Origin of the sequence: Micromonospora sp. NPDC057141 (assembly GCF_042670805.1) — a bacterium.
Taxonomy (GTDB): Bacteria; Actinomycetota; Actinomycetes; order Mycobacteriales; family Micromonosporaceae; genus Micromonospora.
Genome location: NZ_JBHUVA010000031.1, coordinates 1 through 54343, shown reverse-complemented (window position 1 = coordinate 54343; position 54343 = coordinate 1). Strand labels below are relative to the sequence as shown.

Here is a 54343-nt window from a genome sequence, read left to right as displayed (position 1 = left end):
AGCGCCCTGGGCCGGATCAGCGCGCTGGTGTCGGCCACCCGTCCCGGCGCCACCCCGATGCAGCGCCGGCTCGCCGGCCTGGGCCGGATGCTGGGCCTGGTCGCGGTGGGGCTGTCCGCGCTGGTGTTCGGCATCGGCCTGCTCGGCGGCCGGCCCGTGGTGGACATGGCGATCACGGCGGTGAGCCTGGTCGTCGCGGCGGTGCCGGAGTCGCTGCCGGCCGTGGTGACGCTGGCCCTGGCCCTCGGGGCGCGGCGGATGGCCGCGGCGCGGGCGATCCCCCGGCGGCTGCACGCGGTGGAGACGCTGGGCTCGGTGACCGTCATCGCGTCCGACAAGACGGGCACGCTCACCGAGGGCCGGATGGCGGTGCAGCGGGCGGTGACCGCCGACGGTTCCGGCTACGAGGTGACCGGCTCCGGCTACGAGCCGCGCGGGACGGTGCGCGGCGAGGGCGGGGCGGCGGGCGTACCCGACGAGCTGCGCCGGCTGGCGCGGGCCGGGCTGCTCTGCAACGATGCCGCGCTCTCCCCGCCGACGGACGAGCGGCCGGGGTGGGAGGCGGTGGGCGACCCGCTGGAGGCGGCGCTGGTGGCCTTCGCCGCCCGGTGCGGGCTGGCCCCGGCGATCACCCGGGCCGCGTGGCCGCGGGTCGCCGAGCACCCGTTCGACCAGGCGACCCGGCGGATGACGACGGTGCACCGCTCCTGCGACGGCCGCTGGCTGGTGGTGTGCAAGGGCGCACCGGAGAACGTGCTCGCCGCGCCGCTGCTCGACGCCGACGACGCGGAGATCGCCACGCTGACCGGGCGGGCGCACGAGCTGGCGGGGGCGGGGCTGCGGGTGCTCGCCGTCGCGGCGGCACTGGTGGACACGGCCCCCGACCCGGCCGCGCCGACCGCCCTGCGCCCGGTGGGGCTGGTCGCGGTCGGCGACCCGCTGCGGCCCGGAGCCGCCGAGATCGCGCACCGGTTCGACGACGCCGGCGTACGGCTGCTGCTGGTCACCGGCGACCACCCGGCGACGGCCGCCGCGATCGGCGGGCAGCTCGGGCTGTGGCGCGACGGCGACCCCGTCGTGCGGGGCGACGACGGCGACGTGACCGACGCGCACCCGGCGGCCCGGGTGTACGCCCGTACCCAGCCGGAGCAGAAGCTCGACATCATCGCCGGGTTGCAGGCGCAGGGGCACGTGGTGGCGATGACCGGCGACGGCGTCAACGACGCGCCGGCGCTGCGTCGCGCGGACATCGGGGTGGCGATGGGCGGCGGCACGGAGGTGGCCCGCCAGGCCGCCGACCTGGTGCTGGTCGACGACGACCTGTCCACGGTGGCCGCCGCGATCGGCGAGGGGCGGCGCATCTACGACAACATCCGCCGGTTCCTGCGCTACGCCCTCGCAGGCGGCGTCGCCGAGATCGCGGTGATGCTGCTCGGCCCGCTGTGCGGGCTGGCCGTGCCGCTGCTGCCGGCGCAGATCCTCTGGGTCAACCTGCTCACCCACGGGGTGCCGGGGGTGGCACTCGGCGCCGAGCCGGCCGAGCCGGGGACGCTACGCCGGGCGCCGCGCTCACCGCAGGAGTCGGTGCTGGGCGCGGGCCTGGGACGCGACGTGCTGCTCACCGGCGCGCTGATCGCGGCCGTGGTGCTCGGTGCCGGGGTCCTCGCCGCCCGATGGGACCGGCCCTGGCAATCGGTGGTCTTCGTGGTCCTCGGGCTGGCCCAGCTCGGGGTGGCGCTGGCGGTCCGGGCCCCCCGCCCGGCGCGCCGGGCGGGTCCGCACCGTGGGGCCGGGCTCGCGGGCTGGCGGCCGGGCAACCCGGCGCTGCTGGTCGCGGTGGCCGTCTCGGCGCTGCTACAGGTGGCCGGCGTGTTGGTCGAGCCGCTGCGGGTGCTGCTCGGCACCGACCCGCTCGGCGCGGTGGACCTGCTGGCCTGCGCGGCCGTGGCGGTGCTCCCCGGGCTCGCGTTGCGCCTGCTGCGGCCCCGAGGCGGCACGGCCGCCTCCGGCGGCGCAGGCTCCTCCGGCAGCGCAGGCTCCTCCGGCGGCGCCCACGGCCCGGCGCCCGACCACCGGCCGGAGCACCCGGGCCGGGACCAACGGCCCGCCGGTCGGGCCCGGCGGCCCTGACCGGCGCGCCCGGGCCGGGGCAGACTGGAAGCGGAAGAAGGAGGACGTGATGACCATCAGATCCGGTGCCCCCGTCGTGGTCGGCGTAGACGGTTCCACCTCCGCCCTGGACGCGGTCCGGGTGGCGACCCGGGAGGCCGAGGCACGGCACCGCCCGCTGCGGGTGGTGCACGCCTTCAGCTGGCCGCTGCTCGGCGTCCCGCTCGGGCCGGCCCCCAGCGGCCCGCCCGACGCCGGGCTGCGCCATGACGCGGAGCGGATCGTCGCCGACGCCGTCGCCGAGGCGAAGAAGGTCTCCACCGAGGTGGACGTGACCGGCGAACTCGTCGACGGCTTCCCCACCGCGGTGCTGCTGCGGGAATCCCGCGACGCGGCCCTGCTGGTGCTGGGCTCGCGGGGCCTGGGCGGCTTCGCCGAGCTGCTGGTCGGCTCGGCGGCGATGGGGGTGTCGGCGCGCGCCGACTGCCCGGTGCTCGTGGTGCGCGGCGAACCCCGCGCCGACGGGCCCGTGGTGGTGGGCGTCGACGGCTCGGCGCTGTCCGACGAGGCCATCGGGTTCGCCTTCGAGGAGGCGGCGCAGCGCGACACCGACCTGGTGGTCGTGCACGCGTGGCTCTTCCCCACCCCGGTCGCCCCCGGCGCGGTGCTGCCCCTGGTGTACGACCTCGACGTGCTCGCCGAGGAGGAGGAGCGGGTCCTCGCCGAGTCGGTCGCCGGCTGGTCGCAGCGGTACCCGGAGGTGACGGTGCACCGGCGCCTGGTCCGGGGCACACCGGCCCGGGTGCTGGTCGAAGCGTCGCGGACCGCGCAGCTCACGGTCGTCGGCGCGCACGGCCGGGGCGCGTGGGGCGGGCTGCTGCTCGGCTCGGTCAGCCACGCCGTGCTGCACCACGCCGACTCCCCGCTGGCGCTCGTCCGCCACCACCGCTGAGGTACAAGGAAGGGCCCCTTCCTAACGCATTTTGTATAGGAAGGGGCCCTTCCTAACCCGGCGCGGCGGCCTTGGCGCGGCGCGGCGAGCCTTGCGTCGCGAGTCCGTACGCGGCGCGGCGTGTCCGGGCAAATGCCGGGGGGTGGGAGCCGCCCCGCCGACAATGGCCTGTGGTCGAGCACGGGGAGAGACGATGAACCGACCTGTCGTGGTGGGGGTGGACGGATCGCCGTCGAGTCTGGTCGCCGCCGAGCACGCCGCACAGCAGGCCGCCTGGCGGTCCCGGCCCCTGCTGCTGGTGCACGGCTACCTGCACCCGCTCGGCTACGGCGTGCCGATCAACCCGTACGACGTGGGGGTGCCCGCGCCCACCGAGGAGGCCCGGCGGATGCTGGACCGGACGGCGGACGAGCTGCGCGGACGCTGGCCCGGCGTCGACGTCGAGGTGCGACAGGTGGCCGGCGGTCCCGCCGCGACCCTCGTGGCGGAGTCCCCCCGGGCGGAGCTGGTGGTGGTCGGCAGCCGGGGGTTGGGCGGCTTCGCCGGCCTGCTGCTCGGCTCGGTCGGCGCACAGGTCGCCGGGCACGGGCGCTGCCCGGTGCTGGTGGTGCGCCCGCAGGAGCAGCCGATCCCGCTCGGCGGCCCGGTGGTCGCCGGCGTGGACGGGTCGGAGCCGGGGCGGCTCGCCGCCGTGCTCGCCGCCGACGAGGCGGCCCGCAGGGGCACCGGCCTGGTGCTGGTGCACGTGGCGACGGTCGACGACGCCCGCCCGGTGCCGGACGAGGTCGAGGAGTCCGGGGCGGCGGCCCGGGCGGAGTCCGCCGACCTGCTCGACGCCACCGCCGCCGAGGTGACGGCCGCCCACCCGGGCCTGACCGTCGAGCGGCGGCCGGTGCGGGCGGCCAAGCCCGAGCGGGCCCTGATCGAGTTGAGCGGGGACGCGGCGCTGGTGGTGGTCGGCTCGCGCGGGCGCGGCGGCTTCGTCGGCCTCGTGCTCGGCTCGGTCAGCCAGGCGCTCGTACAGCATGCGCATTGTCCGGTGCTGGTCGCCCACCCGCAGCCGGCCGACACCGGGTGACCTGGACGGCCCCCGCCGGCACGCCGCCCCCGGACCGTCAGCAGGGCCGGACGGTCAGGCGGGGTCGCGGCCGGCGAGCAGCTCGTCGAAGCCGGCGGTGAGCGCGAACGGGTCGGCGGGTGCGGCGGGGTGCCGGCGCGCCACCTGGTCGGCCAGTTCGCCGGCCGCGCGGACGATCCGGGAGCGCAGTGCGCCCTCGGCCGTCGCTCCCGACCAGTCCTCCGTGGCGGCGAAGACCGCGGTGGGCACGACCACCGCCTTCAGGTACGCGAACATCGGCCGGACGGCGTGTTCCAGGGCGAGGGAGTGCCGGGCGGTGCCGCCGGTGGCGGCGATCAGCACGGGCCGGTCCACCAGCGTGGCGGCGTCGAGCACGTCGAAGAACGACTTGAACAGCCCGCTGTAGGACGCGTTGAAGATCGGCGTGACCGCCACGACGCCGTCGGCTGCGGCGAGCGTGTCCAGCGCGTCGCGCAGGGCGGGCGGCGGGAAGCCGGTGAGCAGGTGGTTGACCACGTCGTGGGCGTGGTCGCGCAGCTCGATCGGGCGCAGCTGAACCTCGACGCCGCGCCCGGCCAACTCGTCGCGGGTGGCCGCAGCGAGCTGGTCGGCGAGCAGCCGAGTCGACGAGGGCTGGGAGAGCCCGGCGGAGACCACGGCCAGGGTACGGCGGCTCATCGCACCGCCTCCGCAGCGGCACCGGCGGGGTCGGCGGCGGCAACCGCGTCGGCGGCGTCGCGGGCGGCCTTCAGCGACGCGTGCGTCGGGGCCTCGGGCACGTGCGCGGGCCGCAGCGCGGCGAACTCCCGGCGCAACACGGGGACCACCTCCTCGCCGAGGAGGTCGAGCTGCTCCAGCACGGTCTTCAGCGGCAGGCCGGCGTGGTCGATCAGGAAGAGCTGCCGCTGGTAGTCGCCGACGTAGTCGCGGAAGCCGAGGGTACGGTCGATCACCTGCTGCGGGCTGCCGACGGTCAGCGGGGTCTGCGCCATGAAGTCCTCCAGCGCCGGCCCGTGGCCGTAGACGGGGGCGTTGTCGAAGTACGGGCGGAACTCCCGCACCGCGTCCTGCGAGTTGCGCCGCATGAACACCTGGCCGCCGAGCCCGACGATCGCCTGGTCCGGCGAGCCGTGCCCGTAGTGGGCGAAGCGCTCCCGGTAGAGGCCGACCATCCGCTGGGTGTGCTCCTTGGGCCAGAAGATGTGGTTGGCGAAGAAGCCGTCGCCGTAGTAGGCGGCCTGCTCGGCGATCTCCGGGCTGCGGATCGAGCCGTGCCAGACGAACGGCGGCACCCCGTCCAGGGGGCGCGGCGTCGAGGTGAACGACTGCAACGGGGTGCGGTGCTTGCCCGACCAGTCGACCACGTCCTCGCGCCAGAGCCGGCGCAGCAGGTCGTAGTTTTCGATGGTCAGCGGGATGCCGGCCCGGATGTCCTTGCCGAACCACGGGTAGACCGGGCCGGTGTTGCCCCGGCCGAGCATCAGGTCGACCCGGCCGTCGGCGAGGTGCTGGAGCATCGCGTAGTCCTCGGCGATCTTCACCGGGTCGTTGGTGGTGATCAGGGTGGTGGCGGTGGAGAGCAGCAGCCGCTCGGTGCGGGCCGCGATCCAGCCCAGCATGGTGGTGGGCGACGACGGCACGAACGGCGGGTTGTGGTGCTCGCCGGTGGCGAAGACGTCGAGCCCGACCTCCTCGACCTTGCGCGCGATTGTCACCATCGCCTTGATCCGCTCGTGCTCCGACGGCTCCCGCCCGGTGGTCGGGTCGACGGTGACGTCTCCGACGGTGAAGACCCCGAACTGCATGACGACTCCTCGTGTGGCTGCCGGACCGTTCCGGCCCCGGACGCAGCGCACAACATATTTGACGAGTCAACTATTCCGTCGGCCGGGGGGCCACGGTCCCGGTGGCCGGGCGTGCGCCGTCCGAACGCGGCGGCGGGACCGGACTGGCAGGAACGCGGGTCAGCCGCCGGCCACCGAAGGAAGCACCTGCACCTCGGCATCCGGCGGGACCGGAGTGTCCAGACCGCCCAGGTGGCGGCTGTCCTCCCCGTCGACGTAGACGTTGACGTGCCGGCGCACCTCGCCGCGCTCGTCGCGCAGCCGCCGGGCCAGCCGGGGCCACTGCCCCGCCAGCTCGTCGAGGACGTCGCGCAACGTGCCGGCCGCGGCGACGGTGAGCCGCGCCGCGCCCCCGGCCTCGCCGCGCAGCGGCCCCGGCACCAGGACGGTGACCACCCCTCAGACCTCCGCTGCGCGGACGCAGAGCACGTCGGGCAGGTGGGCGGCGACCAGGGACCAGGAGTCGCCCTCGTCGCGGCTGGCGTAGACCTCGCCGGAGCGGGTGCCGAAGTAGACGCCGGCCGGGTCGGCGTCGTCGGCGCACATCGCGTCGCGCAGCACCGCCGGATAGTAGGGACCGGCGGGCAGGCCCGCCGAGAGCGCCTCCCACGTCCCGCCCGCGTCGGCGGAACGGTAGACCCGGCAGCGCTCGTCGACCGGAAAGCGCCGGGAGTCGGCGGCGAGGGGGAACGACCAGATCAATCCCGGGCGGCCGGGGTGGGCCACCATCGGGAAGCCGAAGTCGCTGGGCAGGCCGGCGGCGATCGACACCCACGTGCGGCCCCCGTCGTCGGAGCGGTAGACGCCGTGGTGGTTCTGGGCGTAGAGCCGCTCCGGGTTGCCCGCGTCCCGGGCGACCTTGTGCACGCACTGGCCGAACTCGGGCCACTCGTCGGGCAGGAAGTAGGCCCGGATGCCCGTGTTGCCCGGTGCCCAGCTCGCGCCCGCGTCGTCGGAGTGGTAGACCCCGCCGGTCGACATGGCCACCGCGATCCGGGCCGGGTCGTGCGGGTGCGGCAGGACGGTGTGCACCGCCTGGCCACCGAAGCCCGCGCCCCACTGCTCCCGGTGGGGGTGGTCCCACAGCGCGCGGACCAGCTCGAAGGTGCGCCCCGCGTCGGTGGAGCGGAACAGCGCCGACGGCTCGGTGCCGGCCCAGACCACGTCCGGCTCCGCAGGCCCGGCGGGCGCGAGCTGCCAGACCCGGCCGAGGCTCGCCCCGGTGTCGGCCGGGAAGGCGACCGGGGCCTGCTCGGGCTCCTGCCAGGACGCGCCCAGGTCGTCGCTGGTGGCCACGCTGGGCCCGAAGTGGGAGCTGGTCACCCCGGCGAGCAGGCGCGGCACGTCGCGCCGGGTGTCGACCGCCACCGCGTACACGCCCGTCATGGGGTGGTGGGGGCCACTCACCTGCCAGGTGCGGCGGCCGTCGGTGCTGGTGGCGAGGAAGAGGCCCTTGCCGGTGCCGATCGCGAGCAGGGTCGTCATGATGCTTCCTTCGCGGAGCCGGGAGCCGGATGGCGTGATTATCTCCACCGGGGCCGACACAAACCGGGCGGCACACCGGGAGCACCGGGCACAGCCGCAGGTCAACGGCCGGATCGGGGCGGCTCAGCGGCGGGATCGGGAACCGCTCAGCGGCGGGATCGGGGCACGTGCCGGCGGTACTGGCTCACGGTGGGCTCGCCGCCGATCCAGAACCGCCACGGCACGTCGTGCGCGCCGGTCACCCCGACCCGGGGCCCGGCGACGATCGCCGCGTCGGGCACCGGCTGCACCGCCGGGCGCAGCCGCACGGGCCCGTCGCCGAGCAGGTAGCGGCCGTACAGCGTGCGGTCGATGCCGAGGGCGGCGCAGAGCCGGGCCGGGCCGCGCGCCAGGTCGACATCCCGGCGTACGGCGGTGCGGCGGGACCGCGCGACCTCGACGCCCTCGACCACCTCGCCGGCCCGCAGCAGCACCGCCGAGGCCTCCCCCTCCGGCCCGGTCACCACGTTCACGCACCAGTGCATGCCGTAGGTGAAGTAGACGTAGGCGTGTCCCGCCGGGCCGAACATCACGGCGTTGCGCGGGGTGCGCCCCCGGTGGGCGTGGGAGGCGGGATCGCCGGCGGTGCCCGCGTACGCCTCGACCTCGGTGATCCGCACGGTGACCCCGCCGGCCGAGAGACGGCAGCCGAGCAGCCCCCGCGCGGCCGGCACGACGGGCCCGGCGAGCAGCTCGGCCACCCCGGCGACACCCACGTCGGGGTACGACATGAGCCCGACCCTACCCAGTCCCGACCCGCCCTGCCGGGCTGGGCTGGGCTGGGCTGGCCGTCACCATGTCGGCGACATGGCGGCTTCCCCGAGCTGGGACCACCCCATGTCGCCGACATGGAGTCGATCACCACCTAGCCACCAACATTCCGTTGACAACGGATCGTTCAGGTGGTGCGATCGGCGCATGATCCTGGAACCGCAGGAGCCGTTCGCCGCGCCCGATCCGGGGCGGGCACGGGCGCACCGCACCCACGCCGCGCTGACCCGCATCGCCGAGCGCCACGCGGGCGACGACACGCGCCGCCGCCGCTACGCCCACCCGCACGTGCTGGACCCGTACGAGGCGGTGGCCCTGGTGACCGCGCTGGCCGCCGGCGGCGCGGAGCCGGCCGACGGGGAGGAGCCGATCGACTCGACCGACCTGGTCGCCGCGCTCACCCTCGTCCCGCACCTGCGCGCCGAGGTGGACGCGCTGGAGGCCGGCCTGCTGCGGCTCGCCCGCGACCGGGGGCTGACCTGGCAGGCGGTCGCCCACGGGCTGGGGCTCGGCTCGGCGCAGGCCGCCCGGCAACGCTACGAACGACTCGCCGGCCGGGTCGGCGACGACCCGCACACCGGCGACCACAACGACGGGGAGGCGTGATGGACCGCGCGGAACTGATGGCGTACTGCCTGGGCAAGCCCGGCGCGTGGCTCGACCAGCCGTGGGACGCCGAGGTCGTGGCGAAGGTCGGCAGCAGGATCTTCGCCTTCCTCGGCCCCGAGTCCGCCGACCGGGTGGGCCTCAAGTGCGGCCCCACCCGGGAGCTGGCCGACGAGTGGCTGCACCGGTTCCCCGGCGACGCCGTCGCCTCCTCCCACGTCGGCCGGTTCGGCTGGAACAGCCTGCGGCTGGCCGGGGCGATCGACGACGACGAGCTGCGCGAGGCGGTGGACACCTCGTACGAGGCGGTGGTGGCGAAGCTGCCCCGCCGCGAGCGCCCCCCGACGCCGGCCTGACCCCGGCGTCGGGGGGTGGTCAGCGGTCCGGCTCCCCGTCGGGGCGGGGCCTGGCGTCACCCCGGGCCCGGGCCCAGTTGATGAAGCGTTCGTGCAGGTCGGGGGCGCGCTCGGGGTGGAGCTGGGCGAGCTGGGCGCGCTGGGCGCGCGCCTCGACCATGAGCTGGGCCAGGTAGAACAGCAGGGCGGTCCGATCGCCCCGGAACTCGACCAGCAGGCCCAGGCGGGCCGGCTGACAGGGCCACTCCGCGCCGCAGTTGCGGCACCGCCACAGCGGACGCATCGGCACGTGCGGGATCGTCCGGCGCACCATCAGCGCATCCGCAGGGCGATCGCGCGGGCCTCGTCGCGGCTGACCGGCAGCCACCAGAGGAACCGCCGTACCACCTCGATCGGATCGGGGCCGCCCGGGCGGCCCCGCAGGTCGCGGATCGCGGCCGTCGTCACGGCCGAGACCACCGCGAGCAGGTCGGGTGTCGCCGGCTCGGGCATCGCCCGCAGCTCGGGGCACGGCCAGGGCAGCGCGCACCGCCGGCACAGCCAGTCGGGCGAGCCGGCCCCGTGACCGGCCACCGACACCGCCGGAGCAGGGGGCGCGACCGGTGGCGAGAGACGCGACGGCCACTCCAGGGGTCGTCGGTGCCGGCTCGGCCTTCTCCCGCAAGGAAACCGTCGGATCGACACGTCACTTCCTCCCATTCGCCGGACGGCCCGCAGAAACACCCGGTGGTTCGGCCGGGCACGGGCCAGCAACGAGTGACAGTGTGGTGAGAAGACCACTACGGTCGGAAGTCATCGTGCCTGATGGTGGGGCCGGAGAGCAGCCTGGGCCCTGTCAGCGAATGCCCCGTGATGAGCACGCCGAGATTGTGGAGGGACTGTGGAGGAGCCGACGGCGGACCTGATCCGAGCTCAGCTTCGTCGCCTGCGGATCGCCGCCGGCCTGAGCCAGGAGGAGTTCGGCAAGCGGGTGCACTACTCGCCGTCGATGGTCTCCGCGGTCGAGACGGGAAGCCGACCGTACGATCGGTTGTTCCTCGCACGCGCCGACGAGGTCCTCAATTCCGGTGGGCTGCTCATCGCCCTGTTGAGAATCGCCGAACGGGAGGCCCAGCCGTCGTGGTTCCGTCCGTGGCTGGACGCCGAGCGCACCGCGAGGCAGCTCCGCTGCTTCCACCCCACGCTGATTCCGGCTCTCCTTCAGACCGAGCACTACGCCCGTGCGGTGATCCGCTGCGATGGCCTGCTCAGCGACGAGACGGTGGACAAGCGCGTCGCGGCGCGAATGGAACGCCAGGCGATCCTGGCGCAACCCGAGCCGCCCCAACTCGTGGCAGTCCTCGACGAGGGGATCTTCCACCGTCGGGACGAGAGCTTTCGCGGAATCATCGCCCAGCAGGTGGAGCACCTGGTGGCCTGCGCCGAGCGTCCACAGGTCAGCATCCACGTCATTCCGCTCCAGGTCAGCATGCACGTCGGCATGTCCGGCCCATTTGCCCTGGCCAGAGGGTCGGACGGCGGATGGGTGGGAAGCATGGAGAATCAGCTCACCGGCGCAGTGACAGACGCAGAAGGCGAACTGGCTACCCTCTTGTCCAGGTGGGAAATGGTTCGGAACGAAGCACTGTCTCACCGACAGTCGATCGAACTCCTCAAGGAAGTGGCGACGTCATGGACCTGAGCAGCGCAACCTGGCACAAGGCCACCCGCAGCGGAAACACCGACTGCGTCGAGGTCGCCGACAATCTGGCCGAGGTCGTGCTCGTCCGCGACACCAAGGACCGCGACGGCGGCACCCTCCACTTCACCCCCACCGCCTGGCGGTCCTTCGTCCACCTCGCCCGGCAGACTGGTCCGCGCGCCTGATCCACTGCCGCTCGACCACTGTTTCGGAGAATGCTGCGGGCGCGCCTCCGGACGAGCTACGAAGGCTGGCGCGCAAGATCGTGCTCGTTCCCGGAAACAGGGGCATCGGCGTCGTGACGATCCCACACTTTCCCTGATCGAGCGCGCTCACCCGCGCCCGCACCACGCCCAGCCTCCGCCGCACCCCGCCCGCTCCCCCACTGCGCGCCGATCTTGCACTTGGCGAGCGGGCGGGCATCGGTGGGAAGGTGGCCGAAGGCCCCCCGGAGTGCTGCCGGAGGGCCTTCGGCGTGACGTGGGAGATCAGCGGGGCACGACGGTTTCGGCGGCCCACTCCCGCCAGCTCGTCAGCTGGTCGGCGGCGGTGGCGAGCTGGTCGGCGACCGGCCCCGGGCCGGTGGAGCCGGGGGTGATCCGGGCGGCCAGGGCCGACCGCACCGACAGCACGTCGCGCACCGACGGGTCGAGGTGCTCGCTGACCGCCGCCAGGTCGGCGTCGGAGACCTCGTCGAGGGCGCAGTCGCGGACCGCGCAGAGCGCCACCAGCTTGCCGGTGATCTCGTGCGCGTCGCGGAACGGCACGTTGCGCCGGACCAGCCAGTCGGCGACCTCGGTGGCCAGGGAGAAGCCCACGGGGGCGGCGGCGACGAGGCGGTCGACGCGTACCGTCATGGTGGAGATCATCCCCGCGAGGGCCGGCAGCAGCAGTTCCAGGGTGTCGACGGCGTCGAAGGCCGGCTCCTTGTCCTCCTGCATGTCCCGGTCGTACGTCATGGGCAGGCCCTTGAGCATGGTGAGCACGGCCATCAGCCCGCCGACGAGCCGGCCGGACTTGCCCCGGGCCAACTCGGCGATGTCCGCGTTCTTCTTCTGCGGCATGATCGACGAGCCGGTGGCGAAGGCGTCGTCCAGCTCGACCCAGCCGAACTCCTGCGACGTCCAGAGCACCACCTCCTCGCCGAGGCGGGACAGGTGCACCCCGATCAGCGCGGTGACGAAGAGGAACTCGGCGACGAAGTCGCGGTCGGCGACGGCGTCCATCGAGTTGGCGAAGGACGTGCGGAAGCCCAGCTCCTTGGAGACGGCCACCGGGTCCAGCGGCAGCCCGGAACCGGCGAGCGCGCCCGCGCCGAGCGGGCTGACCGCCGTGCGGTGGTCCCAGTCGCGCATCCGCTCCAGGTCGCGCAGCAGCGGCTGCACGTGGGCCAGCAGCCAGTGCCCGAAGGTGACGGGCTGGGCGTGCTGGAGGTGGGTCATCCCCGGCGCGGCCGTGTCGACGTGCCGGGCGGCCTGCTCGGTCAGGGCCTCGGCCAGCTCGACGAGGCGACCGGCCACGCCCCGGGCGTGGTCGCGCAGGTAGAGCCGCAGGTCGGTGGCGACCTGGTCATTGCGGGACCGGCCGGCGCGCAGCTTGCCGCCGAGGCTGCCGAGGCGCTCCAGCAGCCCCCGCTCCAGGGCGGTGTGCACGTCCTCGTCGTCGACGGTGGGCCGGAACGCCCCGGAGGCGCAGGCGGCCTCCAGGTCGTCCAGGGCCGCCAGGATCTTCCCCAGTTCCTCGGGGTCGAGCAGGCCCGCGCCCGCGAGGACCCGGGCGTGCGCGCGGGAACCGGCGATGTCGTACGGGGCCAGGCGCCAGTCGAACTGCACGCTGACCGACAGCCGGGCCAGCGCCTCGGAGGGGCCGCCCGCGAAGCGGCCACCCCACAGGCTCGTACGGTTGGTCGCGGCGCTGTTCTCGGTGAGGCTCTTGTCGTCCACGCCGCCCATTGTCGTTCCCACGGTCAGCAGCCTCCCAATCGGGCGTCCCGCGCGGCGGCCAGCTTGCTCGGCAGGCCCCACAGCTGCACGAATCCCTTCGCCAGGGACTGGTCGAACGTGTCGCCGGTGTCGTAGGTGGCCATCCCGAAGTCGTACAGGCTGGCCTCGGAACGCCGGCCGGCGACGGTGGCCCGGCCGCCGTGCAGCACCAGCCGCACCTCGCCGCTGACCTGCCGCTGAGCGTCGTCGATGAACGCGTCCAGGGCCCGCTTCAGCGGGGAGAACCACAGGCCGTCGTAGACCAGCTCACCCCAACGCTGGTCGACGCCCCGCTTGAACCGGGCGAGGTCGCGTTCGACGGTGACCGCCTCCAGCTCCTGGTGGGCGGTGATCAGCGCGATGGCGCCGGGTGCCTCGTACACCTCGCGGCTCTTGATGCCGACGAGCCGGTCCTCGACCATGTCGAGCCGGCCGACGCCCTGCGCGCCGGCCCGCCGGTTGAGCTCCAGGATCGCCTGGTACGGGGTGACGGTCTCGCCGTCGATCGCCACCGGCACGCCGGCGTCGAACGTGATGACGACCTCGTCGGGGTCGCGTTCCTGCGCCGGGTCGGACGTGTACGCGTACAGGTCCTCGACCGGGGCGTGCCAGATGTCCTCCAGGAAGCCGGTCTCGACGGCCCGACCCCACAGGTTCTGGTCGACCGAGTACGGCGACCTGGCCGACACGTCGATCGGCAGGCCCCGCTCCTCGGCGAAGGCGATCGCCTTGTCTCGGGTCCACGCGAAGTCCCGGGCCGGGGCGATGATCTTCAGATCGGGGGCGAGCGCGCCGAGGCCGACCTCGAAACGCACCTGGTCGTTGCCCTTGCCGGTGCAGCCGTGCGACACGATCGTGCCGCCGTGCCTGCGGGCCGCGGCGACGAGGTGCTTGACGATCAGCGGCCGGGACAGCGCGGAGACCAGCGGGTACCGGTCCATGTAGAGGGCGTTGGCGCGCAGCGCCGGCAGGCAGTACCCGGCGGCGAACTCGTCGCGCGCGTCGACCACCTCCGACTCGACGGCACCGCAGTCCAGGGCGCGCTGCCGGATGGCGTCGAGGCTCTCGCCGCCCTGCCCGACGTCCACCGCCACGGCGACGATCTCGGCGCCGGTCTGCTCGGCCAGGTAGGGAATCGCGACGGAGGTGTCCAGCCCTCCCGAGTACGCGAGGACGACCCGCTCGGTCATGGTGTGCTGTTCCCTTCGACGCTCTCTTCGCGGCGGGACCACGCGGTGAGCTTCTCGCCCAGCGCGGCCCCGCCGACGGCCTCGCGGGCCACCACGAGGATGGTGTCGTCGCCGGCGATGGTGCCGACGACCTCGGGCAGGCCCGCCCGGTCCAACGCGCTGGCCAGGTAGTGGGCTGCGCCCGGCGGGGTGCGCAGCACGGCGATGTTGCCGCTGGAGTCGACCTCGTTGAGCAGTTCCCGCAGCAGCCGGATCAGCCGCGCCGGGGCGGCCTCGGCGTCGCGCAGGGGCCGGTGGCCGTCCTCCGGGATGACGTACACGGGACGACCGTCGCCGCCGCGGGCGGTGACCGCGCCGAGTTCCTTGAGGTCCCGCGACAGGGTGGCCTGGGTGACGGCGACGCCGTCGCCGGCGAGCAGGTCGGCCAGCTCGGTCTGCGAGCGGACCGCCTTGTCGCGGATCAGCTCGACGATGCGGGCGTGCCGGGCGGCGCGGGTCAGCGGCGCGGTCATGCCGGCTGCTCCAGCAGGTACGTCAGCACCGCCTTCTGCGCGTGCAGCCGGTTCTCCGCCTGGTCGAACACGGCGCTGGCCGGGCCGTCGAGCACCTCGTCGGTGATCTCCTCGCCCCGGTGCGCGGGCAGGCAGTGCAGCACGATCGCGCCCGGCGCGGCGTGCGCGAGCAGCGCCTTGTTGACCTGGTACGGCAGGAACGGGGTGATCCGGTCCAGCCCGTCGTCCTCCTGCCCCATCGAGGTCCACGTGTCGGTGGCCAGCACGTCGGCGTCGCGGGCGGCGGCGACCGGGTCACGCAGCACGCGCACCGACCCGCCCGTGCCGGCGGCGATCTCCTCCGCCCGGGCCAGCACCTCGGGGTCGGGGTCGAACCCGTCGGGGCCGGCGACGCGCACGTGCATGCCGGCGCTCGCCCCGGCCAGCAGGTACGACTGGGCCATGTTGTTGGCCGTATCCCCCACGTACGCCAGGGTGCGGCCGTGCGTGCCGCCGCACCGTTCGCGGACGGTGAGCAGGTCGGCGAGGAGCTGGCAGGGGTGGAAGCCGTCGGTGAGGGCGTTGATCACCGGGACGCTGGCCCCGGCGGCGACCTCGGCGATGCGGTCGTCGCCGTGGGTGCGCAGCACGATCGCGGCCACGTACCGGGAGAGCACCCGGCCGGCGTCGGCGAGGGTCTCGCCCCGGCCGAAGTGGGTGACCTGGGTGTCCACCACGAGGGGGTGGCCGCCCAGCTCGGCGATGCCGGCGTCGAAGGAGATCCGGGTGCGCAGGCTCTGCTTGTCGAACAGCACCGCCACCGACCTCGGCCCGGCCAGCGGCCGGTGGGCGAACCGTTCGGCCTTCATCCGGGCGGCAAGGTCGAGCACGGCGGCCTGCTCGGCGGGCGAGAGGTCGTCGTCGCGCAGCAGGTGGCGGGGCATTCAGCGGCCTCCGGTGGCGGCGTCGAGGGCGGCGGGCAGGGCGGCCAGGAACGCGTCGGCCTGCTCGACGGTGAGGATCAGCGGCGGGGCGAGCCGGACCACGCCCGGCTGCACCGGGTTGACCAGGAACCCGGCGTCGCGCAGGGCCGCCGCGAGCGGGCCGGCGGCGTCGGCGGTGAGCACGATCCCGAGCAGCAGGCCCGCGCCGCGCACCTGCGCGACGAGGGGATGGCCGAGCTCCTCGACGCCCCGGCGCAGCCGCTCGCCGACCCGCTTGACGTGGTCGAGCAGCCCCTCGCTGGCGATGGTGGACACCACCGCGAGGGCTGCGGCGCAGCTGACCGGGTTGCCGCCGAAGGTGGTGCCGTGCGAGCCGGGGCGCAGCAACTCGGCGGCGGGGCCGAAGGCCAGGCAGGCGCCGATCGGCAGGCCGCCGCCGAGGCCCTTGGCGAGGGTGACGATGTCGGGTTCGACGCCGTCGGCCTGGTGGGCGAACCAGTGCCCGGTGCGGCCGACGCCGGTCTGCACCTCGTCGAGCACCAGCAGCGCGCCGTGCCGGGCGGTGATCCGCCGGGCCTGCGCGAGATAGCCGGCGGGCGGGACGACGACGCCGTTCTCGCCCTGCACCGGCTCCAGGATGACCATGGCCGTCGCGTCGGTCACCACCGCCTCCAGCGCCGCCGCGTCGCCGTACGGGACGTGGGTGACGTCGCCGGGCAGCGGACGGAACGGGTCCGCCTTGGCGGGCTGCCCGGTGAGCGCGAGCGCGCCCATGGTGCGGCCGTGGAACCCGCCGACCGTGGCGACCACGTGCGAGCGGCCGGTGAGCCGGGACAGCTTGAACGCGGCCTCGTTGGCCTCCGCGCCGGAATTGGCGAAGAAGACCCGGCCGGGACGGCCCGCGAGGGCCAGCAGCAGCTCGGCGAGGGCCACCGGCGGCTCGGCGACGAACAGGTTGGACACGTGCCCGAGCGTGGCGACCTGCCGGGACACGGCGGCCACCACGGCCGGGTGGGCGTGGCCGAGGGCGTTGACGGCGATGCCGCCGAGGAGGTCGACGTACTCGCGGCCGGCGTCGTCGACCACGACGGCGCCGGAGCCGGAGACCAGCGCCAGCGGCGGCGTGCCGTAGTTGTCCATCAGCGACTGTCGCCAGCGCTCCACCAGTTGACTCATGACGGAATCACCATGGTTCCGAATCCTTCCGAGGTGAAGACCTCAAGCAGCGTGGAGTGGGCGACCCGACCGTCGACGACGTGCGCGGCGGGCACCCCGTGGCGCACCGCCCGCAGGCACGCCTCCATCTTGGGGACCATCCCCGATTCCAGGGACGGCAGCAGCTGCGCCAGCTCGTCGGCGGTGATCTCGCTGACCAGGCTGTCGGTGTCCGGCCAGTTGGCGTAGAGGCCCGGCACGTCGGTGAGGACGATCAGCTTGCGGGCGCCGAGGGCGATCGCCAGGGCGGCGGCGGCCGTGTCGGCGTTGAGGTTGTGCAGCACCCCGTCGGCGTCCGGCGCGACGGTCGAGATCACCGGGATGCGGCCGGCCGCGATCAGGTCGGTCACCGCCGACGTGTTCACCGACTCGACGTCGCCGACCTGGCCGACGTCGACGGCCTGCCCGTCCACGTACGCCGGGCGGCGCACGGCGGTGAACAGGCCGGCGTCCTCGCCGGAGAGGCCGACGGCGAACGGGCCGTGCGCGTTGATCAGCCCGACCAGCTCGCGGCCGACCTGGCCGACCAGCACCATCCGGACCACGTCCATCGCCTCGGGGGTGGTGACCCGCAGGCCGCCACGGAACTCGCTGTCGATGCCGAGCCGCCCGAGCATCGCCGAGATCTGCGGGCCGCCGCCGTGCACGACGACCGGCCTGATGCCGACGTAGCGCAGGAAGACCATGTCGGCGGCGAACGCCCGCTGGAGCGCGGGGTCGATCATGGCGTTGCCGCCGTACTTGACCACGAGGGTGGCCCCGGACAGGCGGACCAACCAGGGCAGCGCCTCGATCAGCGTCTCGGCCCGCGCCTGGGCCCGGGCGAGGTCGTCGGCGGCGCTCACGTCGAGTACGCCGAGTTCTCGTGCACGTACGCGTGGGACAGGTCGTTGGTCCACACGGTGGCCTGGGCGTCCCCGGCGTGCAGATCGATGCGGATGGTGACGTCACGCCCGGTGAGGTCCACCTTGGACCGATCCTCGGCGGCGGCGCCGGAGCGGCACACCCAGACACCGTTGACGGCGACGTCGAGGGCGTCCGGCTCGAACGCGGCGGCGGTGGTGCCGACGGCGGCGAGGATGCGGCCCCAGTTCGGGTCGTTGCCGAACAGCGCCGTCTTCACCAGGTTGTTGCGGGCCACCGACCGGCCCACCTCGACCGCGTCGTCCTCGTCGGCCGCGCCGACGACGTCGATGGCGATCTGCTTGCTGGCGCCCTCCGCGTCGGCGATCAGCTGCTGGGCCAGGTCGTGGCAGGCGGCGGTGACCGCCGCCGTCAGCTCGGCCTCGGTGGGCTCGACGCCGGACGCGCCGCTGGACAGCAGCAGCACGGTGTCGTTGGTGGACATGCAACCGTCGGAGTCGACCCGGTCGAAGGTGACCCGGCAGGCGGCGCGCAGCGCGGCGTCGAGTGCCGCCGGCCCGGCCACCGCGTCGGTGGTGAGCACGCACAGCATGGTCGCCATGGCCGGGGCCAGCATGCCGGCGCCCTTGGCCATCCCGCCGACGGTCCAGCCGCTGCCGGCCGCCACCGTGGTCTTCGGCCGGGTGTCGGTGGTCATGATCGCCTGGGCCGCCGCCGCGCCGCCGTCGCGGGACAGGGCACGGATCGCGGCGCGTACGCCGGGCAGCAGCTTGTCCATCGGCAGCCGCTCGCCGATCAGGCCGGTGGAGCAGACCGCCACGTCACCGGCGCCGAGCCGCAGCCGGGGGCTCGCCGAGGTGAGCGCGGCGGCGGTGTGCTCGGCGGTGGCGTGGGTGTCCTGGAAGCCGGCCGGGCCGGTGCAGGCGTTCGCCCCGCCGGAGTTGAGGATCACGGCCCGGGCCACCCCGCCCCGGACGACCTGCCGGGTCCAGAGCACGGGGGCGGCCTTGACCCGGTTGGCGGTGAAGACCCCGGCTATCCCGGCGTCGGGGCCGTCGTTGACGACGAGGGCGACGTCGCTGGCGCCGCCGCTCTTGAGGCCGGCGGCCACGCCGGCCGCCCGGAACCCTCGTGGTGTGGTGACGGTCATGGGGTTACTCCGAACGTGGACAGGCCCGTGGTCTCCGGGAGCCCGAGCATCAGGTTGGCGCACTGCACGGCCTGGCCGGCGGCGCCCTTGCCGAGGTTGTCGATGGCGCTGACCACGATCACCCGGCCAGAGTCGACGTCGACACCCGCCTGAAGGTGACAGGAGTTGGCGCCGAGGGTGGCGGCGGTGTGCGGCCAACTCCCCTCGGGCAGCACATGCACGAACGGGGAGTCCGCGTACGCCCGCGCGAGGACCGCCCGGGGGTCGGCGTCGCCGGCCGGCACGGCGGTGACCGTGGCGAGGATGCCGCGCGGCATCGGCGCGAGGACGGGGGTGAAGGACAGGCTGACCGCGCCGGTGGCCTGCTTGATCTCCGGCACGTGCTGGTGGGCGCCGACCTTGTAGGGCGACAGGTCGCCCATCACCTCGCTGCCGAGCAGGTGCGCCTTGGCGGCCCGGCCGGCGCCGGAAGTGCCGGAGGCGGCGACCACGACCACGTCGGCGGGCGCGACCGCGCCGGCAGCGACCAGCGGGGCGAGCGCGAGGGTGGTGGCCACGGCGTAGCAGCCGGTATTGGCCACCCGGGTCGCGGCGGCGATCCGCGCGCGCTGGCCGGGCAGCTCGGGCAGGCCGTAGACCCAGGCCCCCGCGTGGTCGCCGCCGTAGTAGCGTGACCAGGCGGCGGCGTCGCGCAGCCGGTGGTCCGCGCCCAGGTCGACCACCCGGACCGACTCCGGCAGAGCGGCGGCCAGCGCCGCCGACTCGCCGTGCGGCAGGGCCAGGAAGACCAGGTCCGCGTCGGCCAGGGCCGCCGGGTCGGTCGCCGCGAACACCAGGTCCAGCCCGACGAGCTGCGGGTGTACGGCGGTGACCGGCGCGCCGGCCTGGCTGTGCGCGGTGGCGGTGACCAGGTCGAGCTCGGGATGGCCGGCGATCAGGCGCAGCAGCTCGCCCCCGGCGTAGCCGCTCGCCCCGGCGACCGCAACTCGGATACCCATTCTAACCTCCGCATGACTATGCAGAGAAGGTTACCGGCTTGTCACGTCGGACCGCAAGGTCATACAGCGCGCTGCATGACCTTAAGGTGACGGCTGCCACTGGCCGGGGAGACCTCCTTCCCGGCGGAGGAGTGCCGGGAAGGAGGCCGGTCAGTTCGCCCCCTGGTCGATGCCGTGCTGCCGCGCGTACGTCCGCAGCGCGGCGTCCCACGCCTCGGTGTACTCCGACGGCCCCAGGCCGAGGTCGTTGTGCCCGCGCACCGCCTCCCGCAGCAGGTCGAGCAGCTCCGGCACCGCCTCCCGGCGCTCGGCGACATAACGACGGAAGACCTCGGCGAACTGCTCCCCCGCCAGGCGGGCGGCGTGCGCGGTGACCGGGTCGCCCTCCAGCGCCTGCAACACCTGGCACCATTGGCGGGTCAGCTCGTCGGTGTGACGGGCCCGGATCTGCTGCAGCTCGTGGTCGCACTCCAGCCTGATCCGCTCCTCCCAGTACGGGCGCAGCCGCTCCCGGACCCGCTCGTCCGGGCTCACCCGCACCTGCACCGTGAAGTGCGGCCGGCTCTCGTCCCGGGGCCAGTGCTGACCCACCAACAGGTCGTTCAGCGCCCGCTCCAGCTCGTGCGAACGGTGCGGCTCATGCGCCCGGGCCAGGTCGACGGCCCGCTCCCGGACGACCCCGGCGGCCCACGCGAGGTAGCTCTCCGCGCGCTGGCGCAACACCTCGGCGCCCATGTGTTGCGCCCGCCAGCTGTAGACGGCGAACAGGCGGAAGTCGAACGCGTCTCCCCGGGCCGGCACCAGGATCGGCTCCGGCGCGTCTAGGCGGTAGGTGACCACCTGCGGGGGTGCCGGCGGCGGCAGCGGCAGCAGGGTCGGCGCGGGCGGCGGACTCACGGGCGCCGGCCCGAACAGCGAGAGCAGGATCTGCCACCAGCGTCGTTGCGCCGACGGACGGGGAATGTACCGAGTGCTCATGAGGGGTCCTCGTCGATCAGGCGTCGTACGTGGTCCAGCAGGGTGTTGTGTTGCATCAGGGGGCCCCAGACGTGCCGGTGCTGGTGGTCCAGCCGGTGCCGCAGCGGCTCACGCCCCGTGACCACCAGGCTGATCAGGCGCAGGCAGAGGTCGGCAACCTCGGGGTGCCCCTCGGCCCGGTTGAGCCAGAAGCCGAGCGTCCGCCAAGCTCGGTACGCGGTCCCCGGCACGCTGAGCGCCGTCGCCCAGCAGGTGGCCAGGTCCGACATCCGCACCGTGCCCGCGCGGGCCAGGTCGAGCAGCTCAGGCCAGCGTTCCCGGGGGGCGGGGGCCCACCGGTCGGCGAGCACCCGCAGCGCCCGGCCGGCGTGCAGCCGCACCTCCGGCTCGTCCTCGGCTACGGCCCACTGCGCCAGCGCCGGCAGCACGCTGGCCGCGTGGCCGCCGACGTACACCTCCACCAGGCCGCGTACCACAGAGTTGTTCCGCCGCTGCATGCGCGCCTCGGCCACCCGGCGTAGCTGCACCAGGGCGGTTTCGGGCCAGAGTCGGGCCAGGCCCAGCGCGTACGCCCGCGCGACGGTGTCGCGCAGGTGCGCCGCCCCGCCGGCCGCCCACCGGTCCAGCTCGATTCGGACGCGTTGACGCAGCTCCGGCTGCATGGCCATGCCGACCAGCGCGATGGCGGCGGCCTGCCGGACCCCGGCCCGGCGTTCCCGGGCGAGCTGGTCCACCGTGCGCAGCGCGGCGTGCACTCCATGCGCCGCCGACCAGCCGACCGCCCCGGCGGCGGCCTGCCGAACCCCGGGGGTGCCGTCCCGCACGAGGCCGCCCAGCCAGCCGAGCAACTGCTCCGGCAGCCACCAGTCCGCCCAGGCGACCTCCAACAGGCTGCGCCGCAGCGGGTCGTTGCCCGGAGCGAACTCGATGCGCCGCCCGCCCGGCACCCGGTCGTCGTCGACCACCAGCACCGCCTCCCGCAGGACCGGGCCGAGCAACGCGTCGAGCACCCCGCCCGCCCCGCCGGCGGGCGGTGGGGCGGGCGGCGAACCGGCGAACGGGAACCCCGGTGCCGCGCCGCCGTCCGGCGGCAGGCCCACGACGCCGCCCGGGTCCCGCACCGGTCCCAGCCCGCCACCGGCCAGCCCCGGTGCGGCCAGCGCCCCGGCCGCGGCGTGGATCTCGGCCACCGGCTGCCCGGCCAACACCGCGCAGGCGAGCCGGAACGCGCGCCGCCGGTCGACGTCCCAGGGAGGCGTGTCGCCGCCGTCGGCGGCGGCGAGGACGCGGGCCGCCCGCTCCCGCAGCTGGCGGGGAAGCAGGCGCTCCAGCCGCTCGGTGAGTTCCGCGCCCCGGGGCGCGGTGCGGGCCAGCAGCTCCGCCAGGCGGACCACCTCGCCGGGCCGGGGGCCGCCGGCCAGGTGAGCGGCCAGCAACGGATTTGCGACGCACTCGTCCTCGACGTAGCCGTCGATACAGTCACCGAGGCAGCCGGGGGTGCACCAGCCGACGCAGCGCCCCCTGAGCTGGCGGCGCAGCTGGGCCCGGAACACGTCGGCGGGGGCGGCGGGCCGGTGCTCCACCAGATGGCCGGCCAGTTCCTGGTCGCGGCGGTCGAAGTCGCCGACCAAGACCAGGGTGACCCCCTTCGCCTCGGCCCGGGCGGCCAGCCCGACCAGGGCCATGCCATCCAGGTCCCGCACGGCCGCCTCGGCGAGCCGCCACACGTAGCCGTGCCCGTCGCGCCACGGGGTGTCGGGGAGCAGGAGGTCGGTCGGCTGCTCCGCATGCAGCACCGCGACCCGGTCGAAGCCGTGCCGGCGGGCCGAGGACAGGCACACGGCGGCGTGCCGGCCGGTGCCGGCAGGCCCCGACAGGCAGACCAGGTGACGCTGCTTGAGGTGCCCGTCGAGCTGCGGGTCGCTCGGTGCCGGGGCGTACCCGTCGGCCAGCTGCCGCACCCACGTACCGGTGAGCGTCTCGGCCCAGGTCCGGCTGCTGCCGTCCGTCCGCGCCGTCGTGATGTTCAGCGTGCCGATGGCCGTCGACCCGGGCCCGGTGGCGTTCTGGCCCCGCACCCACACGTCGCCGACACCGATCGTGGACGAGGGCCCGAGCAGGGACGCGAGCCGGGCGAGGATGTCCCCGGGATCCGGCGTCTCCTCCGGCTCGTCGGCCAGCAATTCGTCGGGCTCCCCATCCTGCACCGGTTCCGCCGCTTCTGCTGCTTCTGCCGACCCTGCTCGCTCTGGGATCACCGGGCCGCCACCGGAGTCGCCCCGCCATCCCTCGGTGTCGGGGAACATCGCGCCGCCGGAAGGCTCACCGTGGTTGCCGTCCGGACCCGGCAGCGACCCGCCGGAACCGTCGTTGTCGCCGGCCTGCCGGGGCACGGGCCACGGGGGCGATCCATTCACCGATCGCCCCCGCCCCGGCCGAGGATCGCGTCCCGGCCGACCGAGCCGATCGCCGTCGCCCCGGGTCCGATCGCGTTCGGCCCGTGCACCCGGACGTCCCTGACGCTGATCCCATCCGTTGGCGCCACACGGCCACCGGAGTCGGGGCGCACCGGCCCCGGCGGCGGGACTGCCGGCACTCCTCCCCCACCCTCGGCCGGACCACCCCCTGGATCGTCCGGCCCGTTCCCGTTTCCGTCCCTGTCCAGCGCCGGCACCAACGACAGGTCCTCGTCCACCACGCAGAGCCAGGCGTACTCGTCGAAGCCCTTGTCGGGCTTGCTGATCCGCACCTGGCGGAAGCGCTCGGGCCGCATCTCCTCCGGATACTCGAGCACCACGTCGCGGTAGATGTCGTTGGAGACCACCAGGGCGACGCCCGCGTCCCGGAACGCCGCCAGCGCCCGCCGGACGGGGTCGGCGTCGCACAGCCGGCTGACGAACACCACGGCGCTGCCGGGAAAGCCGTTCGCCCCGTCGAGGTGCACGAGTCCCTGGTGGACGGCGATCCGCAGCCGCACCCGCGCCGCCGGCAGCCGGCTGCTGTTGTACGCCCGCAACCGCCGATTCAGCTCGGGCACGAAACGGCCGATCACCCGCGACTCCGAGACGTCCCGTGGCAGGATCGCCAGTTCCCCGTCACCGGCCCGCTGCGTGCTCCAGGCCACCCGGTCCAGCCCGACGGCTTCGGCGGCGGCGTGCAGCAGTTCGCGGAACGCCTGCTGTGCCTCGTACTGCAGTACGTTTCCGCGCCGGCTGTAACTCTCCATGTCCACGGAGATCAGCAGTCGTCGCTCGGGATGGTCCATCGCCTGGCCGCCCTTCGTCACCGGGCCCGCCTCCGTCCGGCGGGCCGCCTGGAAACATCGAAACGGCGGCGGCCGGCCGGAACCCCGTAGAAGTACGGCTTCCGGCGAAATCTGTCCGACACCGGTCATCTCCCTCGGATCCGGTATTCGGGGCGGCAAGGCCAGGTGTGCTGGAGGCATGACGGACGACGTGACCGAACTCCTGCTGGCCGCCGGCTGGTCGCCGGTCGAGACACTCGTGGTGCTGGCCCTCCAGGCCGTGACGGTCGCCCTGATTCGCGCGGGGGTCTCGCGCTACGCGCAGGGACGGCTACGCTTCGACGGTTTCCGCCCGACAAGGAGTGCGAGGTCGTCGATGCGACACCACGAACTGCCCCCGGCCGAGTGGCCGTACGGCACCTTCCTGCGGAGGCTGGAACCCCCGGCCCGCACCGCACTGCTCGCGCTAGGCGTGCGACGCCAGGTGCCGGCCGGACAGATCCTGATCCACGAGGGCGTTCGCGAGTCGCACCTGGTGCTGCTGGAGGAGGGGCTGGCCAAGGTGACGGCCAGCGTGCCCGACGGGCGGGCCGCACTGCTGTCGCTGCGCGTCGGCGGGGACCTGGTCGGCGAGATGTCAGCCCTCAACGACAAGCCGCGCTCGGCGACGGTCACCACCTGCGGGCCCACTGTCTACAGCGTCGTCTCCCGGGACCGGTTCAACCAGTTCCTGCGGGCGCACCCGCAGGCCGCCCTCGAGCTGGCGGCGATGGTCTCCGACCGGCTGCGCTGGTCCAACCGCCGCCGGATCGACTTCACCTCGTACGCGGTGAAGATCCGGGTGGCCCGGGTGATCGCCGAGCTGTGCCGCACGCACGGCCGGCGCAGCCGCGACGGAGTGGTCATCGACGTGCGGCTGACCCAGCCGGAGCTGGCCACGATCTGCGGGGCGGCGGAGACGTCCATCCAGAAGACGCTGCGCGAGCTGCGGGCCGACGGCCTGGTGGACACCGACTACCGACGCATCACCGTACGCGACCTGCCCCGGCTGCGCGCCCTCGGCGAACTGGACCCGGAGGAGCACTGACGCCGGCCGGTCGATTCCGGCCAGCCGTTGCCGGTCCGGGGCGGTTAGCAGGGGCCCCCTCCTATACAGAAAGCGTTAAGAGGGGGCCCCTGCTTGCACCTCAGGCGCCGCGGAGGGTGGCGCCGAAGCGCTCGGCCGCGCGGGCCACCGCCGCGTCTCGGGCCGCCACCGCCTCCTCGACCGTCAGCGTGCGGTCGCGGGCGCGGAACGTCAGCTTGTACGCCAGCGACCGCCGCCCCGCCCCGAGCTGCTCGGAGGCGTACACGTCGAACAGCCGCACGCCCTCCAGCAGCTCACCGGCGCCCTCGACGAGGGCCTGCTGCACCTGCGCCGCCGGCACCCGCTCGTCCACCACGAGGGCCACGTCGATCAGGGCCGGCGGGAAGCCGGAGATCGTCGGGGCCGGGGCGACCGGGGCGGCGGGGAGCGCGTCGAGGTCCAGCTCCATGGCGCTGGTGCGCCTCGGCAGCTCCAGCGCGGCCAGCACGGCCGGGTGCAGCTCGCCGGCGTGCCCGACCACGACCCCGTCGACCAGCAGTTCGGCGCAGCGGCCGGGGTGCCACGGGGCGTGCTCGGCGGAGCGCACCTCGATCCGGTCGGCGGGCAGGTCGGCGGCGGCGAGCACCGCCCGGCCGGCCTCGACGGCGTCGGCCCAGCCGGCCGGGCGGCCCGCGCCCCACCAGCCGGCCGGCTCGACGTCCCCGGTCAGCACCACGGCGACGTGCCGGGGCTGGTCGGGCACGACCGCGTCGGCGGCGGCGAACTCGACGTCGGTGGGCCGCCGGTCCACGCCCATGGCGGGCGGGGCGCCGGCGCCGGGGCGCGGGTGGAAGACCGCCCCGATCTCGTACAGGGCCAGGTCGCGGTGGCCCCGGCCGAGGTTGCGCTTGAGGATCGCCAGCAGCGGGCCGAGCAGCGTGGTGCGCAGCAGCGGCTCCTCCTCCGACAGCGGGTTGGCCACCCGCACCGCCGCCCGGCGCGGGTCGTCGGCGCCCAACCCGAGCAGGTCGGCCAGCGCACCCGCGACGAACGGGTGGGCCAGCACCTCCACGTACCCGCGCTCGGCCAGCGACCGGGCCACGGCCCGGCGGCGGCGCTGCTGCCAGGTCAGGCCCCGCCCGGGGGGCGCGGTCGGCAGCACCGACGGCACCCGGTCGTACCCGTCGAGGCGGACCACCTCCTCGACCAGGTCGGCCGGGTCGGTGAGGTCGGGACGCCAGCTCGGCGGGACCACGGTGAGCACGTCCGCGCCGCCGGCGGCCGGCACGCCGGCCGTGCCCGGGTCCTCGCCGAGCCGGTCGGTGCCCCGGGTGACGTGGCAGCCGACCTGCTCCAGCAGAGAGACCACCCGCTCCGGGGAGTAGGTGACGCCGACCCGCCGGCTCGGCAGGCCGGCCGGCAGGGTGACCGGGGTACGCGGCCGGACGTGGTCGAGGTCGAGGATCTCGGCCCCGGCGACGCCGCCCGCGTGGGCGGTGAGCAGCGCGACGGCCCGCTCGATGGCGACCAGCGCCACGGCCGGGTCGACGCCCCGCTCCCAGCGCTTCGCCGCCTCGCTGAACAGCTTGTGTCGGCGGGCGGTGCGGCCCACCATCACCGGGTCCCAGTGGGCGGCCTCGAAGAGCACGTCGGTGGTGGACGCGACGACCTCGCTGGTCTCGCCGCCCATCACGGCGGCGAGCGAGATCGGCCCGGTGTCGTCGCAGATCACCATGTCCTCGGCGGTGAGGGTGCGGGTCACCCCGTCCAGGGTGGTCACCTTCTCCCCCGCCCCGGCGCGGCGCACGACGAGCGGGCCGGTGATCCGGGCGGCGTCGAAGGCGTGCATGGGCTGGCCCAGTTCGAGCATCACGTAGTTGGTGATGTCGACCGGCAGGGAGATGCTGCGGATGCCGGCGACGGTGAGCCGCTGCCGCATCCAGCCGGGGGTCGGGGCGGTCGGGTCGATGCCGCGCACCATCCGGGCGGCGAACCGGTCGCAGCCGACGGTGTCGCGGACCTCGACCGGGTACGCCGGCTCGGCCGTCGCGCCGGGGGCGGGTGCCAGCCCCGGGTCGCGGAACGGCACGCCGAGGGCGTGGGCCAGCTCCCGGGCGATGCCCCGGACGCTGAGCGCGTACCCCCGGTCGGGGGTGATCTCCACCTCGACGACCACGTCGTCGAGGCCGACGACCGGGCGGGCGTCGTCGCCGGGCTTGCCGGGGGTGTCCTCGGGCAGCACGATGATGCCCGAGTGGTCGTCGCCCAGACCCAGCTCCTTGGCGGAGCAGATCATGCCGTGGGAGTTGCGCCCGTACGTCTTGCGCGCGCCGATGGCGAAGCCGCCGGGCAGCACGCCGCCGGGGAGGATCACCACGACTCGGTCGCCGGGGGCGAAGTTGCGCGCCCCGCAGACGATCTCCTGCGGCTCGCCGGTGCCGTTGGCGGCGCCCACGTCGACCCGGCAGAACCGGATCGGCTTCTTGAAGCCGGTCAGTTCCTCGATGTCGAGGACCTCGCCGACGACCAGCGCGCCGGTGACCGTGGCCCGCAGGTCCACGATCGACTCGACCTCGATGCCGAGGTCGACCAGCGCCTGCTCCAGGTCGGCGGCGGGCAGGTCGGCGGGAAGGTCGAGGTACTCCCGCAGCCAACTGACAGAAACTCGCATGACTCTCAGACCACCGTCTCGTTGTCTCGTGCCCGCACCGTCTACGCCCCGGCCCCGAACGCGCGGGTGAACCGCACGTCGCCCTCGGCCATGTCCCGCATGTCGCTGACCCCGTGGCGGAACATCACGGTGCGGTCGATGCCCATGCCGAACGCGAATCCGGAGTAGACCTCCGGGTCGATCCCGCAGGCGCGCAGCACCCGGGGGTTGACCATGCCGCAGCCGCCCCACTCGACCCAGCGCGGCCCGTCGCGGTGCTCGGGGAACCACACGTCGAACTCGGCCGACGGCTCGGTGAACGGGAAGTAGTGCGGCCGCCAGCGGGTCTTCGCACCCTCGCCGAACATGGCGCGGGCGAAGTGGTCGAGGGTGCCGCGCAGGTGGGCCATGGTGATGCCCTTGTCGACCACGAGGCCCTCGACCTGGTGGAAGACGGGCGCGTGGGTGGCGTCCAGCTCGTCGGTGCGGTAGACCCGGCCGGGCACGACCACGTAGATCGGCGGCTTGCGGGCGAGCATGGTGCGCGCCTGCACCGGGGAGGTGTGGGTGCGCAGCACCAGCCCAGAGGCCTCCGCGCCGGCGGGCGGGGCGATGTGGAAGGTGTCCATCAGGCCCCGCGCCGGGTGGTCGGCGGGGATGTTGAGGGCGTCGAAGTTGGTCCACTCCAGCTCGACCTCGGGACCCTCGGCCACCTCGTAGCCCATCCCGACGAACAGGTCGCTGATCTGCTCCATCAGGGTGCTCAGCGGGTGCCGGGCGCCGCGCGGGCGGCGGTCGTAGGGCAGGGTGACGTCGACCCGTTCGGTGGCCAGCACCCGCTGCGCCTGCTCGCGGTCGAGGATCTCGGCGCGGGCGGCGTAGGCGGCCTCGATCGCGCGGCGGGCCTCGTTGACCCGCTTGCCGGCGTCGGCCTTCGCGGCCGGCGGCAGGGCGCCGATCTCCCGGCGGGCCAGGGCGACCGGGGACCGGTCGCCGAGGTGCGCGGGGCGCAGCGCGGTCAGCGCGTCCGGGTCGGCGGCGGCGGCGAACGCCTGCTCGGCGTCGGCCACGGCACCGGCCAGGGCGTCCGGGTCGAGCAGGGCGACCTGCTTCGGGTCGTACGGATCGTTGCGGTAGGTCATGGCGTACGGGCACTCCTCACGGCGGTGCCGGCCCTGCACGGGCGGCGAGGCGAGTCTACGGACGCGCGGCTTCGCCGCAGCCCGCCGGTGGGAGTTCGCGCAGGGGAAGGGTCAGGCCCGCCGCCCGCCGACACCGGCGGGCTGGCTAAACGAACGCCGTGGCGCGTTCATCATCTCGGGCGACTCCCTGCTGTGTGACCACGCCGCGTCAGGGGCGTCGGCGCAGTGCTCTGGCTGAAGCGTACAGGCAGACGGCGGCGGCCGCAGCCAGGTTGAGGCTCTCGGCGCGCCCGTGCAGGGGCACCCGGACCCGGGCGTCGGCGTCGGCGGTCAGCTCGTCGGGCAGCCCGTGCGCCTCGGAGCCGAACAGCCAGGCGGTCGGCGCCGCGAGGGCGCCAGCGTCGGCGAGGTCGTCGAGGTCGCGGTCGCCGTACCCGGTGGTGGCGAGGACCGCCAGGCCGGCGGCCCGCAGCGCGTCGACCACGGCGAGGGGGTCCGGCGCGCGGACGACGTCGACGTGGAAGAGGCTGCCGGCGGAGGCCCGCACGCACTTGCCGTTGTAGGGGTCGACGGCGTCGCCGGCGAAGACCACCGCGCCGGCACCGGCGGCGTCGGCGGTGCGCAGCACCGTGCCGGCGTTGCCCGGGTCGCGGATCCCGGCGAGCACCGCCACGAGGCGGGGGCCGGCGGCGAGGGCCTCGGTCAGCGGCACGTCGAGGTGCCGGCAGACGGCGACGAGGCCCTGCGGGGCGACGGTCTCGGCGAGCGCGGCGAGGGCGTCGTCGGTGACGCCGGAGACCGGCACGTCGGCGTCGGCGGCGCGGGCGGCCAGGTCGGCGTGCCGGTCGAGGGCGGCCGGGGTGCCGAACAGCTCGGCGACCGTGCCGGGGCGGGCCAGGGCCTCCCGGACGGCCTGCGGGCCCTCGGCGAGGAACCGGCCGGCGGCGTCGCGGTCGCGGCGGCGGTGCAGCCGGCGGGCGGCGACGACCCTGGGGGTACGCGGGGTGAAGGGCATGGTGTGCGGCTCCACAGCGCGACCGAGGCGCCCGCCGCGCGTCGTGGACGACACGGGGAGCGCCTCGGTCGGGTGCTGGCGGATCAGGCGGCCTGGGCCGCCGCGCCACCGGTGCCCTCGGCCGCCACGGCGGCGCGGGCGACCTCGACGATCGCGGCGAAGGCCGCCGCGTCGTTGACGGCCAGGTCGGCGAGGATCTTGCGGTCGACCTCGACGCCGGCCAGGCGCAGGCCCTGGATCAGCCGGTTGTAGGTCATCCCGTTGGCGCGGGCGCCCGCGTTGATCCGGGTGATCCACAGCTGCCGGAAGTCGCCCTTGCGGTCGCGACGGTCCCGGTAGGCGTACTGCATCGAGTGCAGCACCTGCTCCTTGGCCTTGCGGTACAGCCGGGAGCGCTGACCGCGGTAGCCGCTCGCGGTCTCCAGCAGGGTACGACGCTTCTTCTGGGCGTTCACAGCCCGCTTGACGCGTGCCATCTCAACTCCTTCTTCGGTTCAGGTGGCGCGCGTCAGCGGCCGAGCAGCTTCTTGATGCGCTTGGTGTCGGCCTTGGCCAGCTCGACCGTGCCGGTCAGCCGCCGGGTCCGGGTGGACGACTTCTTCTCCAGCAGGTGACGCTTGCCGGCCTGCTCGGCGACGATCTTGCCCTTGCCGGTCACCTTGACCCGCTTGCCCATACCCGTGTGGCTCTTCATCTTCGGCATGTGGAACGTCTCTCCCCTGTTACTGACCGCCGGTGTCGGCGGTCGTGCCGGTCTCACCGGCTGCTGCGGTCTCGCCGGCCGCCGGGGTCTCGCCGGCCGCCGGGGTCTCGCCGGCCGCCGGGGCCGCGGACTCCTCCGCCGCCCGCTCCCGGGGTGCACCGCGGGACGCCGTGGCGGCGACCGCGGAGGCCTTGACGGCCCGGTGCGGAGCGAGAACCATGATCATGTTTCGGCCGTCCTGCTTCGGGGCGGCCTCCACGTAGCCCAGCTCCGTGATCTCGGACTCGAGGCGACGCAGGAGCCGGTAACCCAGCTCCGGGCGGCTCTGCTCCCGACCGCGGAACATGATCGTCACCTTGACCTTGTCGCCGGCCTTGAGGAACCGCACCACGTGACCCTTCTTGGTCTCGTAGTCGTGCGGGTCGATCTTCGGCCGGAGCTTCATCTCCTTGATGACGGTCTGCTGCTGGTTACGCCGCGCTTCGCGCGCCTTGAGTGCGCTCTCGTACTTGAACTTGCCGAAGTCCATGAGCTTGCACACCGGCGGGCGCGCCATCGGCGCAACCTCGACCAGGTCCAGGTCGACGTCCGCGGCCAGCTGAAGGGCGCGTTCAAGCGGGACGATGCCCACCTGCTCGCCCTCGGGACCGACCAGTCGGACCTCACGTGCCCGGATCTGCTCGTTCACGCGTGGTTCGACGCTGATGGGGCCTCCTCGAGTCGAGTGCTCTGCGGTGGCCGACTCCCGCGGCCCCCGTGGTGGGGGCCGACCCGGAAAGCAGAAGGCCCCGGCGCACGCCAGGGCCCGCTCGACCGGTCGGCACGATCACAGGATCGCGCATCCGGGACCGGGACGTGCCCGGAACCGGTGACCGGGACCCGGCCACCGACTGGGGCGACTCGGGTGGGAGCAGGCGCTCCGCTTCAGGACTGCCCACACGTGGAACACGGGCAGTCTGGTCGACTCAGCAACACTACACCCTTGCCGGGTCGGCCCCCAAACCGGGCACCACGGGCAGCGCGGCGGGTCAGCGCCCGGCCGCGCCCTCGGCCAGCGCCGCGAGATGGGCCCGGTGCAGCCGGCGCAGGGCGCGCACGCCCTCCACCGCCAGCTCCTTGTCGGCCGCCTGGAGGGCCACCATCGGCAGCAGGTCGTCGTCGTGCAGCTCCAGGCTCGCCCACGGCGCGCCCCGGTCGAAGCGCACCCCCCGCACGACCTCCCAGGGCAGCTCGTACGAACCGAGCACGTTGCGCACCCGCACGCCGAGCCCGTCGGCCTCCACACGGGGCCGGGTGAACAGCAGGACGCCGAGCGCCCCGAGGACGCCCAGGCCGATCATGGCGAGCTGGTCGCCGCGCTGGAAGGTGCCGTAGCCCTCGCCGGTCGGGCCGGTCAGCGACGTGGCCACCAGGCTGAACACGACCAGCAGCGCGGCGGCCGACACCCAGCAGACCAGCCGGATCCGGCGGGGGCGCAGCGTCACGGGTGCGGTTTGACTCACCCGTCCAGTCTGCCACCCGCCGGCCGGTGCCCGACGTACGTCCCTTCCCCGTGTCGCCGGCCTGGCAGCGGCCTCACAGCCGGCAGGCGTGGATGTTGGTGACCAGGATGGCGCGGGCGCCCAGCTCGTACAGCTCGTCCATGATCCGGTGCACGTCGTCGCGCTGCACCATCGCCTGCACCGCCACCCAGCCCTCGCGGTGCAGGGGCGAGACGGTCGGCGACTCGATGCCGGGGGTCAGCGAGCTGGCCCGGTCCAGCAGCCCGGCCGGCACGTCGTAGGCGAGCATCACGTAGCGGCGGGCCACCAGCACCCCGTGCAGCCGGCGCAGCAGCTGCGCGGCCTGCGGGTGCTCGGGGGCGTCGACCCGGCGCACCAGCACCGCCGATGAGCGCAGCAGCGGGTCGCCGAAGACGACCAGCCCGGCCTGGCGCAGCGTGGCGCCGGTCTCCACCACGTCGGCGACGACGTCGGCGACGCCGAGCCGGATGGCGTTCTCCACGGCGCCGTCGAGCCGGATCACGTCCGCCTTGACGCCGAGTTCGGCGAGATACCGCTCCACCAACCCGGGATACGCGGTGGCGATCCGGTGCCCGCCCAGCTCCTGGACGCCCGCGACGTCCTGCGGGCGGGCGGCGAACCGGAAGGTGGCCCGGCCGAACGCCAGGTCCACCACCTCCTCGGCGGGCGCGCCGGAGTCGATCAGCAGGTCGCGGCCGGTGATCCCGACGTCGAGGTCACCCGAGCCGACGTAGGTGGCGATGTCCTTCGGCCGCAGGTAGAAGAACTCGATGTCGTTGGCCTCGTCCGGGCAGACCAGGTCCTTGGGGTCGGTGCGCTGGCGGTAGCCCGCCTCGCGCAGCATCTCGGCGGCCTTCTCGGCCAGGGCGCCCTTGTTGGGTACGGCGACACGCAGCATGACGGAGTGCTCCCTCGATCGGTGGAGATGATCAGCGGACGGCGCACTCACAGATGTCGGTAGACGTCCTTCAGCTCGAGACCGGTGGCCAGCATCAGCACCTGCGCCTGGTAGAGCAGCTGGGAGATCTCCTCGGCCGCCCGCTCCGGGCCCTCGTGCTCGGCCGCCATCCACGACTCGGCCGCCTCCTCGACGACCTTCTTGCCGATGAAGTGCACCCCCTTCTCCAGCGCGGCCACCGTGCCCGAGCCGGGGGTGCCGGCGGCGGCCTTGGCCTGCAGCTCGGCGAACAACTCCTCGAACGTCTTCACGGGGTGCGATTCTTCCAGCACCCGCCCGGCCGGGCGCGCGGCGGGTCCGCCGGTCCCACCGGCCGGGGTCCCCCACCACTGCGGCGGGACACACCTGCGCGACGGCCGTCGATGGCTCTACGCTGTCCGCCATGCTCAGCTCCCGTACCGTCGCGCTCGCCGCCGCCGGCACCGTCCTCGTCGCGGTAGCCGCCTGCGCGCCCCAGGACGACGACACCCCCGTCACCGCACCCACCCCCGCCGCCACCGCGGGCCCGGACTGCCTGAAGGACAAGCTGCCCACCCGGACGCCGGGCAAGCTCACCATCGCCACCGACGAGCCGGCGTACGCGCCGTGGTTCGTCGGCAACAAGCCGGAGACCGGCGAGGGCTTCGAGGCCGCCGTGGCCTACGCGGTGGCCGAGAAGCTCGGGTACGCCCGCGCCGACGTCGCCTGGACCCGGGTGAAGTTCGACGTCGCCGTCGCCCCCGGCCCCAAGGAGTTCGACTTCGACATCAACCAGTTCTCCATCACCGAGGAGCGCAAGAAGGCCGTCGACTTCACCGGGCCGTACTACCTGGTCCGGCAGGCCGTGATCGCGCAGAAGTCCGCGAAGATCGCCGGGAAGACGTCGCTGGCCGACCTGCGGGACGCGAGGCTCGGCGCCCAGGTGGGCACCACCAGCTACCAGGCGATCACCGACGTCATCAAGCCGAAGACCAAGCCACAGGTCTACAACAGCAACGACGACGCCAAGAAGGCCCTCCAGAACGGGCAGATCGACGGCCTCGTGGTGGACCTGCCGACCGCCTTCTACATCACCGGCGCGGAGATCACCGACGCGACGGTCGTCGGGCAGCTGCCGCAGGTCGGCACGCCCGAGGTGTTCGGTCTGGTGCTGGACCGCAACTCGCCCCTCACCCCCTGCCTCAGCGGCGCGGTCGGCCAGCTCACCGCCGACGGCACGCTCAAGAAGCTGGAGCAGAAGTGGCTGACCCAGGTCGCGGGGGCGTACGAGCTGACGTGATCCTCGCCCCGCACGAACCCTCCGCGGCGCAGCGGCGGCGGGAGGCGCACCGCCGCCGCCAGACCGTCACCAGCGTGCTGGTCGCCGCCGCCTCCACGGCGGCGCTCGGCACGCTGCTCGTCGTCGCGGTGACCGGCGCACCCGGCTGGGACCGGGTCCGGGAGTCGTTCGCCGACCCGGCGATCGCCCGGGACGCGCTGCCCGAGGTGCTCGCCGGGCTCTGGCTCAACGTCCGGCTGCTGGTCTGCTGCGCGGCCGGCGCGCTGCTGCTCGGCCTGCTCGTGGCGATCCTGCGCACGCTGCGGGGCCCGGTCTTCTTCCCGGTCCGGGCCCTCGCGGCCGGCTACACGTACACGTTCCGGGGCCTGCCGCTGATCATCGTGCTGTACGTGCTCACCCTCGGCGTGCCCGGCCTGCGCCTTTCGGGCATGCCGCCGGTGCTGGTGCTCGGCGGGCTGGCGCTGGTGCTCACCTACGGCGGATACCTGGCCGAGGTGTTCCGCGCCGGCATCGAGTCCGTGCACCCCAGTCAGCTCGCGGCGGCCCGCTCCCTCGGGCTGACCTACCGGCAGACCATGCGGCACGTGGTGCTGCCGCAGGCCGTCCGCCGGGTGGCCCCGCCCCTGCTCAACGACGTGGTCGCGCTGCAGAAGGACGTCGGGCTGGTCTCCCTCGCCGGGCCCATCGACGCCGTACGCGCCGCGCAGATCGCCACCGCCGAGACGTTCAACTACACGCCGTACATCGTGGCCGGGGCGCTGTTCGTGCTGCTCGCGATCCCGCTGATCGCCGTCACCGACTGGGTGACGCTGCGGGCGGCCCGCCGGCAGGGAAGGAGTTGACCGTGACGCTGCTGCGGTGCCAGGGGCTGCGCAAGACCTTCGGCGGTCACGTGGTGCTCGACGGGCTCGACCTGAGCGTCGACGAGCACCGGGTGGTGGCGCTGATCGGCGCGTCCGGGTCGGGCAAGTCGACGCTGCTGCGCTGCGTCAACCTCCTCGAAGAGCTGGACGACGGCACCATCGAGCTGGACGGCGAGGACGTCTCCGACCCCCGGGTCGACCCCGACCGGGTGCGCCGGCGCATCGGGATGGTGTTCCAGTCGTACAACCTGTTCCCGCACCTGAGCGTGCTCGACAACGTCACGCTCGCCCCGGTGCGGGTGCACCGGCGGGCGCGGGCCGAGGCGCGGGCGCAGGCCCGGGAGCTGCTCGACCGGGTCGGGCTGGGGGCGAAGGCGGACGCCTACCCGGACAAGCTGTCCGGCGGGCAGCAGCAGCGGGTGGCGATCGTCCGGGCGCTGGCCAACTCGCCCCGGCTGATGCTGCTCGACGAGGTCACCTCGGCGCTGGACCCGGAGCTGGTCGGCGAGGTGCTGGCCCTGATCCGCGAGCTGAAGGCCGACGGGATGACGATGGTGCTGGCCACCCACGAGATGGGCTTCGCCCGGGAGGTCGCCGACCAGGTGTGCTTCCTCGACGGCGGGCGGGTCGTCGAGTCGGGGCCGCCGGAACGGGTGCTCGGCGACCCGACCGAGCCCCGCACCCGCCAGTTCCTGCGCCGGATCATCGAGGCGGGCCGCCTCTGACGGTTGCAGAGGCACGCTCTCCTATCGCGGTTCCGAGGCGTCCTCCTCGTTCCAGAGGGAGATGACGTGGCCCTCCCCCGTGCTCCTCGACGACGCGAGACCTCGCGTCCTCGGGAGACCGGGCAGAAGGCGCAGGCGAATGCCGGGCCGTTCGCGGTGCTGCGGCTACCAGCAGGCAGTTACGCCGAAGGCTACGAGGCCGACCGAGGTGGCCGATCGACGAGCGGAGGCGATCCGTCCGCAAGCCGGCCGCGCCTTCGCCACCGGTAGCGGCGCCACGCAGCGACCATGACGGCCACGGCAACGAGCAGCGCGGTGGCACCCTTCCAGGCGCGCTCGAACGGCGATCTGGCGTCGCCAAAGGCCGCATCACCGGCCGTCATCAGCCATAGCCCCACCCACGCCCACTGCCAGCCGCGTGGCCGGGAGAACTTCCATGGCGGCTCGGAGAAGGCGACGGCAACAGCGACTGCGGCGCCGCCGACGACGATCATCGGTACCCCGATGCGCCAGATGGCCTCCCACAGCGGCATGAATCGATCATGGCACCTTGTTAGCTTGATTCACCAGGGCCGTTCCTCGCCACTCCTCCTGGAGGCGAGGTAGCAGCATGGCCAAGAACACCAACGCGCAACTGTTCTGGTAATCCAACGGGAGCAGCGTAGGGCGGCCACTGCGTCCGCAGTCACCGAGGGAGCCGAAGCGGTAGACATCCCGCCCGGGGCACCTCTGGTATACGTGGCTGTGCGCTGGAACCCGTACAACGCTGCTGGTCCCAGGCCGCAGGCAGCCAGACGCTAGCGCTAGCGTCTGGCTATGCGATTCTTGGACCCGGTCATGGCCGTCGCGGTCGCTGTGGCCAACCTGGCCGTCGCCGCCGCACTGCTCGCCAGGAGCCGTGGCGGCGCGGCGGTGCCCCGGATCTTCGGCCGCCCGCAGCCCTCCCCGCGCCTGCGGGCCGCGATGCACGCCTGCCTGGGGCTGGGGTTGGGCGTCGGCTGGCTCGTCAAGGACATCTTCCCACCCCACTCCACCGGCGACACGGTGCTGTTCAACGTGATACGCATCCTGCTCGCGGCCAGCCTCGTCACCGCCCTACTGGGTGCCTTCCAGCACAGGGGGTCCATCCGCGACGAGGCCGCCCGATAGCGGTGGCCGCCATGGGTTCGTCATGTGGGTGGTCTATGGGCTATGTCGCCGTCGTGTTGTAGCGATCGAGGGTCGCTTTGGACGTCGAGGCGTCGCGGAAGACGAGTTCCCACGGGCCGGTGTTGACGTCCATGTCCTTGCCGAACCCGACCCACTTTCCGGCCATCCGTCGCCCCGTGGGCTCGGCCAGCAACTGGATCGCGCCGTGGTATCGGGCACCCCGGTAGTAGCCCGTCGGGTCGGTCTGCTCCACCCACGTGCCGGTGACGACGGCACCGTCCACGGTGAGGTCCAGGGAGAGCGACGATGCCGCCGAGCCGGGCAGGCTGCGCGCGGTCAGCCGGTCGCCGTGTTGGAGAAGCACCACGAAGTGCTGCCCGGCGAAGGAGTCGCCGCGACCACTGGAGTGGTACTGGTAGCGGCTGAGCCACACGCCCTCGTACGACCTGTGGATCGCGGCTGGCCTGGACGTTGGCGTCGGCGTGGCCAGGTTGGACATGGGTGAGGTCAGGTCGTGGCCGCCGTGCTCGTCCTGGGCAACATGTTCGCCGGGCACCGCCGCGAAGCCGAGCAGCGAGATGGGTAGGCCGGTGACGACCTCCAGCGCGCGGGCGTAGACGGGTCGTGGTGCGGCGATCGCGCCGGACTCCCAGCGCTGGACGAGTCTCTTGTTGGCGTCGTTGGGCTCGCCGACGCGGTGGCCGGCGGCCTGGAGCGCGCGGGCGAAGTCGTCCTGGCTCATGCGCATCCCGGTGCGAACGGCGCGCAGGGCGGTGTTCGGGGCAGTCATGACCGCCACCATAGCGCCATGTCGCCGGAGTGTCGCCCCGTACGTGTCCGGTTTGCCGTGTCCTCTGCCGTCGCGCCCAGCGACTTTACGACGTCATCGTTGGTGACGCGCGGCAGCCGCCGCGCCCCGGCCGATGGAGGTAAGGATGCCCAGTCATGGCGACGAGCCGGCAGTGAGCCGAGGGGAACAGGCGGAGGCCGCCGAGCGGGAGGCGGCGAGACAGCGGATTCTCGCCCAGGCCGAGGCGGATCGGATACCAGTCGACGAGACGACCCGGGCGGTGCCGGACCGGCGGTGGCGGCGTGGGCGGTGATGGGCAGCCGGTCGGGCGGCGGGTGGCGTACTGGCGAGGGCGGCGGAGGCTGTCGCAGCAGGTGTTCGCCGACCGGTTGGGAAAGTCGAAGAGCTGGGTGGACAAGGTCGAGCGGGGCGTCCGCGCTCTGGACAGGGTGTCGACCCTCCAAGAGGTCGCCACGGTCCTGCGGATCGACGCGGCGGTGCTGCTCGGCCGGGACGTCCAGCCCGCGCAGGTGATCGAGCGGGCCGCCGATGTCGAGCGGATCCGGGCGGCGCTGTCTCGATACGAGGTTCCCCTCGGCCGCTCGGCGGGCGGCCGACCGGTGTTGCCGGCCGTGCAGGTGGCCCGGCAGGTGACACACGCCTGGATCACCTTTCAGCACGCCCGCTACCCACGGGTGGCCGACCTGCTGCCGCAGTTACTGGCCGACGTGGAGCGCACCCACGCCGCTGACCCGGCTGCGGGTCGGGTTCCGCTGGTGGAGGTCTACCGGATCACCGCGTCGCTGCTGGTGAAGCTGGGTGCTTCGGACCTGGCGTGGCTTGCTGTCGACCGGGCGATGACCGCCGCCACGGGCGACCAGGTGCTGGTGGCCGCCGCAGCGGTGCAGCTCGGCCAGGTGCTGCGGGCGTCGGGGCAGGGGCGGGTGGCGAAGTCGGCGATGCTGGCCGCCGCATACCGGATCACCCCGCCGGTCATCGAGTTCGGCCTGCCCCCGGAGCTGTCGCTGTGCGGGACGCTGCTCGTCCAGGCGGCGCTGGCCGCCGCAGGGGAAGGCGACCACACGGCGGCGGCCGGGCTGCTCGATGAGGCCGCAGCCATGGCCGCCCAGGTCGGTGACGGCCACGACCACCACCACACCGGGTTCGGCCCGACGGCGGTGGAACTGGCCCGCGTCGCCGCCGCAGTGGAATTGGGCGATAGCGGGGAGGCCGTGGCCCGGCACGAGAAGGCAACCGCGCGGGACGGGTGGCGGTGGCTGCCCGTCGAACACCGGGCCGCACACCTGATCGACGCCGCCCGCGCGTACGTCCAGACCGACGACCCGGTCAACGCCGGCCGGGTCCTGCTGGAGGCCGACCGGATCGCGCCGGCCGAGATCCGCCATCGACCCGCCGGCCGCGACGTGCTCGCCCGGGTCGCCCGCGACCCGACCGCCCCGACGATGCTCGTCCACCTCGCCGCCACCATCGGGGTGGGCTGAAGATGACCGCGCCGTTCCTGTCCCTGGCCCAGATCCGCAACCGGCTCATCCTCACCGCCCGCTGGGTCCTGCGCGACCACCAGCCCGGCCCCGACGGCCGCTGCCCGACCTGCCGGACGGCGGGCTGCCCGCTGGCCGCCGCCGCCCGCGACGTCCTGCGCGCCGCCACGGAACTACAACTGTGGCGTCCAGCAGCCCAACCCACCGAACCCGACCGCGAAGAGCCGTGGCAGACCGGATGATCCCGGGTCCACCCCGACCCGGGCGGCACATCTCATGGCCGCCAGCCGGCTCAAACGCCCCCGGCCACCCGCCGGGCCGCCCTGCGCCCGACGCCCGCGCCATGTCGGCGACGTCGCGGTATCAGCGGGCCGGGATACCCCCGTGTCGCCGACATGGCGACGCCCAAACGCCCAACGCCCGCCCAGCCAGGCCAGGCCGGGCGGGGCGCGGGGCGGGTCAGCGGCCGAAGCCGACCCGGTGGCCGGCCGCCGCGTCCAGGCCGCGTACCGCCAGCGCCGCGTCCAGCGCCGCCACCGTCGCCGACCAGCCCTTGTCCTCGGCGGAGCCGGGCAGCCCGGCCCGGTCCCGGGCCTGCTCGATCGTGTCCACCGTGAGCACCCCGTGCGCCACCGGCTTGCCCTCGTCGAGGGCGACCCGGGTCAGCCCCTCGGTGACCGACTTGCACACGTAGTCGAAGTGGGCGGTGGCCCCGCGCACCACCACGCCGAGGGCGACCACCACGTCGAAGCGGCGGGCCATCGCCTGGGCCACCACCGGCAGCTCCACCGAGCCGGCGACCCGGGCCACCACGGCCCGCGCTCCGCACGCCTGCGCGGCGGCCACCGCCCGGTCGAGCATGTGGTCGGTCAGCTCCCCGTGCCAGCGGGCGGCGACGACGCCGATCGTCATCCCGGCGGCGTCGACCGCCGCCACCCCCGGCTCACCGAAACCCGCCATCGCCCTACGCTCCGATCTCGTCGCTCGCGACCGGGCGACCCAGCGGCGCCTCGGTCACCTCGTCCAACTCGTCCAGCAGGTGGCCCATCCGGTCCCGCTTGGTGCGCAGGTAGCGCACGTTCTCCGGGTGCGGCCGGATCGGCAGCGACTCACGGCCGGTGACGGTGAGGCCGTACCCCTCCAGCCCGGCCCGCTTGGCCGGGTTGTTCGTCAACAGCCGCATCGACCGCACGCCCAGGTCGTGCAGGATCTGCGCGCCGGTGCCGTAGTCGCGGGCGTCGGCCGGCAGCCCCAGGTCGAGGTTCGCGTCGACGGTGTCGCGGCCCAGGTCCTGCAACTGGTACGCGCGCAGCTTGTGCAGCAGGCCGATCCCCCGCCCCTCGTGCCCGCGCACGTAGAGCACCACCCCGCGCCCCTCCCGGGCGACCCGGGCCAGCGCGGCCTGCAACTGCGGCCCGCAGTCGCAGCGCAGCGAGCCGAACGTGTCGCCGGTGAGGCACTCCGAGTGCACCCGCACCAGCACGTCCTGCCCGTCGCCGAGGTCGCCCATGACCAGGGCGACGTGCTCGGCCGGGTCGTGCTCCGCACGGTATCCGAAGGCCGTGAACACCCCGTGCGGGGTGGGCATCCGGGCCGCCGCGACCTGCTCGACCTGCTTCTCGGTACGCCGCCGGTAGGTGATCAGGTCGGCGATGGTGACCAGGGTCAGGCCGTGCTCGGCGCAGAACTTCTCCAGGTCCGGCAGGCGCATCATGGTGCCGTCGTCGTTGACCAGCTCGCAGAGCACGCCAGCCGGGCGCAGGCCCGCCAGCCGGGTCAGGTCGACGGCCGCCTCGGTGTGCCCGGGGCGGCGCAGCACCCCGCCGGGGCGGGCCCGCAGCGGCACCACGTGCCCCGGCCGGGCCAGGTCGGTGGGGTCGGTGGACGCGGCGGCGAGCAGCCGGATGGTGTGCGCCCGGTCGGCCGCCGAGATGCCGGTGTCGATGCCCTCCCGGGCGTCCACCGTCACCGTGTACGCGGTGCCCCGGCGGTCCTGGTTGGTGTGGTGCATGGGCGGCAGGTCCAGCCGGTCGCACTCGTCCTCGGTCAGCGGCACGCAGATGTAGCCGGAGGTGTGGCGGACCATGAACGCGACCAGCTCCGGGGTGGCCCGCTCGGCCGCGAAGATCAGGTCTCCCTCGTTCTCCCGGTCGGCGTCGTCGACCACGACGACGGGCCGGCCGGCGGCGATGTCCGCGACGGCCTGCTCGATGCTGGCGAAGGTGGTCATGCCACGACCTCCGAGTAGGTGGGTGACAGGGTGGCGGGTGCCGGTCGGGCAGCGCGCGAGGTGCGCCACCAGGAGACGAAGCCCCAGACGCAGAGCGCCCCGTAGACCAGGTACATGGCGGCCGACGGGTAGAACCCGCCGCGCAGCAGCAGCGGCACGCCGACGGCGTCCACGGCGATCCAGACCAGCCAGAACTCCACCCACCCCCGGGCCATGCCATAGGTGGCGAGGAGGCTGCCGGTGAGGATCCACGCGTCCGGCAGCGGCCCCCAGGAGCCGAGCGCGGCCAGCACGGGGTACGCGGCGGCCGTGCCGGCCACGGCGGCCAGCAGCAGGCCGAGCCGCTCCCGCCAGGTGGCCCAGCGCGGGGCGACCGCCGCGTCGTCGCCGCCGGAGCCCGAGCGGCGGTTGCGGCTCCAGCGCCACCAGCCGTAGATGCTCACGGCGAAGAAGAACACCTGCCGGCCGGCCTGGCCGTAGAGGTCGTGCGCCTGCGGGGTGGCGAACGCCCCGCCGAGGAAGACGGTGAGCAGCAGCGCGTTGCCGACCATGCCGACGGGCCAGGCCCAGACCAGCCGGCGCAGCCCGAGCAGGGCGGACGCGAGGCCGAAGGCGTTGCCGACGATCTCCCGGACCAGCACGGGCGAGCCGGCGACGTGCAGCTGGGCGTCGAGCAGCCAGCCGAGCGGGCCGGTCACCGCCCGCCCCCGCCGAGCACGTGGCCGCCGTCGGCCGGTCGGCCCGCGTCGCCGCCGGGCAGCCGGCCGTCGTCACCGCCGGGCAGCCGGTCACCGAGGAGCCGCTCGACGTACTTGGCGAGCACGTCGACCTCCAGGTTGACCGGGGCGCCGACGGCGCGGTCGCCGAGGGTGGTCAGCTTGAGGGTGGTGGGGATCAGCCCGACGGTGAACCAGTCGGGCCCGACGCCGGCCACGGTCAGCGACACCCCGTCGACGGTGATCGAGCCCTTCTCCACCACGTACCGGGACAGGGCGGCGGGGAGCCGGAAGCGGACCGTCTCCCACTGCTGCGCCGGTTCCCGGGACAGCACCTCGCCGACGCCGTCGACGTGGCCCTGCACGAGGTGCCCGCCGAGGCGGCTGTTCAGCGCGGCGGCACGCTCCAGGTTGACCGGCACGCCGGGGCGCAGCCCGCCGAGCGCGGAGCGGCGCAGCGTCTCGCCCATCACGTCGGCGGTGAAGACGTCGACGTCGACGTCGACCACGGTCAGGCAGACCCCGTTGACGGCGATGGAGTCGCCGTGCCGGGCGTCGCTGGTGACCAGCGGGCCACGGATGGCGACCAGCGCGGAGTCGTCGCCGGTCTCGGCCGTCCGGACGACCTCGCCCAGCTCCTCGACGATGCCGGTGAACATGTCAGCCCTCCCTCTTCCGGGGCAGCGCGGTGATGCGCAGGTCCGGACCGACCTGCGCAACGTCGGTGATCTCCAGATCGATGGCGTCGGCGATGGTGGTCACGCCGGCGTCGGCCAGCGCGGTCGGCCCGGCGCCGAGCAGCTTCGGCGCGACGTACCCGACGACCCGGTCGACGAGGCCGGCGGCGAGGAACGCGCCGGCCAGCTTCGGGCCGCCCTCCAGCAACGCGGCCCGGACCCCCCGGTGGTGCAGCTCCGCGAGCAGCGCCGGCAGGTCGACCCGGCCGTCGGGGCCGGCGCCGACCTCCGCGGCCGTGGCGACCCACGTCCGGGCGGCGCCGTCGCGGACCCGGGCGTCGGCGGGGGTACGCCCGGACGTGTCCACGACCACCCGCAGCGGCTGCCGGATGGCCAGGGTGCCGTCGCGCAGGTTGCGGGCGGTGAGCCGGGGGTCGTCGGCGAGCACGGTGCCCACCCCGGCGATGACCGCGTCGACGGTGCCGCGCAGGGCGTGCACGTCGAGCCGGGCGGCCTCCGAGGTGATCCACATGCTGGTGCCGTCGGCGGCGGCGGAGCGCCCGTCGAGCGTGGCGGCGTACTTCCAGACGACGTACGGCCAGCCACGCCGCATCGAGGTCAGCCAGGCGACGTTACCGGCCTCGGCCTCGGCGGCGCGCACCCCCACCTCGACGTCGACGCCGCCGGCGAACAGGGTCGCCGCGCCACCGGAGGCGACCGGGTTCGGGTCGGGCACGGCGATCACCACCCGGGCGACGCCGGCGGCGATGAGGGCGTGACTGCACGGGCCGGTGCGGCCGGTGTGGTCGCAGGGCTCCAGCGTGACGACGGCGGTGCCGCCCCGGGCCCGCGTGCCGGCTTGGGCGAGCGCGACGATCTCGGCGTGCGGTCCGCCCGTGTACGCGTGGAATCCCTCCCCGACGACCTCGCCGTCCGGATCGAGCAGCACGCAGCCGACCACCGGGTTGGGGCTGGTGGTGCCGAGGCCACGGGCCGCGAGCGTGATCGCCCGACGCATCGCGTCGTCCACGGAGACGCTGGCCATCGCCCTGTCCTGCCCTCTCACTCGCCGGTCCGCGCGGGCGAACAGCGGGAGGCCGCGGGCAGGCGGCGGCGGCCGGGGACGGCAGAGCCGACCCCGGGGAGCCCGCGCGGCGGCCGGGGACAGCCGTCGGCACAGGGCCCGCCCCGTCCCGCGCGCTGTCTCCCATCCGGACTGTCTGGGGGTGGGTTGGCCCGCCCCCAACCGTCGGCCCCGGAGTCTCACCAGGTCCACCGGGCGGCAGGGCCGTCCGGGTCGCGGGCTTACCACGGCCGCAGCCGTGGATCACCGCCGGTTCGGAATTACACCGAGTCCCGCCAGCGCGTGGTGGGTACCTTCGAAGTGTGGCACGACACTCGCCGCGCGTCTGCCCTCGGGGGAGCTACCTCACACAGGTGGGCAAGATTCAAGAAAGGCTGCGTCGCCGGTCGACCGCCACGTACGAGCCGGGTTGGCTCTTGGCCACGGATTTCATCTCGGAGGCGACCGCGATCGCGTCCAGCGGGTTGGTCAGGCGCTTGCCGGCGTCGGAGACGGACACCCCGATCGACAGGGTGACCAGGGCGGCCCGCCGGATGTTGCCCCGCCGGTCCTTCAGCTCGACGTAGCCGCGCGCGGCGTCGGACGGGTCGTAGAGCTTGTCGGCGGCGGTCTCGAAGTCGACCACGGCCCGGGAGGTGAGCGGTCGCACCTGCTCGGGGGCGCAGACGATGACGAAGTCGTCGCCGCCGACGTGGCCGAGGAAGGCCGGCGGCAGCCCGATCGCCACGACCGCCCGGTGCAGGCTGCGGGCCAGGGCGGAGATGAACTCGTCGCCGCGGACGAAGCCGTACCGGTCGTTGACGCTCTTGAACCGGTCGATGTCGACGTAGCCGACGGCGTAGTCGACGCCGCTGCGGACCCGGTCGCTGATCTCCCGCCGGATCCGGGAGTTGCCGGGCAGGCCGGTCAGCGGCGAGACCTCCCGGAACTCCTTGTTGCGGCGCAGCGTGGAGCTGACCCGGGCGACCAGCTCGGCGGTGTCGAAGGGCTTGACCAGGTAGTCGTCCGCGCCGGCGCTGAGCCCGTGGACCTTGTCCACGGTCATCCCCTTGGCGGTCAGCATGATCACCGGCAGGGCGGAGGTCATCGGGTCGGCGCGCAGCCGCCGGGTCAGCTCCAGCCCGTCGATGCGCGGCATCATCAGGTCGACCACCGCCAGGTCGGGCCGCTGCCGCTCGATCACCTCCAGGGCCTCCTGGCCGTCGCCGGCGTGGATCACCTCGAAGCCGTGCAGCCGCAGGTTGAACTCCACGAACCGGGCGATGTCGGCGTCATCGTCGACGACGAGGATGACGTCGGGTCGCTCGTCGGCCGGGTCCACCTCAGGCCCCGGCGGTCGCGCGCTCCGCCAGCCCTCGCAGGCGGCGGACCGCCTCGGCGGGGTCCTCGGCACCGTAGACGGCGGTGCCGGCCACGAAGGCGTCCGCGCCCGCGGCGGCCGCCTGCTCGATGGTGTCGGCGGCGATCCCGCCGTCGACCTCGATGCGCAGCTCCAGGTGGCCGGCGTCGACGTGCCGGCGGGCGGCGCGCACCTTGTCCAGCAGTTCGGGGATGAACCGCTGCCCGCCGAAGCCGGCCTTGATCGTCATGATCAGCAGCGTGTCGAAGCTGGGCAGCAGCTCGAGGTAGGGCTCGATCGGGGTGTCCCGGTCGATCGCCAGCCCGGCCTTCGCGCCGGCCGCCCGCAGGTCCTTGGCCAGCGACACCGGGTTGTCGCACGCCTCGGCGTGGAAGGTGACGTTGTACGCGCCGGCGTCGGCGTACCCCGGGGCCCACCGGCGCGGGTCGGTGATCATCAGGTGCACGTCGAACGGCAGCTCGGTCGCGGCGCGCAGGCTCTGCACGACGGGCAGCCCGATGGTCAGGTTCGGCACGAAGTGGTTGTCCATGACGTCCACGTGCAACCAGTCCGCGGCGCCCTCGACGGCACGGACCTCTTCGGCGAGGCGGGAGAAATCGGCGGCGAGGATGCTGGGCGCGATGATCGGCGGCGGTACGGTCACGAGGTCAGTGTACGAACGCGGCCATCAGCCGCCCGCATCGCGGCACCGTCCCGGACGCGCTGTGACCCAGCCGTGACCGGTGGTGCAAGATAAACCGGTCCGGATGGGAATCCCGGACGAAAAGTCAGCCGCGACTGGCCGATCGAGGGAAACGCGGCAAGACTCCATGCAGGACGGTCACGTAAGCTGCACGCCCGGTGGCGGAAACGCCCCACGGGCCGTGGCGCCCGACCGTCAGCTCCCGGAAAGGGCGGACGATGCGACGGTGGCTTGTGGCGCTGGCGCTGGCCGGCACGATGGCGGCACTGCTGGGCGGCTGCGCCCGCCCGCACGGGGCCGACGGCGACCTCACCGACGACTGGCCGACGCTGCGGGAACCGCAGATGTTCATCCCGGCCACCGACGCCTGCCTACCCCGGATCACCGCGGTCGTGCAGGCCGGCACGTACGAGACGGTGGACTGCGCCCGCAACCATCTGGCCGAGACGATCCACGTCGGCATCTTCACCGACCCCGACATCGACGCCGGCCCGCGTCCCGAGGCGGGCACCCCTGTCCTGCGCGTCGCCCGCGCCGAGTGCGACCAGCGGGCCAGGGAGGTGCTCGGCGGCGACTGGCACTCGGCCCGGCTGAGCCTCACCATCGCCCTGCCGTCGACCTCCGCCTGGGCGAGCGGGGCCCGCTGGTACCGCTGCGACCTCAGCGAGACCGACAGCATCGACAACACCCGACCGGTCAACCGCGTCGGCAGCCTGCGCGGCGCGATGGTCGGCGACTCGCCGCTGACCCACCGCTGCTTCGACCCGAAGCTGATCGGCGCGAACCTGAACTACATGGCGCCCGTCCTGTGCACCGAGCCGCACCGCGCCGAGTTCGTCGGGGTCTACACCGAACGCGACATGACCTGGGCCGAGTTCATCCGGTCCAACCAGCGGGTGCACCGCCGCTGCATGGCGCTGATCGCCGAGTTCGCCGAGGTGCCCAACAACAGCGAGCTGCCGTACCGGGCGGGGTCGATCTTCTATCCCCCGTCGCAACGGGAGTGGGACGAGGGCGACCGCGGGGTGCGGTGTTTCCTGTGGAGCGACGACCGCAAGCTCACCCGGTCGATGCGGGGGGCTGGGCCGAAGGGACTACCCGCGAGCTGAGCGCCGGTGCCGTAAAGTGCCGCTCCGTGGCGCGACCGGCGACGGAGGCCGGTGTCCGCGACCACCGGCTACGGGGAGGTCGGACTGATGCGGCGATGGTGGACGGCGGTCGCCGGGGCGGCGGGGGCGGCGCTGGCGCTGACCGGTTGCGGCACGCCGGCCGGGCTGGACGGCGACCTCGCCGACGACTGGCGGACGATGGCGGCGCCGACGCAGTTCGTGCCCACCGCCGGGGCGTGCCACACCGTCTTCGCCGACGTCGGCTACCTCAGCGGCTACAACCCGGTGGACTGCGCGACGTCGCACCGGGTCGAGACCCTGCACGTCGGCACGCTGACCGGCTCCGCCGCCGAGCTGAGCGCGCCCCCCGGTGCCGGCTCGGCCGGGATGCGGGCCGTGCGCGCCGAGTGTGACCGGGAGGTCAACAAGGCCCTCGGGGCCGACTGGCGCGCGGGCCGGCTGTTCCTGTCCACGGTCTTCCCGTCCCGGCAGGCATGGTCCGGCGGGGCCCGCTGGTTCCGCTGCGACGTCAGCGAGGTGGAGAGCGTCGACGATCCCAGCGCCGTGCCCCGCACCGGCAGCCTCGCCGGCGCGTTGAAGGGCTCCTCGGCGCTGGCCCACCGCTGCTTCAACCCGAAGATCAAGAAGGACGACGTGCAGGAGATGACCCCCGTCGCCTGCACCAGGAAGCACCGCGTCGAGTTCGTCGGCGTCTACCAGGCTCCCGACATCTCCTTCGCCCAGGTCGACAAGAACCGGATGCGCATCCACAAGGGCTGCCGGGGGCTGATCGCCTCGTACGCGAAGGTGCCGAACAACGGCGACCTGGAATATCGGGCGGGCACGATCTTCTACCACCCCTTCGAGGAGGAGTGGAAGGACGGAAACCGGGGCGTGCAGTGCTTCCTCTGGGTCGATCGCGACCTCACCCGCTCCATGAAGGGCGCCGGCGCCAAGGGCCTGCCGGTGCAGTGACCCGGCGGGCGGGGCGACCCGGAGTCGCCCCGCCCCCGGTTCGGCTCAGCCCCGACGCAGGACCGCGAGGAACATGGCGTCGGTGCCGTGCCGGTGCGGCCACAGCTGCACCGAAGGCCCGTCGCCCAGCCCGGGCATGCCGGCCGGCAGCAGCGGCCGGGCGTCGACGAAGTCCGCCGGCACCCCGGCACGCCGCGCCGCCTCGGTCACCGTCACGTGCGTCTCCACGGTGTGCGGGGAGCACGTCACGTAGGCCACCAGGCCGCCCGGGCGGGCCGCTCGCAGCGCCGCCGACAGCAGCTCCCGTTGCAGGCGGGTCAGCGGCGGCAGGTCCGACGGCTGCTTGCGCCAGCGCGCCTCCGGCCGGCGGCGCAGCGCGCCCAGGCCGGTGCACGGGGCGTCGACCAGGACCCGGTCGAAGTGCCCCTCCGGCAGCTCCGGGTCGGCACCCACGGTGCGGCCGTCGGTGTGCAGCACGGTCACCGGCAGCCCTCGCGTGGCCTGGCCGACCAGCCGGGCCCGGTGCTCGGAGACCTCGACCGCGGTCAGCCGGGCCCCGCGCTGGGCGGCGAGCGCCCCGAGCAGGGCCGCCTTGCCGCCCGGCCCGGCGCACAGGTCCAGCCAGTGGGCGTCCGGGCCGTCCAGCGGGGCGACCGCGAGGGCCGATGCCACCAGTTGGGAGCCCTCGTCCTGCACGTGCGCCCGCCCCTCGGCCAGCGCCGGCAGGTCGCCCGGGGCGCCGCCGGCAAGATAGACCGCGTAGGGGGAGAACGCCCCCGGTGCGCCGCCGACCTCGTCGGCCAGGGCGACCGGATCGGCCAGGCCCGGCCGGGCGCACAGGTGCACCGGCGGGCGCTCGTTGTCCTCGATCAGCAGCCGGGTGGTCTCGCCCAGGTCGCCGCCGAGCGCCTCGGCGAAGGACCGCACGATCCACTGCGGATGGCTGTACGCCAGGGCCAGGTGCCCGACCGGGTCGGCCTCGAACGCCGGGGCGAGCTTCGCCACCCAGGCGTCGGCGTCGCGGCCGGCGACCTCGCGCAGCACCGCGTTGGCGAAGCCCGTCGCCCCGATGCCGACCTCGCGCACCAGGTCGACGGTCGAGGAGACCGCCGCGTGCGCCGGGACCCGGGTGTGCAGCAGTTGGTAGGCGCCCAACCGCAGCGCGTCGCGCACCGGCGGGTCGATCCGGGCCACGTCGCGGCCGGCCGCGTCGGTGAGGATCGCGTCGAGGGTGCCGAGGTGCCGCAGCGTGCCGTAGGTCAGCTCGGTGGCGAAGGCGGCGTCCCGGCCGGTCAGCCGCTCCTGCCGCAGCAACGTCGGCAGCACCAGGTTGGCGTACGCGTCGTCGCGGTGCACCGCCGCGAGGGCCTGGTAGGCGACGTGCCGGGGCAGGTCGACGGTGGGCCGCGCCGGCCGCCGGGCGTCCCGGCGGTCGGCGTACCCCCGGTCGGGGCGGGTGACGCGCTGCCCGTCGTACCGTCGCTGGGACCGTTCCGTAGGCCCGGTCATGCGAGCTCCTCCCCGGCGGTGACCCGGGCACCGCGCGCCCAGTCGCTCGCCGGCATGGCCTTCTTGCCCGCGGCCCGTACCTCGCCGAGGACCACCGGGACGGTGGCCGTGCCGGCCAGCACCCGGGACTTCTCCGCCAGCAGCTCGCCGGGTTTCAGCTCGGGGCCGTCGGCCACTGGCACGACCGGGCCGAGCTTGACCCGCTCGCCCCGGAACGTGGTCCACGGGCCGGGTGCCGGCGTGCACGCCCGGATCCGCCGGTCCACCGCGAACGCCGGGTCGCCCCAGCGCACCCGGGCGTCGTCGACGGTCAGCTTCGGCGCGAGCGACACTCCGTCGGCCGGCTGCGGCTGCGCGCGGGCGGCACCCGCCTCGATCGCGTCGAGCACGGCCACCAGCAGGCCGGCCCCGGAGTGGGCGAGCCGCTCCAGCAGGTCACCGGAGGTGTCGGTGGGTCGGATCTCGTCGGTGACGGTGCCGTAGACCGGGCCGGTGTCCAGCCCCTCCTCCAGCGCGAAGACGCTCGCCCCGGTCAGCTCGTCGCCATGCAGCACGGCCTGCTGGACGGGGGCCGCGCCCCGCCACGCGGGCAGCAGCGAGAAGTGCAGGTTGATCCAGCCGTGCCGGGGGATCTCCAGCGCGACCGGGGGCACCAGCGCGCCGTAGGCGACCACCGGGACGCAGTCGGGAGCCAGCTCGCGCAGCCGGTCGAGGAACTCCGGCTCGCGGGGGCGGGCCGGCGTGAGCACCTCGACGCCGCGCGCGTCGGCCCAGGCCCCGACGGGCGAACGGACCAGGCCCCGCCCCCGCCCGGCGGGGGCGTCGGGACGGGTGACGACGGCGACGAGGTCGTGGCCGGAGGCCGCGATGGCGTCCAGGGCGGGCAGGGCGACGGCCGGCGTGCCGGCGAAGATCAGGCGCACCGGGTCACCGCCCCAGGCCGAAGGGGCTGCCGGCGTGCGGGTCGAGCTTGACCGTCGGCGGGGCCGCCGGGTCGTACCACTCGGCCTGGCGGATCGCCTTCATCGCCTCCTTGCGACCGGCCGGGTCCAGCCGGTCGACGAAGAGCACCCCGTCGAGGTGGTCGGTCTCGTGCTGCACGCAGCGGGCCATCAGGCCCGTGCCGACGATCTGCACCGGGTCGCCGTAGCTGTTGAAGCCCTTGGCGACCACGTTCTGCCGGCGCCTGGTGTCGAAGTAGAGCCCGGGGAGGGACAGGCAGCCCTCGGGGCCGTCCTGCTCCTCGGCGTCGGGGAACTCCAGCACCGGGTTGATCAGGTGGCCGAGCACGTCGTCGACGTCGAAGGTGAACACCCGCAGGCCCACTCCGAGCTGCGGCGCGGCGAGACCCGCGCCGTTCTGCTCACGCATCGTGTCGGTGAGGTCGGCCACGAGCCTGCGCAGCTCGGCGTCGAAGTCGACCACCGGATCGGCCGGCGTGCGCAACACCGGATCCCCGAACAGACGGATGGGCTGGACGGTCACGCGGGGGGGCTCCTTCGGTCGGGCGGGTCGGGCCGTACCAGTCTACGGAGTGCCCGGGGTCACCCCCGCCCGCGACCGGGACGCGTCAGGCGCCGGTGGCCGGATCGCCGGCCAGCACGGCGTCGCCGGCCAGCAGGCAGTGCGCCGGCAGCGGCAGGGTGATCCCGTGGGCGGCCTCCCAGTCGTACACGGTGCCGGGGCGGACCTGGGCGGTGAAGTAGTCCACGGCGCTCGTCCCGCCCACCACCGGCTCGTCCACCTCGGCGACCAGTCGGGCGGGGACCAGCGGGAAGCCACTGCGGATGGCCGCGCTGAGCCGCCGGTGGCCGTCGACGACGAAGAAGTATTCCCCCGTGAAGCCGATGGTCAGGGGCTCCAGCGCCTCGTCGCCGGCGGCGGCGACCTCGCCGACGAAGCCTGCGTCCCACAGCCCGCGCAGGGTGCCGACGTCCTCGGTCGGGTAGACCCGGGTCGGGTCGAGCAGCAGCAGCGGCGGGGCATCGCGCAGCACGTCCGCGCCGAGCCGGCCCTCGTAGACGTCGATGATGTGGCCGATCACCTGCTCCGGGTTGGCCCGGGTGGAGTCGCAGATCAGGTCGTAGTTGCGCAGCCGGGCCTTGTCGACGCCGTAGCGGATGATGAACCGGCCCCGCTCGCTCTCGCTGCGCTCGCGCAGCTTGGCCCTGGCCTCCTCCAGCGAGGTGTAGCTCTCGGCCGGGCCGGACGGGCGAGCCAGGACCCGGCGGGCCGCCTCGGCCGGCTCGGTGATCATGTGCACCTTGAGCGCGTCGGTGAAGAAGTGCCAGGCGAGCCGGGAGTCCATGACGAGGCTCTCGCCGGAGGCCGCGATACCCTGCTGGAGCTGGTCGACGTAGCCGTCGACGGCCTGGTCCAGCTCGGCGTGCAGGTTGAGCTGGAGCGCGGTCATCTGCCGCTCCTGCGCCATCTGGCGGTAGAGGTCGCCGACGCTGACCCGGCGCAGCCCCAGCCGCTTGGCGATCTCGACGGACACGGTGCTCTTGCCGCTGCCGAGGTCACCGTTGAAGACGATCGATTGACGAACGGTCACGACTGGTCCACCCCTGATCACCGACTGACTGGCGTCATCGACGTGGCGTCGTACCGACGCGCCGTCGTGCGCCCGGGCATGACGGGCGATGCTATCACGCAGCGGCGACCACGGATCGTGACCGCCACTCCCATCGCTTAGAACAGCGAAAGAGGGTCGATCTGGACGCGGACCGGATCGGCGGCCTTACGGAGCGTACGCGCCCCGGTGGCGAGGTGCAGCGCCTCGGCGAGAGCCGCCGCCCGGGCCCGGGGCACCCGGACCAGCATCCGCTCCTTCTCGCCGTCGGCGGGGACCGGGCCCAGCACCTCGGCCTCGGCGGGCAGCCGGGCCCCGGCCAGCAGGTCGGCCACCGCGTCCGCCGGGCCGGTGACGCTCGCCATCCGCGCCGCTGGCGGGAAGCCCAACTCGCGGCGCTCGGCCAACTCCCGGGCGGCGAACCAGGCGGCGTCCCAGCGCAGCAGCGCCTGCACCGGCGCGAGGGCCCCGTCGGCGACCACCACCACCCGGCCGCCGGCCGACGCGGGCCGGGCCAGCGCGGCGGCGGCCAGCCAGCGGCGCAGCGCCTCCTCCCCGGCCCGCAGGTCGGCCCGGGTGAGCAGCGCCCACGAGTCGAGCAGCAGCACCGCGCCGTAGCCGCCGTCGGCGACCGGCTCGGCCCCCGGCGTGGCCACCACCAGGCCGGCGCCGCCGGGCACGATGGTGAGCACCTCCTCGCGGCCGGAGGTGCGCACCGGTACGCCGGGAAAGGCCCGGCCCAGCTCCTCGGCGGTGCGGCGGGCGCCGGTGACGGCCGCACGCAGCCGCCGCCCACCGCACTCCGGGCAGGCGTACGCGGCGGCGATCCGGCCGCACCAGCGGCAGGCCGGGGCCCCCCGCGCCGACGGCAGGGCCAGCGGGCCGGCGCAGTGCGGGCAGCGGGCCGGGGTGCGGCAGTCCGCGCAGGAGATCGAGGGCAGGTAACCCCGGCGGGGCACCTGGACCAGCACCGGCGCGTCGGCGCCGAGCGCGTCCCGGGCGGCGGCCCACGCCAGGCTGGGCAGCCGGGCCGTCGCCGCGCCGGGATCGCGGGCCAGCTGCGGGTCGTCGCCGGTCGGCGCCACGGCGGGGGTACGCGCCCGCACGGTGGCCCGGTCGGCGACCACCTCCCGCGCCCAGCCGGTCTCCACCAGCAGCTGCGCCTCGGCGCTGCGGGCGTACCCGCCGACCAGGGCCGCCGCGTCGGCGAGCCGGGCGCGGGTGAGCAGCACCTCGCGGGCATGCGGGTAGGGGGCGCGCGGCTCGGCGTGCAGGTCGTCGCCGTCGTCGACGATGGCGACCAGGCCGAGCCGGGCCACCGGGGCGAACATGGCCGCGCGGGTGCCGATCACCACCGGCACGTCCCCGCGCCGGGCGGCCAGGAACGCGCGGTACCGGCGGGCGGGGCCGGCGGCGGCGGAGAGGCTCACGTGCCGCCCGGGGCCGAGGGCGACGGTCAGCGCCGCGTCGAGGCGGTCGAGGTCCCGGGCGTCGGGCACGACCACGACGGCGCCCCGCCCGCCGGCCACGACGGCGGCGACCGCCTCGGCGTACCGGGCGGGCCAGTCCTCCCCCGGCAACGCGGACCAGACCGCCCGCACGGGGCGGCCGTCGGTCAGGGCCCGCAGGAACGCCGGCCCGGCCGGGTACGCCCGCCAACCGGCGGCCTCCGGCGGGTCGGGGGGCGCAGGCGGCTCCGGCGGGACGTGCGGCTCCTTCTCCACCCGGGCGTGCCGGGGCGGCACGGCCAGCCGGAGCACGTCGGCGAGGCTGCCGGCGTACCGGTCGGCGACGGCCCGGGCCAGCCGGGCGATCTCGCCGGCCAGCACCGGCTCTGGTGAGACGAGCTTGTCGAGGTAGGCCAGCTTCCCGGTGTGCCCCGAGTCGTCGGCCCGCTCCAGCAGCCAGCCGTCGACGAGCTGACCGGCGAAGCGCACCTTCACCCGGGTGCCGGGGACGGCGGCGTCGGCCAGCTCGGCGGGGACCAGGTAGTCGAAGGGGCGGTCGAGGTGCGCCAAGGGCGAGGGCGATGCCGGGCGCGATGGCGTCGGCGTACGCGGGGAGCGGGATGCCCCGGCGGCGGCAGCCGATCCAGGCGCCCACCGCGC

General features: G+C 74.5%; 58 protein-coding genes (1 of these 58 cut by a window edge). 17 read left to right on the top strand and 41 right to left on the bottom strand.

The window, feature by feature from the left end:
• The 3 genes from ACFT41_RS17730 to ACFT41_RS17720 form a co-directional block, all read left to right on the top strand.
• Positions 1-2130 carry the 3' portion of a cation-translocating P-type ATPase gene (locus ACFT41_RS17730; RefSeq protein WP_377585060.1) on the top strand. The gene continues 597 nt to the left of window position 1, outside the view, so only the last 2130 of its 2727 coding nucleotides appear in the window; its start codon lies off the left edge, out of view; it ends in the stop codon at positions 2128-2130.
• 49 nt (positions 2131-2179) lie between these two features.
• Positions 2180-3061 carry a universal stress protein gene (locus ACFT41_RS17725; RefSeq protein WP_377585057.1) on the top strand — a complete coding sequence of 294 codons (882 nt, stop codon included), beginning with the start codon at positions 2180-2182 and terminating at the stop codon, positions 3059-3061.
• A 193-nt stretch (positions 3062-3254) separates the two neighbouring features.
• Positions 3255-4139 carry a universal stress protein gene (locus tag ACFT41_RS17720; protein WP_377585055.1) on the top strand — a complete coding sequence of 295 codons (885 nt, stop codon included), beginning with the start codon at positions 3255-3257 and terminating at the stop codon, positions 4137-4139.
• Positions 4140-4193: 54 nt separating this feature from the next.
• On the opposite strand, the gene ACFT41_RS17715 is transcribed toward ACFT41_RS17720, so the two are convergent.
• From ACFT41_RS17715 to ACFT41_RS17695, 5 genes are all read right to left on the bottom strand, one after another.
• Positions 4194-4817, bottom strand: a complete 624-nt coding sequence (locus ACFT41_RS17715) for an FMN reductase (RefSeq protein ID WP_377585052.1) — start codon at positions 4815-4817, stop codon at positions 4194-4196.
• Positions 4814-5944: an LLM class flavin-dependent oxidoreductase gene (locus ACFT41_RS17710; protein WP_377585050.1), complete on the bottom strand. Its 1131-nt coding sequence runs from the start codon at positions 5942-5944 to the stop codon at positions 4814-4816. Before ACFT41_RS17710 ends, ACFT41_RS17715 begins: the two co-directional genes overlap by 4 nt.
• A gap of 159 nt (positions 5945-6103) precedes the next feature.
• On the bottom strand, positions 6104-6379 hold the full coding sequence (locus tag ACFT41_RS17705) for a ubiquitin-like small modifier protein 1 (protein ID WP_377585047.1): 276 nt from the start codon (positions 6377-6379) through the stop codon (positions 6104-6106).
• Between the two features lie 3 nt (positions 6380-6382).
• A complete protein-coding gene (locus ACFT41_RS17700; RefSeq protein WP_377585045.1) occupies positions 6383-7468 on the bottom strand; it encodes a WD40/YVTN/BNR-like repeat-containing protein in 1086 nt (361 codons plus the stop codon).
• Positions 7469-7614: 146 nt separating this feature from the next.
• A complete protein-coding gene (locus ACFT41_RS17695; protein ID WP_377585042.1) occupies positions 7615-8238 on the bottom strand; it encodes a DNA-3-methyladenine glycosylase in 624 nt (207 codons plus the stop codon).
• Positions 8239-8425: 187 nt separating this feature from the next.
• Between ACFT41_RS17695 and ACFT41_RS17690 the strand changes: the two genes are divergently transcribed.
• Together ACFT41_RS17690 and ACFT41_RS17685 are read left to right on the top strand one after the other, a co-directional pair.
• Positions 8426-8884: a DNA-binding protein gene (locus ACFT41_RS17690; RefSeq protein WP_377585039.1), complete on the top strand. Its 459-nt coding sequence runs from the start codon at positions 8426-8428 to the stop codon at positions 8882-8884.
• Positions 8884-9240, top strand: a complete 357-nt coding sequence (locus ACFT41_RS17685) for an MmcQ/YjbR family DNA-binding protein (RefSeq protein ID WP_377585036.1) — start codon at positions 8884-8886, stop codon at positions 9238-9240. The genes ACFT41_RS17690 and ACFT41_RS17685 overlap by 1 nt, the downstream gene beginning before the upstream one ends.
• 19 nt (positions 9241-9259) lie before the next feature.
• On the opposite strand, the gene ACFT41_RS17680 is transcribed toward ACFT41_RS17685, so the two are convergent.
• The gene (locus tag ACFT41_RS17680) at positions 9260-9553 is read right to left on the bottom strand and encodes a flavin reductase (RefSeq protein WP_377585033.1); all 294 of its coding nucleotides are present in this window, start codon (positions 9551-9553) and stop codon (positions 9260-9262) included.
• Positions 9553-9813 carry a hypothetical protein gene (locus ACFT41_RS17675; RefSeq protein ID WP_377585031.1) on the bottom strand — a complete coding sequence of 87 codons (261 nt, stop codon included), beginning with the start codon at positions 9811-9813 and terminating at the stop codon, positions 9553-9555. Before ACFT41_RS17675 ends, ACFT41_RS17680 begins: the two co-directional genes overlap by 1 nt.
• A 307-nt stretch (positions 9814-10120) precedes the next feature.
• On the opposite strand from ACFT41_RS17675, the gene ACFT41_RS17670 reads away from it, so the two are divergent.
• Positions 10121-10921 (top strand): helix-turn-helix domain-containing protein, encoded by an 801-nt coding sequence (locus ACFT41_RS17670; RefSeq protein WP_377585028.1) that lies wholly within the window; start codon positions 10121-10123, stop codon positions 10919-10921.
• Positions 10912-11106, top strand: a complete 195-nt coding sequence (locus ACFT41_RS17665) for a DUF397 domain-containing protein (protein ID WP_377585025.1) — start codon at positions 10912-10914, stop codon at positions 11104-11106. The genes ACFT41_RS17670 and ACFT41_RS17665 overlap by 10 nt, the downstream gene beginning before the upstream one ends.
• A gap of 303 nt (positions 11107-11409) precedes the next feature.
• On the opposite strand, the gene argH is transcribed toward ACFT41_RS17665, so the two are convergent.
• From argH to ACFT41_RS17610, 11 genes are all read right to left on the bottom strand, one after another.
• Entirely contained in the window at positions 11410-12873 is a 1464-nt protein-coding gene (gene argH / locus ACFT41_RS17660; RefSeq protein ID WP_377585103.1) for an argininosuccinate lyase, read from the bottom strand.
• Between the two features lie 14 nt (positions 12874-12887).
• Positions 12888-14093, bottom strand: a complete 1206-nt coding sequence (locus ACFT41_RS17655; protein ID WP_377585023.1) for an argininosuccinate synthase — start codon at positions 14091-14093, stop codon at positions 12888-12890.
• A complete protein-coding gene (locus ACFT41_RS17650) occupies positions 14090-14605 on the bottom strand; it encodes an arginine repressor (protein WP_377585020.1) in 516 nt (171 codons plus the stop codon). The genes ACFT41_RS17655 and ACFT41_RS17650 overlap by 4 nt, the downstream gene beginning before the upstream one ends.
• Positions 14602-15528, bottom strand: a complete 927-nt coding sequence (argF, locus tag ACFT41_RS17645) for an ornithine carbamoyltransferase (protein WP_377585018.1) — start codon at positions 15526-15528, stop codon at positions 14602-14604. The genes ACFT41_RS17650 and argF overlap by 4 nt, the downstream gene beginning before the upstream one ends.
• The gene (locus tag ACFT41_RS17640) at positions 15529-16704 is read right to left on the bottom strand and encodes an acetylornithine transaminase (protein WP_377585015.1); all 1176 of its coding nucleotides are present in this window, start codon (positions 16702-16704) and stop codon (positions 15529-15531) included.
• Positions 16701-17588 carry an acetylglutamate kinase gene (argB, locus tag ACFT41_RS17635; protein WP_377585012.1) on the bottom strand — a complete coding sequence of 296 codons (888 nt, stop codon included), beginning with the start codon at positions 17586-17588 and terminating at the stop codon, positions 16701-16703. Before argB ends, ACFT41_RS17640 begins: the two co-directional genes overlap by 4 nt.
• On the bottom strand, positions 17585-18757 hold the full coding sequence (gene argJ, locus ACFT41_RS17630; protein WP_377585010.1) for a bifunctional glutamate N-acetyltransferase/amino-acid acetyltransferase ArgJ: 1173 nt from the start codon (positions 18755-18757) through the stop codon (positions 17585-17587). The genes argB and argJ overlap by 4 nt, the downstream gene beginning before the upstream one ends.
• Positions 18754-19755 (bottom strand): N-acetyl-gamma-glutamyl-phosphate reductase, encoded by a 1002-nt coding sequence (gene argC, locus ACFT41_RS17625; RefSeq protein WP_377585007.1) that lies wholly within the window; start codon positions 19753-19755, stop codon positions 18754-18756. Before argC ends, argJ begins: the two co-directional genes overlap by 4 nt.
• Before the next feature lie 150 nt (positions 19756-19905).
• Positions 19906-20733 carry a hypothetical protein gene (locus tag ACFT41_RS17620; RefSeq protein ID WP_377585005.1) on the bottom strand — a complete coding sequence of 276 codons (828 nt, stop codon included), beginning with the start codon at positions 20731-20733 and terminating at the stop codon, positions 19906-19908.
• The gene (locus tag ACFT41_RS17615; protein WP_377585002.1) at positions 20730-22940 is read right to left on the bottom strand and encodes a hypothetical protein; all 2211 of its coding nucleotides are present in this window, start codon (positions 22938-22940) and stop codon (positions 20730-20732) included. The genes ACFT41_RS17620 and ACFT41_RS17615 overlap by 4 nt, the downstream gene beginning before the upstream one ends.
• A gap of 206 nt (positions 22941-23146) precedes the next feature.
• The gene (locus ACFT41_RS17610; RefSeq protein ID WP_377585101.1) at positions 23147-23998 is read right to left on the bottom strand and encodes a hypothetical protein; all 852 of its coding nucleotides are present in this window, start codon (positions 23996-23998) and stop codon (positions 23147-23149) included.
• 178 nt (positions 23999-24176) lie between these two features.
• Here ACFT41_RS17610 and ACFT41_RS17605 point away from each other — a divergent pair, with 178 nt between their 5' ends.
• Entirely contained in the window at positions 24177-25064 is an 888-nt protein-coding gene (locus tag ACFT41_RS17605) for a Crp/Fnr family transcriptional regulator (RefSeq protein ID WP_377584999.1), read from the top strand.
• A 100-nt stretch (positions 25065-25164) separates the two neighbouring features.
• Here the strand turns inward: ACFT41_RS17605 and pheT are convergent, their stop codons facing one another.
• The 9 genes from pheT to ACFT41_RS17560 all read right to left on the bottom strand — a co-directional run bounded on the left by pheT (position 25165) and on the right by ACFT41_RS17560 (position 33285).
• Complete coding sequence (pheT, locus tag ACFT41_RS17600) at positions 25165-27714, bottom strand: phenylalanine--tRNA ligase subunit beta (RefSeq protein WP_377584997.1); 2550 nt, start codon at positions 27712-27714, stop codon at positions 25165-25167.
• A gap of 41 nt (positions 27715-27755) precedes the next feature.
• Entirely contained in the window at positions 27756-28835 is a 1080-nt protein-coding gene (pheS, locus tag ACFT41_RS17595) for a phenylalanine--tRNA ligase subunit alpha (protein ID WP_377584994.1), read from the bottom strand.
• A 208-nt stretch (positions 28836-29043) separates the two neighbouring features.
• Positions 29044-29850: a TrmH family RNA methyltransferase gene (locus tag ACFT41_RS17590; RefSeq protein WP_377584992.1), complete on the bottom strand. Its 807-nt coding sequence runs from the start codon at positions 29848-29850 to the stop codon at positions 29044-29046.
• 83 nt (positions 29851-29933) lie between these two features.
• The gene (gene rplT, locus ACFT41_RS17585) at positions 29934-30326 is read right to left on the bottom strand and encodes a 50S ribosomal protein L20 (RefSeq protein ID WP_007075852.1); all 393 of its coding nucleotides are present in this window, start codon (positions 30324-30326) and stop codon (positions 29934-29936) included.
• Between the two features lie 32 nt (positions 30327-30358).
• Complete coding sequence (gene rpmI / locus ACFT41_RS17580; RefSeq protein WP_043968020.1) at positions 30359-30553, bottom strand: 50S ribosomal protein L35; 195 nt, start codon at positions 30551-30553, stop codon at positions 30359-30361.
• 19 nt (positions 30554-30572) lie between these two features.
• Positions 30573-31241 carry a translation initiation factor IF-3 gene (infC, locus tag ACFT41_RS17575; protein WP_377584989.1) on the bottom strand — a complete coding sequence of 223 codons (669 nt, stop codon included), beginning with the start codon at positions 31239-31241 and terminating at the stop codon, positions 30573-30575.
• Positions 31242-31581: 340 nt separating this feature from the next.
• Positions 31582-32055 carry a PH domain-containing protein gene (locus tag ACFT41_RS17570; protein ID WP_377584986.1) on the bottom strand — a complete coding sequence of 158 codons (474 nt, stop codon included), beginning with the start codon at positions 32053-32055 and terminating at the stop codon, positions 31582-31584.
• A gap of 73 nt (positions 32056-32128) precedes the next feature.
• Positions 32129-32974: an ATP phosphoribosyltransferase gene (hisG, locus tag ACFT41_RS17565; protein WP_377584984.1), complete on the bottom strand. Its 846-nt coding sequence runs from the start codon at positions 32972-32974 to the stop codon at positions 32129-32131.
• A gap of 47 nt (positions 32975-33021) precedes the next feature.
• Positions 33022-33285, bottom strand: coding sequence for a phosphoribosyl-ATP diphosphatase (locus ACFT41_RS17560; RefSeq protein WP_036375234.1), 264 nt, complete (start codon positions 33283-33285; stop codon positions 33022-33024).
• A gap of 131 nt (positions 33286-33416) precedes the next feature.
• On the opposite strand from ACFT41_RS17560, the gene ACFT41_RS17555 reads away from it, so the two are divergent.
• From ACFT41_RS17555 to ACFT41_RS17545, 3 genes are read left to right on the top strand one after another with little or no spacing between them, the layout of a single operon-like run.
• Positions 33417-34292 (top strand): ABC transporter substrate-binding protein, encoded by an 876-nt coding sequence (locus ACFT41_RS17555; protein ID WP_377584982.1) that lies wholly within the window; start codon positions 33417-33419, stop codon positions 34290-34292.
• The gene (locus tag ACFT41_RS17550; protein ID WP_377584979.1) at positions 34289-35134 is read left to right on the top strand and encodes an amino acid ABC transporter permease; all 846 of its coding nucleotides are present in this window, start codon (positions 34289-34291) and stop codon (positions 35132-35134) included. The genes ACFT41_RS17555 and ACFT41_RS17550 overlap by 4 nt, the downstream gene beginning before the upstream one ends.
• A 2-nt stretch (positions 35135-35136) precedes the next feature.
• The gene (locus tag ACFT41_RS17545) at positions 35137-35880 is read left to right on the top strand and encodes an amino acid ABC transporter ATP-binding protein (RefSeq protein ID WP_377584977.1); all 744 of its coding nucleotides are present in this window, start codon (positions 35137-35139) and stop codon (positions 35878-35880) included.
• Between the two features lie 191 nt (positions 35881-36071).
• On the opposite strand, the gene ACFT41_RS17540 is transcribed toward ACFT41_RS17545, so the two are convergent.
• Positions 36072-36413, bottom strand: coding sequence for a hypothetical protein (locus ACFT41_RS17540; protein ID WP_377584974.1), 342 nt, complete (start codon positions 36411-36413; stop codon positions 36072-36074).
• Between the two features lie 283 nt (positions 36414-36696).
• Here ACFT41_RS17540 and ACFT41_RS17535 point away from each other — a divergent pair, with 283 nt between their 5' ends.
• Positions 36697-37029, top strand: a complete 333-nt coding sequence (locus ACFT41_RS17535) for a hypothetical protein (RefSeq protein WP_377584971.1) — start codon at positions 36697-36699, stop codon at positions 37027-37029.
• Between the two features lie 40 nt (positions 37030-37069).
• Here the strand turns inward: ACFT41_RS17535 and ACFT41_RS17530 are convergent, their stop codons facing one another.
• Positions 37070-37831: a helix-turn-helix domain-containing protein gene (locus ACFT41_RS17530; RefSeq protein WP_377584969.1), complete on the bottom strand. Its 762-nt coding sequence runs from the start codon at positions 37829-37831 to the stop codon at positions 37070-37072.
• 133 nt (positions 37832-37964) lie between these two features.
• Here ACFT41_RS17530 and ACFT41_RS17525 point away from each other — a divergent pair, with 133 nt between their 5' ends.
• From ACFT41_RS17525 to ACFT41_RS17515, 3 genes are read left to right on the top strand one after another with little or no spacing between them, the layout of a single operon-like run.
• Positions 37965-38132, top strand: a complete 168-nt coding sequence (locus ACFT41_RS17525; RefSeq protein WP_377584967.1) for a hypothetical protein — start codon at positions 37965-37967, stop codon at positions 38130-38132.
• Positions 38122-39321 (top strand): helix-turn-helix domain-containing protein, encoded by a 1200-nt coding sequence (locus ACFT41_RS17520; protein ID WP_377584965.1) that lies wholly within the window; start codon positions 38122-38124, stop codon positions 39319-39321. Before ACFT41_RS17525 ends, ACFT41_RS17520 begins: the two co-directional genes overlap by 11 nt.
• Positions 39322-39323: 2 nt before the next feature.
• Positions 39324-39563 carry a hypothetical protein gene (locus ACFT41_RS17515; protein WP_377584963.1) on the top strand — a complete coding sequence of 80 codons (240 nt, stop codon included), beginning with the start codon at positions 39324-39326 and terminating at the stop codon, positions 39561-39563.
• A 217-nt stretch (positions 39564-39780) separates the two neighbouring features.
• Here the strand turns inward: ACFT41_RS17515 and ribH are convergent, their stop codons facing one another.
• From ribH to rpe, 7 genes are all read right to left on the bottom strand, one after another.
• Complete coding sequence (gene ribH / locus ACFT41_RS17510) at positions 39781-40281, bottom strand: 6,7-dimethyl-8-ribityllumazine synthase (protein ID WP_377584960.1); 501 nt, start codon at positions 40279-40281, stop codon at positions 39781-39783.
• Positions 40282-40285: 4 nt separating this feature from the next.
• Positions 40286-41551: a bifunctional 3,4-dihydroxy-2-butanone-4-phosphate synthase/GTP cyclohydrolase II gene (locus ACFT41_RS17505; protein WP_377584958.1), complete on the bottom strand. Its 1266-nt coding sequence runs from the start codon at positions 41549-41551 to the stop codon at positions 40286-40288.
• A complete protein-coding gene (pnuC, locus tag ACFT41_RS17500) occupies positions 41548-42249 on the bottom strand; it encodes a nicotinamide riboside transporter PnuC (protein WP_377584955.1) in 702 nt (233 codons plus the stop codon). Before pnuC ends, ACFT41_RS17505 begins: the two co-directional genes overlap by 4 nt.
• Positions 42246-42926 (bottom strand): riboflavin synthase, encoded by a 681-nt coding sequence (locus tag ACFT41_RS17495; RefSeq protein ID WP_377584953.1) that lies wholly within the window; start codon positions 42924-42926, stop codon positions 42246-42248. Before ACFT41_RS17495 ends, pnuC begins: the two co-directional genes overlap by 4 nt.
• Position 42927: 1 nt before the next feature.
• Positions 42928-43989 carry a bifunctional diaminohydroxyphosphoribosylaminopyrimidine deaminase/5-amino-6-(5-phosphoribosylamino)uracil reductase RibD gene (gene ribD, locus ACFT41_RS17490; RefSeq protein WP_377584951.1) on the bottom strand — a complete coding sequence of 354 codons (1062 nt, stop codon included), beginning with the start codon at positions 43987-43989 and terminating at the stop codon, positions 42928-42930.
• Between the two features lie 403 nt (positions 43990-44392).
• Positions 44393-45421 (bottom strand): response regulator, encoded by a 1029-nt coding sequence (locus ACFT41_RS17485; RefSeq protein ID WP_377584948.1) that lies wholly within the window; start codon positions 45419-45421, stop codon positions 44393-44395.
• Positions 45351-46031 (bottom strand): ribulose-phosphate 3-epimerase, encoded by a 681-nt coding sequence (gene rpe, locus ACFT41_RS17480; protein ID WP_377584945.1) that lies wholly within the window; start codon positions 46029-46031, stop codon positions 45351-45353. The genes ACFT41_RS17485 and rpe overlap by 71 nt, the downstream gene beginning before the upstream one ends.
• Before the next feature lie 257 nt (positions 46032-46288).
• Here rpe and ACFT41_RS17475 point away from each other — a divergent pair, with 257 nt between their 5' ends.
• Together ACFT41_RS17475 and ACFT41_RS17470 are read left to right on the top strand one after the other, a co-directional pair.
• Positions 46289-47179 carry a septum formation family protein gene (locus ACFT41_RS17475; protein WP_377584942.1) on the top strand — a complete coding sequence of 297 codons (891 nt, stop codon included), beginning with the start codon at positions 46289-46291 and terminating at the stop codon, positions 47177-47179.
• Between the two features lie 87 nt (positions 47180-47266).
• Positions 47267-48154, top strand: coding sequence for a septum formation family protein (locus tag ACFT41_RS17470; protein WP_377585098.1), 888 nt, complete (start codon positions 47267-47269; stop codon positions 48152-48154).
• 45 nt (positions 48155-48199) lie between these two features.
• Here the strand turns inward: ACFT41_RS17470 and ACFT41_RS17465 are convergent, their stop codons facing one another.
• The 5 genes from ACFT41_RS17465 to ACFT41_RS17445 all read right to left on the bottom strand — a co-directional run bounded on the left by ACFT41_RS17465 (position 48200) and on the right by ACFT41_RS17445 (position 54253).
• Complete coding sequence (locus ACFT41_RS17465; protein ID WP_377584940.1) at positions 48200-49663, bottom strand: RsmB/NOP family class I SAM-dependent RNA methyltransferase; 1464 nt, start codon at positions 49661-49663, stop codon at positions 48200-48202.
• Positions 49660-50586 carry a methionyl-tRNA formyltransferase gene (fmt, locus tag ACFT41_RS17460; RefSeq protein ID WP_377584937.1) on the bottom strand — a complete coding sequence of 309 codons (927 nt, stop codon included), beginning with the start codon at positions 50584-50586 and terminating at the stop codon, positions 49660-49662. The genes ACFT41_RS17465 and fmt overlap by 4 nt, the downstream gene beginning before the upstream one ends.
• A 4-nt stretch (positions 50587-50590) precedes the next feature.
• Complete coding sequence (gene def / locus ACFT41_RS17455) at positions 50591-51148, bottom strand: peptide deformylase (RefSeq protein WP_377584935.1); 558 nt, start codon at positions 51146-51148, stop codon at positions 50591-50593.
• A gap of 85 nt (positions 51149-51233) precedes the next feature.
• A complete protein-coding gene (locus ACFT41_RS17450; protein ID WP_377584933.1) occupies positions 51234-52217 on the bottom strand; it encodes an AAA family ATPase in 984 nt (327 codons plus the stop codon).
• Between the two features lie 137 nt (positions 52218-52354).
• The gene (locus ACFT41_RS17445; protein WP_377613914.1) at positions 52355-54253 is read right to left on the bottom strand and encodes a primosomal protein N'; all 1899 of its coding nucleotides are present in this window, start codon (positions 54251-54253) and stop codon (positions 52355-52357) included.
• Positions 54254-54343 lie beyond the last annotated feature (90 nt).

What these genes read in the sequence shown, in the direction of transcription:
- ACFT41_RS17525 (WP_377584967.1), top strand. Translation starts at nt 37,965, where the DNA reads ATGCCCAGTCATGGCGACGAGCCGGCAGTGAGCCGAGGGGAACAGGCG.
- ACFT41_RS17530 (WP_377584969.1), bottom strand. Translation starts at nt 37,831, where the DNA reads ATGGTGGCGGTCATGACTGCCCCGAACACCGCCCTGCGCGCCGTTCGC.
- ACFT41_RS17655 (WP_377585023.1), bottom strand. Translation starts at nt 14,093, where the DNA reads ATGACCGAGCGGGTCGTCCTCGCGTACTCGGGAGGGCTGGACACCTCC.
- ACFT41_RS17605 (WP_377584999.1), top strand. Translation starts at nt 24,177, where the DNA reads ATGACGGACGACGTGACCGAACTCCTGCTGGCCGCCGGCTGGTCGCCG.
- ribH (WP_377584960.1), bottom strand. Translation starts at nt 40,281, where the DNA reads ATGGCGGGTTTCGGTGAGCCGGGGGTGGCGGCGGTCGACGCCGCCGGG.
- ACFT41_RS17590 (WP_377584992.1), bottom strand. Translation starts at nt 29,850, where the DNA reads ATGCCCTTCACCCCGCGTACCCCCAGGGTCGTCGCCGCCCGCCGGCTG.
- argJ (WP_377585010.1), bottom strand. Translation starts at nt 18,757, where the DNA reads ATGACCGTCACCACACCACGAGGGTTCCGGGCGGCCGGCGTGGCCGCC.
- pheT (WP_377584997.1), bottom strand. Translation starts at nt 27,714, where the DNA reads ATGCGAGTTTCTGTCAGTTGGCTGCGGGAGTACCTCGACCTTCCCGCC.
- ACFT41_RS17535 (WP_377584971.1), top strand. Translation starts at nt 36,697, where the DNA reads ATGCGATTCTTGGACCCGGTCATGGCCGTCGCGGTCGCTGTGGCCAAC.
- ACFT41_RS17610 (WP_377585101.1), bottom strand. Translation starts at nt 23,998, where the DNA reads ATGGACCATCCCGAGCGACGACTGCTGATCTCCGTGGACATGGAGAGT.
- ACFT41_RS17720 (WP_377585055.1), top strand. Translation starts at nt 3,255, where the DNA reads ATGAACCGACCTGTCGTGGTGGGGGTGGACGGATCGCCGTCGAGTCTG.
- rplT (WP_007075852.1), bottom strand. Translation starts at nt 30,326, where the DNA reads ATGGCACGCGTCAAGCGGGCTGTGAACGCCCAGAAGAAGCGTCGTACC.
- ACFT41_RS17495 (WP_377584953.1), bottom strand. Translation starts at nt 42,926, where the DNA reads ATGTTCACCGGCATCGTCGAGGAGCTGGGCGAGGTCGTCCGGACGGCC.
- ACFT41_RS17700 (WP_377585045.1), bottom strand. Translation starts at nt 7,468, where the DNA reads ATGACGACCCTGCTCGCGATCGGCACCGGCAAGGGCCTCTTCCTCGCC.
- ACFT41_RS17540 (WP_377584974.1), bottom strand. Translation starts at nt 36,413, where the DNA reads ATGCCGCTGTGGGAGGCCATCTGGCGCATCGGGGTACCGATGATCGTC.
- ACFT41_RS17640 (WP_377585015.1), bottom strand. Translation starts at nt 16,704, where the DNA reads ATGAGTCAACTGGTGGAGCGCTGGCGACAGTCGCTGATGGACAACTAC.
- ACFT41_RS17470 (WP_377585098.1), top strand. Translation starts at nt 47,267, where the DNA reads ATGCGGCGATGGTGGACGGCGGTCGCCGGGGCGGCGGGGGCGGCGCTG.
- ACFT41_RS17690 (WP_377585039.1), top strand. Translation starts at nt 8,426, where the DNA reads ATGATCCTGGAACCGCAGGAGCCGTTCGCCGCGCCCGATCCGGGGCGG.
- argC (WP_377585007.1), bottom strand. Translation starts at nt 19,755, where the DNA reads ATGGGTATCCGAGTTGCGGTCGCCGGGGCGAGCGGCTACGCCGGGGGC.
- ACFT41_RS17465 (WP_377584940.1), bottom strand. Translation starts at nt 49,663, where the DNA reads ATGACCGGGCCTACGGAACGGTCCCAGCGACGGTACGACGGGCAGCGC.
- ACFT41_RS17725 (WP_377585057.1), top strand. Translation starts at nt 2,180, where the DNA reads ATGACCATCAGATCCGGTGCCCCCGTCGTGGTCGGCGTAGACGGTTCC.
- rpmI (WP_043968020.1), bottom strand. Translation starts at nt 30,553, where the DNA reads ATGCCGAAGATGAAGAGCCACACGGGTATGGGCAAGCGGGTCAAGGTG.
- ACFT41_RS17710 (WP_377585050.1), bottom strand. Translation starts at nt 5,944, where the DNA reads ATGCAGTTCGGGGTCTTCACCGTCGGAGACGTCACCGTCGACCCGACC.
- ACFT41_RS17505 (WP_377584958.1), bottom strand. Translation starts at nt 41,551, where the DNA reads ATGACCACCTTCGCCAGCATCGAGCAGGCCGTCGCGGACATCGCCGCC.
- hisG (WP_377584984.1), bottom strand. Translation starts at nt 32,974, where the DNA reads ATGCTGCGTGTCGCCGTACCCAACAAGGGCGCCCTGGCCGAGAAGGCC.
- ACFT41_RS17715 (WP_377585052.1), bottom strand. Translation starts at nt 4,817, where the DNA reads ATGAGCCGCCGTACCCTGGCCGTGGTCTCCGCCGGGCTCTCCCAGCCC.
- pheS (WP_377584994.1), bottom strand. Translation starts at nt 28,835, where the DNA reads ATGACCTACCGCAACGATCCGTACGACCCGAAGCAGGTCGCCCTGCTC.
- ACFT41_RS17555 (WP_377584982.1), top strand. Translation starts at nt 33,417, where the DNA reads ATGCTCAGCTCCCGTACCGTCGCGCTCGCCGCCGCCGGCACCGTCCTC.
- ACFT41_RS17665 (WP_377585025.1), top strand. Translation starts at nt 10,912, where the DNA reads ATGGACCTGAGCAGCGCAACCTGGCACAAGGCCACCCGCAGCGGAAAC.
- ACFT41_RS17475 (WP_377584942.1), top strand. Translation starts at nt 46,289, where the DNA reads ATGCGACGGTGGCTTGTGGCGCTGGCGCTGGCCGGCACGATGGCGGCA.
- ACFT41_RS17620 (WP_377585005.1), bottom strand. Translation starts at nt 20,733, where the DNA reads ATGAGCACTCGGTACATTCCCCGTCCGTCGGCGCAACGACGCTGGTGG.
- argH (WP_377585103.1), bottom strand. Translation starts at nt 12,873, where the DNA reads ATGGGCGGCGTGGACGACAAGAGCCTCACCGAGAACAGCGCCGCGACC.
- ACFT41_RS17695 (WP_377585042.1), bottom strand. Translation starts at nt 8,238, where the DNA reads ATGTCGTACCCCGACGTGGGTGTCGCCGGGGTGGCCGAGCTGCTCGCC.
- ACFT41_RS17685 (WP_377585036.1), top strand. Translation starts at nt 8,884, where the DNA reads ATGGACCGCGCGGAACTGATGGCGTACTGCCTGGGCAAGCCCGGCGCG.
- ACFT41_RS17515 (WP_377584963.1), top strand. Translation starts at nt 39,324, where the DNA reads ATGACCGCGCCGTTCCTGTCCCTGGCCCAGATCCGCAACCGGCTCATC.
- ribD (WP_377584951.1), bottom strand. Translation starts at nt 43,989, where the DNA reads ATGGCCAGCGTCTCCGTGGACGACGCGATGCGTCGGGCGATCACGCTC.
- ACFT41_RS17650 (WP_377585020.1), bottom strand. Translation starts at nt 14,605, where the DNA reads ATGACCGCGCCGCTGACCCGCGCCGCCCGGCACGCCCGCATCGTCGAG.
- argF (WP_377585018.1), bottom strand. Translation starts at nt 15,528, where the DNA reads ATGCCCCGCCACCTGCTGCGCGACGACGACCTCTCGCCCGCCGAGCAG.
- ACFT41_RS17680 (WP_377585033.1), bottom strand. Translation starts at nt 9,553, where the DNA reads ATGGTGCGCCGGACGATCCCGCACGTGCCGATGCGTCCGCTGTGGCGG.